Origin of the sequence: Pseudomonas sp. Irchel s3f7, from assembly GCF_900187615.1 — a bacterium.
In the GTDB taxonomy this organism is placed as follows: domain Bacteria; phylum Pseudomonadota; class Gammaproteobacteria; order Pseudomonadales; family Pseudomonadaceae; genus Aquipseudomonas.
In genome coordinates this window covers 1-57,671 of the sequence record NZ_FYDO01000036.1, presented here as the reverse complement: position 1 = coordinate 57,671, position 57,671 = coordinate 1, and the positions used below count along the sequence as shown (strand labels likewise).

Genomic DNA, 57,671 nt, shown 5'->3' with positions numbered 1-57,671 from the left:
TGTGTTGAGGTTGGCCAGTCGAGGGTCATTGTCGGGGCATTGCAACGCCGTTGCACCGAGCTTGCGCATCAGTCGGCCCGGGCTGCGTTCACCTTGATTCCAGGCTTCTTCGAACGCTGCCTTGAGCGTCACCGGTATCACGCACAACAACGGTTCCCAATGGTCGCCATGACGCAGCATCAGCGGTTTGTCCGGATGCAGGTTGGCGGTTTCGCGCATGCTGGTGAGCAGCGCCGCATCTACACGTGGCACGTCGCAGGGCATAACCAGCAGATGAGTATGGCGAGCCGCGTTCAGACCCGCACGGATACCCGCCAGAGGGCCGGGGAAATCCCTTTCATCGTCATGGACCAACTGATCGGCGTAGGGCGCGTACTTCTCCAGATTGCGGTTGCAGGAGATGATCAGGTCATCGGTCATCCCGCGGGTCTTGGCATGCAAGTGGGTAATCAGCGGCTCGCCGTGCCAGTCCAGTAACCCTTTGTCCTGGCCACCCATACGTTGGCCGCGGCCACCTGCCAGAAGCAGAATGGAGCAGGGCGGCAAATGTGTATTGGTGGTCATGGCAGGTCTCCACGGGAGCGGCGCAAAAAGGGGGCGCTGTGATATAACACCGGGCTGTTTCTCCTACAACTGGACGAGCCTATGAAAGCCAAGGCTGATGTGCCTTTCGCACCGCTGAACATCGCCGTACTGACTGTCAGTGATACCCGCACCCTGGAAACCGACACTTCCGGCCAGGTTTTTGTCGACCGATTGACCGCTGCCGGCCATCACCTTGCTGCCCGTGTATTGCTCAAAGATGACCTCTACAAAATTCGCGCGCAAGTGGCCAACTGGATTGCCGACGATGTCGTGCAAGTCGTGCTGATTACCGGCGGCACCGGATTTACCGGACGTGACAGTACGCCGGAAGCAGTGAGCTGCTTGCTGGACAAGCAGGTGGATGGTTTCGGTGAACTGTTCCGTCAGATATCGGTGGCCGACATTGGCACCTCGACCGTTCAGTCCCGAGCTTTGGCCGGTTTGGCCAATGGCACGCTGGTCTGCTGCTTGCCGGGCTCGACCAATGCCGTGCGCACGGGGTGGGATGGCATCCTTGGCGAACAGCTGGATTCACGGCATCGCCCGTGCAATTTCGTGACGCATTTGAAGCAGGCCGCCCCTTGTGAATCCCGTGGGTAAGCCGGGCAAGACCGGCAGCCTGATGCCCGTCGAAGCGGCATTGGCACGCTTGCTTGAAATGGCTGAAGCCTCAAGAATTTTCGAGCGTGAACGCTTGCCGTTGGCGCAGGCGCAGGGTCGAGTGTTGGCTGAAGATTTACTGTCGACGCTTGACCTGCCGCCCTGGCCCAACAGTGCCATGGACGGTTATGCGCTGAGGATGGCGGACTGGACGGGTGAACCGTTGACCGTCAGCCAGAAGATTTTTGCCGGCCAGGCTCCCGCTCCCCTGGAGCCTGGAACCTGTGCGCGAATCTTCACGGGCGCACCTGTTCCCGCCGGCGCCGATTGTGTCGAAATGCAGGAAAACGCCGACGTTCAGGCCGATGAGCGAGTGCGCTTCACCGAAGTCATGACTCCGGGCCAGAACATCCGTCCGCAAGGCCAGGAAACCACGGTCGGTGAGCTGATTCTGTCGGCAGGCACGCGTTTGGGCCCAATCGAACAAGGATTGGCGGCCTCCTTGGGCTGTGCCGAGCTTGATGTCATCCGAAAAGTGCGCGTAGCCGTGTTGTCCACTGGCGACGAGTTGATTGAGCCAGGACAAGCGTTGGGGCCGGGGCAGATCTATAACAGTAATCGGGTATTGCTTTGCAGCTGGTTGCAGCGTTTGGGCTGTGAAGTCATTGATGCGGGCATTCTCCCGGATAATCTGGAAACCACTCGCGCCCGATTGGGGGAATTGAAGGATGTCGACCTGATTCTCTCGACAGGCGGAGTATCGGTAGGTGAGGCCGACTTTTTGGGCATTGCCTTGCGTGAAGAAGGTGAATTAACGCTGTGGAAACTTGCGATCAAACCCGGTAAACCACTGACGTTCGGGCATTTTCGTGGCGTACCCGTGATTGGTCTGCCTGGCAATCCGGCATCGACGCTGGTGACCTTCGCGTTACTGGCCAGGCCTTACCTCCTGCGCCGACAGGGCGTGCAAGACGTTGAGCCGCTAAACGTGCAGGTGCCCGCAGGGTTTGACTGGCCACAGGCCGGTAACCGGCGTGAGTATCTACGGGGACGCCTAGAAAACGGTCGGGCAATTATCTATAGAAACCAGAGTTCCGGCGTACTGCGCAGTGCCGCGTGGGCCGATGGTTTGGTTGAGGTGCTGGAGGGGCGCACCTTGGTTCAGGGTGACAGCGTGAACTTCATTCCGTTAAGTGAAGTATTGGGCTGACGGCTGCTCCACCCTACATGCAAAGCCCGGTCGAATGAGCCGGGCTTTGCACTTATGGCGAGTCAATGAGCCAGCAGCAGGGCAATGACCTGCTCGAATCGACTATTGGCAATCCAGCCGAGGAGCCCGAGGACGACCGCTGTACCTCCGGCCGAGTAGGCAAGCCGATGCTTGATGGATTTGACGTCACCCCGGACTTCGTCCATGTCTCTGCGGATGTACTTGAGGTGTGTTTCCAGTTCGGTGACGCGAGGTTCCATATCAACTTCTCCAGTGGCTTTTGCGCTGTCTTTGGGCTCTGCCCGGTGGTCGGCACGTTTTTCTGCGAGCGCCATAACCTGAATGACCGATGAACCGATGTGTTGGTTTTGCAATGGCACGTCCTTGTGTTTGTCCTGATGACTGAAAACCGCCGACCCAAAGTGAACCAATCCTCTTTCTGGGTCAATTGAGCCGATTCCTCACGTTTTGTAAGAAAAATCCCGCAATGTGATACCGAACAAAATTACCCGCCGGAATTAATTCGCGACCTGGCGACTTTTATGGCGTGTGGCGAGGTCACATTTCCCAGATGGCATTCATTCCGGGGGAACACCGCATGAGCGAACGCAAGGCGCTATTGATTCTGCATGGCAAGCAGGCGCTCAACGAAGAGGTGCGTGCCGCTGTCGCAAACAAACGTGAACAGGGTTGGGAGTTGGCGGTTAGCTTGACCTGGGAGGCCGGCGACGCGCAGCGGATGGTGACGCAAGCACTGGCGGCGGGTTATCGGCAGATCATCGCGGGGGGCGGCGATGGCACCTTGCGTGATATCGCCGAAGCCATGGCAATGCAACCGACCCAGGCCAGCCTGGTGCTGATGCCGCTGGGCACTGCCAACGATTTTGCGCGCGCGGCGGGCGTCCCGCTTGAACCCGCTTTGGCGCTGGAGCTTCTGGAGTCTGCGCCGAGTGCAATCGATCTGGGAGAGGTCGATGGGCAGGTATTTCTGAACATGGCCACGGGAGGCTTTGGCAGTCAGGTGACGGCGAACACCTCGGAAGAACTGAAAAAGATCCTCGGTGGCGCGGCCTATCTGTTTACCGGTCTTTCACGCTTCAACGAGCTGCATGCCGCTTACGGTGAGTTGCAGGGACCGGACTTTCACTGGCAAGGCGATCTGTTGGCGTTGGGTATCGGTAATGGACGGCAGGCCGGTGGAGGGCGGGTGCTGTGTCCTGAAGCCCTGGTGGATGACGGATTACTGGATATCAGTATCTTGCCTGCACCGCAGGAAGTGGTGGGCACATTAAAGAACCTGTTGACCGAGGGGTTCGGCATCGACAGCCTGTTCGTTCGCGCCCGGTTGCCCTGGATCGAGATCAAGGTGTCTGAAGGGCTTTACATCAACCTGGACGGTGAGCCACTGGAAGGGAATAGCCTACGGTTTTCGGTGCGTCCAGCGGCGCTGCTTGTGCATTTGCCTGAGACCTCGCTGCTGTTAAGCGCCAATGCAGAGGTTAATCGTCCAGGCTGATGATTTGTTCACGCACTGCAAACAGCACCAGACCTGCCACGTCGTAGATCTGCAAGCGTTTCATGATCTGCGAGCGATGGGTCTCGACGGTCTTGACGCTCAAGCCCAGGCCGTTGGCGATCTCCCGGGTGGATTTCCCGCGAACGATCAGTCGCAGGATTTCCAGCTGGCGCGCGGTCAGGTTGTGCGAGTCGGAAGGCTCCGGCTGGTTTTTCTGGTGTCGGGTGAGCGCCTGATTGATGACCGTGTGAGCGATGGCCGGGCTCAGGTAGCGTTCGTTGTTACGCAAAGCCTCCAGAGCATGCTCGAGTTCGGTGGCGGTTGTGTCCTTGAGCAGGTAACCGTGGGCGCCGGATTCCAGTGCCTGCATGATGACAGCCGGGTCGGTGTGCATGGACAGGATCAGCACCTTGCTTTGCGGGCGGACGCGTTTGAGCTGCTGCAAGGATTCCAGGCCTCCGGTCTGCCGCATGGAAATATCCAGCAAGACAATATCCGGAAGCAATTGCTCGACCAGCTCAAGCAACTGCGACCCGTCATTGGCTTCACCAATGACGGCATAGCCGGGAAGATCCATTACCAGAGCGCGCACGCCAGCCCTGATCAGCGAGTGGTCATCCACCAGAAGTAAGTTACAAGTCAATGCATAACCTTATTCGAACTGGCCCGTTCAAGCGCACGAGGCGCCCAGGGGAAGAGAGCTTCGATTTGAGTACCTTTGCCCGGTTCGCTGGCAACGGTCAATGTGCCGCCCAATTGATCGATCCGTTCCGACATTCCGGCCATACCCCGTTGACCTTCACGGCCGGGATCTGAGGCAGGTGAAAACCCCAGACCGTCGTCGCGGATTTGTAGCATCAGGCCTTGGGGCTGACGTTGCAGGCAGACCTGCAAATTTTTCGCTTGGGCATGCCGCAAGATGTTGGTGACCGCTTCCTGGGTGATACGGAATGCCGCCACGGCGATTTCTTCCGGTATGCCGGTCAGGCGCTGATGACATTCCAGGCTCCAGTGCACCGGCGTATTGGCCAGGGTCTTGAGCAGGTGCGCACGCAGACTGGCTTCCAGCCCAAGGCTGGCCAGTTGCCGGGGATTGAGGATGGCCGAAACATCACGGACTTTGGCCAGCGTCTCTTCGAGCGTGTCGCACAGGATGGAGCATTGCCCGTGGAGTTCTTCGGGCATCCGCCGTTTGAGCCAGTCACTTTGCAGTTTGGCGGCGGTCAGCAGTTGGCCAATGTCGTCATGCAATTCCCGGCTCAATCGGTGACGCTCGTTTTCCTGAACCTGCAGCAGGCGGTCGGCCAGTTCCTGGGGCTGGAATTTTATCGATTTGCGAGAGAGGCGGTATTGCACCCAGACGCTGGTCAGCGCGGCAACGTTGAGAAGCAACAGACCCAGTGGCAAGCGAATGGACAGGCTATAAGCCCACAAACTACCGACTGTGGAGCAGGCGCATAGCAACAACGTGAACCTGCGGGCATTTTCTCCGGAGGGTGGCCACGTGGCGATTGACTTGAGGCTGGCGTGCATAACGGATGGAGCCAATGGATGTTCGCTGCGGGCAGACCAGCCAATTGGACAAGTCTCTGTTTTGTCTGGTGACGCGTCGACTTCAACGGGTGTGTTTTTTATTTTTGCATCAGCCTGAGCTGATTCGCCGGTGTAGTCGGCACGCACACTACCATTATTTGGCGTCAACTAATGGACGGCATAATAGCACTTAAGAAATCGTTGGTCGCGCGTGGGGTCGATGCAGAAGTCAGGAAAGGGGGCTTTTGGCTTATGGATCCATAATGGACAAAGTGTGGTCGATGCCTGTGTTAATGCCAGGCAAAACCTTAGATGGAATACAGAATGTAACTGGCTAAAAGAATGACTGTTAGTTACAAACAGTCGCTTATGCAGGAAGGTTTTAAAAGCGACATCCGCACAGGCCAATATCGGCGCCCACTAAAACATTGCGCCCCAGCATCGGTTGATGATTTCAGGCTTGCCGTTCCAGGTAGGACACGCGCGTGAATGGCCTGGTGTTGACGGGTAGTTGAAACTGGCTGTGTCCGACCTGAAAGGCAAAGGCTTCGATCAACGTCGTCTGTTCAGATTCGTCGAGACTGAGCTGGCCTGTGGTCTGGTCGATGAGTTCAAGTTGCCAGGCAATCAGGGTCAGGCAGTCTTTCAGTGCGCTCAGGGCCTCGTCATGCAGGCTCATGTGATTCTGTGCGTGGTTCAGCAGGCCATGGATGTGCAGTGAGAACTCCGACACGGCAGCCAACGCCAGCGCATCAGCCCTGTTGGCCAGCTTGAGCAAGTTGCTGAGCATGCAGTCGATGGCATCCTTGTCATTGCTGATCAGTTGCAAATGACTCAGGCATTCCTCGGTTTTACCCAGGAGCGTTTCAGCCTCGACAAGAAACTCCGGGATTCGTTGAGCCCACTCTTTACGGTCGTTCGGCATGATTATCTCCACAACGTCATTAAAATGAGGGGGGTGTCGTGTGTGCCGACGAGAAAGGAGTCCGGTTTTGAACCGGCCTGGAGGCAGCCTGAGAAGGACGAGAGGGTGGTTGGCCACTTACCTGCGATCGCACACAAAAGCCTGACTCCGTTCATGCAATGAGAATGGCGTCACATTAATGGCAATTGGATATTGCGAATATCAGGTTGCACCTGATTGTTGCTAGGGGAATCCCTTATGCAGCGGAACCTAATGCACAAATGATGGTCGTGGGGCGCGGAGGTGACAGAGGTCAATCACGGCGCCAGTAAAGCATGATGTTAATGTGACATCAATGCTTGGGCGTGGCATTTTAGAGGGGTCAAGCTACGGCAAACATTGCCGATAACCTTCCTTAAGTGAATTCATCCGAACAAGACCTGGAGTCATCGATGGCCGGCATTCTCGACACGGTAGACCAACGCACGCAACTGGTGGGTGAGAATCGCCTGGAAATTCTCATGTTCCGTCTCGCCGGACGCCAGTTGTTCGCGATCAACGTCTTTAAAGTGCAAGAAGTCCTGCAGTTGCCGAAGTTGACCCTGATGCCCCAGCGCCATCCTTTCGTGTGCGGCGTGGTCAATCTGCGTGGTCAGACACTGCCGGTCATCGACTTGTCCCAGGCCATCGGCATGCGTCCGTTGGTGCCGGGACCCGGCAGCACGATCATCGTGACCGAGTACAACCGCTCGGTGCAGGCATTCCTGGTCGGTGGTGTGGACCGTATCGTCAACATGAACTGGGAAGCCATCCTGCCGCCGCCGACCAGCGCCGGCCGCCAGCATTACCTGACGGCCATCAGCAAGGTCGATGATCAGCTGGTGGAAATCATCGATGTGGAAAAGGTCCTGGCCGAGATCGTGCCGTACAACGCCAAGGTGTCCCGTGAAAAACTGGCCGATCCGGTGCTGGAGCGCGCCCGGGGCCGTGAAGTGTTGCTGGTGGATGACTCGAACGTGGCGCTGGCGCAATTGCGCGACACCCTGGGGCAGTTGGGGGTGAAAATGCACATCGCCAGCGACGGCATGAAAGCGTTGAACATGCTCAAGGCCTGGGCGGACACCGGCGTGGACATGACCGACAAACTGCTGATGGTCTTCACCGATGCGGAAATGCCGGAAATGGACGGCTATCGCCTGACCACCGAAATCCGCAACGATCCGCGTCTGCGTGGGCTGTATGTGGTGCTGCACACCTCGTTGTCCGGCAGTTTCAACGACTCGATGGTGAAGAAAGTCGGCTGCGATAACTTCCTGTCCAAATTCCAGCCGGACAAACTCGTCGACGTGGTGCGTCAGCGTCTGATGCTTGACGAAGTTCCGGCCTGATCAAGTCCTCGACCACTGTTGGAGCGAGCTTGCTCGCGATCGCGTCGGCACATCCGGCAGGGATGTAACTGATACACCATCGCGAGCAAGCTCGCTCCTACAGGTTTTTGCTCTTTGATTCGTCGAGCAAGCTCGTATAGGGTGGCTTTTTTGCCATCCAGGGAGCCGGCTATGCTGCGTTTGAGCGCGCTTTATCGTTATCCGTTGAAATCCGCCAGGGGTGAAGCCTTGCAACAGATCGGTCTCGACAAATTGGGGCTGGACGGAGATCGACGCTGGATGCTGGTGGATGAGTCCAGCGGGCGCTTCCTGACCCAGCGGGCGGTGGCGCAGATGAGTCAGCTGTCGGCCTTGTGGAATGCCGAAGGCGGCTTGACCCTCAGTGCTCCCGGCCATTCACCGATGAACGTGGTGCTGCCCGGCAGTGACGCGGAACTGCGTGGCGTGACGATCTGGCGCGACACCTTGCGTGTTCCCGATGCCGGTGATGCGGCGGCGGCCTGGGTCAGCAAGTTCATCGGTCAACCGACACGTCTGGTGCAAGTGCCGCTGGACCGCGCACGGACCACTCAGGCGGGCTTCGGCAAAGATGATGATCAGGTGGCGTTTGCCGATGGCTTCCCGCTGTTGTTGATCGGTCAGGCGTCTTTGGAGGACTTGTCACAGGAGGTCGGTCGCCCGATGGAAATGCTGCGTTTTCGACCGAATCTGGTGATCGAGGGCAGCGAAGCCTTCGCCGAGGATGGCTGGAAACGCATTCGTATCGGCGAGGTCGAGTTCCGCGTGGTCAAGCCGTGCTCACGCTGCATCCTGACCACCATCGACCCGGAAACCGGCGAACGCAGTGTAGATCGCGAACCCTTTGCGACCTTGCAGAAGTACCGTTCCACAGCAGATGGCGCGATGTTTGGCCAGAACCTGGTCAACGATGGCAATGGCCGACTCGAAGTCGGCATGCCGGTAGAGATCCTCGAATAGCCGTGCCAGGAATGAAAAATGCCCGTGTCCAAGGACACGGGCATTTTTTGTTGCGCTAAAAAAACCGTGGTTTCAGCCGCGGTATTCGCACAGGTAAGCGGTGTCGACAGCCACTTTCAGCTGGAACTTGCTGTTGGCAGGCACGTTGAACTGGCTACCGGCGGCAAAGGTTTCCCAGTCGCTGCTGTCCGGCAGTTTGACCGTCAGTGCGCCGCTCACGACGTGCATGATTTCACGCTGGCTGGTGCCGAATTCGTATTCGCCCGGAGCCATGACGCCGATGGTCGCCGGACCTTCTGCGGTGCCAAAGGCGATCGACTTGACGGTGCCGTCGAAGTACTCGTTGACTTTAAACATGGGCGATTCCTCGAAAAGGGCTAAAAAGGGCTAAAAAGGGCTAAAAAGGGCCGGCCAGTATGCACAAGGCCCTTGGCGTCGTCACCTGTCTAAAGCGGAAGAACCAGCGGCAATAGCCGTGCGGTATTGCGCGCATCTTCCAGTGCCCGGTGTTGCTGGCCGGTGAACTGCAAGCCGGCCAGTTGCAGGGCGCCATTGAGGCCCAGCGGACGTTCGAGCCGCCGCACCTTGGCAAACCGCTGCTTGAGGTTCATGTGGGGCACGTTGGCCAATACGCTGGCGAGTTGCAGCTGCTGCCACTCCAGCAGCAATTGTTTGCGATCGTAGTCGCCCCAGCTGACCCAGCCTTCAAGGTGTGTGTGATGTTGGCCAAGCCAGCGCTCAAAATCCGCCCAGACCTCGCTCAGCGGTTGTGCGGTATCGATGTTGGCCTGGGTGATGTGCGTGAGTTCCCGGCAAAACGGCGTCAGCAAGGGCCGCCGCAACGGCCGGACGAAGCGCTGGAAGTGATCCAGCTCCCGACCTTTGCGGTCCACCAGGGTCGCGCCGATTTCGATGATTTCCATTTCCGTTATCGGCCAACCACCCTCATCGGTGGTGGCTTCCAGATCAATGACCAGCCAGTGAGGCATTGCAGGGTTCCTGGTATCCGCGTCTTGATAGCGCTGAGCGTAGCCAAACCCGGCGGTTCCGCCTAGAGGCTTATTCGACCTCCAGCAGTATCTGGCGGTTTTTGACTTGATCGCCGACCTGCACCTGCAAACGCTTGAGCACACCGTCGATACCCGATTTGAGCGGGTGTTCCATTTTCATGGCTTCCAGCACCACCAGCAGTTGCCCCTTGCTCACAGCGCTGCCTTCGCTGACCAGCACATCGACAATCGCGCCATCCATGGGCGCCTTGAGGGTGCCGGTGCTGATGCTGGTCCGGCTGCTGACCGGCGCCTGGGTGCGATCCTCCAAGCGCAAACTGCCCGGACGGGTGGATAACCAGAGTTGCCCGGCCTCCAGGCGATAAGCGTGGCGTTGACGGATGCCGTCGATTTCCAGGGTGGCCCAGCGCCCGTCGCACTGAATGATCTTCAGGTTGATATGGCGGCTGGCGGCTTGAATTTGCAATGGCTCGCCAGGTACGGCGTGCAATTGCACCGGCCAGTCCTGATCCTCGGCACCGACACGATAGTGCAGTGGCACGCTGGCGTTGTTGCGCCAACCGGCCAGCGGGGCAGGGTGCGTCATCGCCGAGGCGTGATAAAGCAGCGCCGCAGCAATGGCCAGTTGTTCGGCGCTCGGCACCAGCGGTTGCAGGCAGGCATCGTTGGCGAAATGTTGCTGAATGAACCCGGTGCTGAAATCACTGCTGGCAAATTGTGGATGCTCCAGCAGGCTGGCGAGCAAGCGCTGATTGCCGTGCACGCCCAGCAGCACGGTGTCTTGCACTGCGCGCAGCAACTTGCGCCGCGCCTCTTCGCGGGTGGCGCCATGGGCGATGATCTTGCCGAGCATCGGGTCGTAGAACGGGCTGATGGTCTGGCCTTCGATCAAGCCATGGTCGATCCGCACACCGTCCTGCAGACCCGGCTCCCACCCCGTGATGCATCCGGTTTGCGGGAGGAATCCCTGAGCGGGATCTTCGGCGTACAAGCGCACTTCCATGGCGTGCCCGTTGAGCTGCACTTGTTCCTGACGCAATGGCAGCGCTTGCCCTTCGGCCACGTTCAACTGCCAGGCCACCAGGTCCAATCCCGTGATCAATTCGGTCACCGGGTGCTCCACTTGCAGCCGGGTGTTCATTTCCAGAAAGTAGAACTGGCCACGGGCATCCAGCAGAAACTCCACCGTGCCGGCGCCGACGTAATTCACCGCTCGCCCGGCTTTGAGCGCGGCTTCACCCATGGCCTGGCGCAGTTCGATGGTCATGACCGGGCAGGGCGCTTCTTCGATGACTTTCTGGTGGCGGCGCTGGATCGAACAATCGCGCTCACCGAGGTAAATCAGGTTGCCGTGCTGATCGCCAAACAGTTGAATCTCGACGTGACGAGTCTCGATCAAGGCCTGCTCGAGAATCAGTTCATCGCTGCCAAAGCCGTTCAAGGCTTCCGAGCGCGCGGTGCGAATCTGCGCAAGCAAATCCCCTGCGTCATGCACCAGGCGCATGCCACGACCACCGCCGCCAGCGCTGGCCTTGATCATCAGCGGATAACCGATTCGTTCGGCTTCACGGCTCAGGGTGGCGTCGTCCTGTTGCGCACCTTGATAGCCGTTGATGCACGGCACACCGGCTTCGAGCATGGCGATTTTCGACAGGCGCTTGCTGCCCATCAATTCGATGGCTTCGGGGCTTGGGCCGATGAAGGTGAGGCCGGCTGCCTGGCAGGCGCGGGCGAATCCGGCGTTCTCCGAAAGAAAACCGTAACCCGGATGGATCGCGTCCGCCCCGGTGCGGCGTGCCGCGTCGAGGATTGCCGGGATGTTCAGATAAGACTGTTGCACCGGAGCCGGGCCGATGTTGACTGCTTCGTCGGCCATCTGCACATGCAAGGCGTCGGCGTCGGCATCGCTGAACACGGCAACGGTGCGATAGCCCAGCGCCTGCGCGGTGCGCTGGATGCGACAGGCGATTTCACCGCGGTTGGCGATGAGGATTTTTTTGAGTCCGGGCATGGGTTGGCTCTCTGAAAGTTGCGGTGTCTGGTCGGGCCTCATCGCTGGCAAGCCAGCTCCTACAGTGGGTTTATGTCGCACACAGAACCTGTAGGAGCGGGCTTGCCAGCGATGCTTTCAAGAAGCCCACCCCGGTTTACGTTTTTGCAAGAAGGCCATCGTTCCTTCGACCCCTTCAGGCCCGGTCACCGCCTCGCTGAACCATTCGGCAGCCTCGTCCAGCAAGGCATCCGTCGGTTGTCCGGCGCTCGCCAGCAAGAGCTTCTTGGTCGCGGCGTTGGCCCCTGGCGCGCAACACAACACATGGGCCAACACCTCGTCGAGACGCTCGGCCAACGCCTGTGGATCGTGTTCGACAAAATGCACCAACCCCATCTTCCGAGCCTGGATCCCATCGAAACGGGCCGCGGTCAGGGCCAGTCGTCGGGCCTGGGTCAGGCCGATGCGTTGCACCACGAACGGCACAATTTGCGCGGGCAACAGACCGAGGCTGGTTTCCGGCAGGCCGAATTGCGCCGAATGATCGGCCATGGCGATATCGCTGACACAGGCCAGGCCGAAACCGCCACCCAACACGGCGCCTTGCAGGATCGTGATCACCACCTGTGGCGCGTGTTGCATCTCTTGCAGCAGCGCACCGAACACCCGGTTCAGATCGCGATGGGCATTCGGACCCTGAGTGCGGGCATTGGCCATGTCCTTGATATCGCCGCCGGCACAGAAGTGCCCACCGACGCCGCCGATCACCAAGGCGCGAACCCCCGGTTTATCGCGGACCGAGGCCAGCACCGAACGCAATTCGGTGACCATTTGCACACTCATGGCGTTGCGACTTTCCGGGCGGTTGAGGGTGACGTGCAACACGCCGTTGTGCAGTTCCAACAACAAGGTCTGGCAAACCGGCAGGTTGTTCATTTCTTTCTCCCAGGCAGGATGCCCATGAGTTTGCAGATGATCCCCAACATGATTTCGTCGGCACCGCCGCCAATCGAGACCAGTCGCACATCGCGATAGGCGCGGGCGACCGGGTTGTCCCACATGAAACCCATGCCGCCCCAGTATTGCAGGCAACTGTCGCTGACTTCGCGGCCCAGCCGTCCGGCCTTGAGCTTGGCCATGGAGGCCAGGCGCGTAACGTCCTGGCCTTTGACGTATTGCTCGGTGGCTTGATAGACCAGCGCCCGCAGGCATTCGATTTCGGTCTGCAGTTCGGCCAGGCGGAAGTGGATGACCTGGTTGTCGATTAGCGCATTGCCGAAGGTTTTGCGCTCCTTGCAGTACTCGATGGTGCTGTCGACGCAGTATTCCAGGCCCTTGATCATGTTGGCGGCGCCAAACAGGCGTTCCTCCTGGAATTGCAGCATTTGCATCATGAAACCCGCGCCTTCATGGCCGATGCGGTTGCGCTGCGGTACGCGCACGTTGTCGAAAAACACCTGGGCGGTTTCCGAACTGCGCATGCCGAGTTTGTCCAGGTTCGAGCTGAGGCTGATGCCCGGCGCGTTCATCGGCACCATGATCAACGACTTGTTGATGTGCGGTTTGTCGTCCGATGTGTTCGCCAGCAGGCAGATGAAATCAGCGCTGGGTGAGTTGGTGATCCACATCTTGCTGCCGTTGATCACGTAGTCGTCGCCGTCCTTGCGCGCACTGGTTTTCAGCCCGGCCACGTCGGAACCCGCACCGACTTCGGAAACGCCGATGCAGCCGACCTGTTCGCCGCTGATGGCCGGGCGCAGGAACTCATCACGCAACTCATCGGAGCCGAAACGGGCCAGGGCCGGGGTGCACATGTCGGTCTGCACGCCGATGGACATCGGGATGCCGCCGCAATGGATGGTGCCGAACTCTTCGGCAGCGACGATCGAATAGCTGTAGTCGAGTCCCATACCACCGAATTTTTCCGGTTTGGAAATGCCCAGCAAACCAAGGTCGCCGGCCTTGCGGAAAATCTCGTGGATCGGAAAGCGTCCGGCTTTTTCCCATTCGTCGACGTGCGGATTGATCTCGTGCTCGACGAATTGGCGAACCGTGCGGCGCAGTGCTTCGTGTTCCTGGGTGAAGATCATTTTTATTGTTCTCCTGACGATCAATTCAAAAACGCGAAACGCCAAAACTGTTGGTTTGGAGTGACCGCACTTCGGCCTCGTGACAGATATCCAGCAAGTAGCCGAGCAGCGTTCGGGTATCCCGTGGGTCGATCAAACCGTCGTCCCACAGATTGGCGCTGCCGTAAAGCGCCGTGGACTGGCTGTCGAGTTTCTGCGCGGCGGCCTGTTCGAGCATGTCGAGCACTTTCGGGTCGGGCACCAGGCCATCCTTGGCTTGTTTGGCCTCGGTGACGATGCGCAGCACCTTGCCTGCCTGGGCACCGCCCATCACCGCAGTGCGGCTGTTGGGCCAGGCGAAGATGAAGCGCGGGTCGAGGCCGCGCCCGCACATCGCATAGTTACCGGCACCATAGGAGCCACCGACGACGACGGTCAGTTTGGGCACACGGGCGTTGGCCACCGCTTGTATCATCTTGGCGCCATGCTTGATCACGCCTTGCTGTTCCGATTCGGTGCCGACCATGAACCCGGTGGTGTTGTGGAAAAACAGCAGCGGTGTCTGGCTCTGGTCGCACAGCTGAATGAATTGCGCTGCCTTGCTCGCCCCTTTGGGCGTGATCGGGCCGTTGTTGCCGATGAAACCACAGGTCCGTCCCTGGATTTTCAGGTGACCGCAGACGGTCTGCTGATCGAACTCGACCTTGAAGTCGAGGAAGTTCGAGCCATCGGCAATGCGGGCAATGATTTCGCGCACGTCGTAAGGTTTTTTCGGGTCGTCCGGGATCAGCCCCAGCAGTTCGTCGATGGGGTAGAGCGGCTCTGCCCATTGTGGTTCAGGTAACCAGGGCAGTTGATCGTTCCATGACAGCAGGCTGACGATCTCGCGCACCTGACGCACACCGTCGGCGTCGTTTTCCGCCAGGTACTCGGCGGTGCCGGCGGTTTGCGCGTGCATCTCGGCGCCGCCCAGTTCCTCATCCGTCGCGACTTCGCCGGTGGCGGCCTTCAACAGCGGCGGGCCGGCCAAAAACAACTTGGCCTTGCCGCGCACCACCACCACGTAGTCCGACAAACCGGGTTGATAAGCGCCGCCAGCGGTGGCTGAACCGTGCACCACGGTGATCTGTGGCAGGCCCATCGCCGACATCCGCGCCTGGTTGGCAAAGCTGCGCGCGCCTTCGACGAAAATCTCCGCTGCGTAATTGAGGTTGGCGCCGCCGCTTTCGGCAAGGGTGATCACTGGCAGTTTGTTTTCCATGGCGATCTGTTGCAGGCGCAGGGATTTTTTCAGACCGCTGGGGGAGATGGTTCCACCCTTGATCGCGCTGTTGTTCGCCACCACCAGTACCCGCACACCCGAGACGTAGCCGATACCGGCGATCAGGCCGCCACCGGCGGAGTTGCCGTCCTTGTCATCGTGCAGCTTGAAACCGGCCAGACTCGCCAACTCGAGGAACGGCGCGCCAGGGTCCAGCAAAAGATTGAGGCGTTCCCGGGGCAACAGCTGACCGCGTTTCTCGAATTTCGGCTTGGCCTCGGCAGCCTTGCTCAGCAGGTTCTGTTCAAGTGTGCGCACCTGCTCTATCGCGCTCAGCATCGCCGCACGGTTCTGGGCGAACTGTTCACTATGGGGATCGAGTTGCGACTGAATCACCGGCATGGGTTATTCCTTGTCCTTGAGGACATCGGGAAGGTAGGCGCGGTGGAAACCGTTGTAAGACTCACTGTTAGTCGCCTTGTGGATCGGCCAGGCACGCCCGCCAAGGCTGGCGGCACCGTCGATGCGCAACGTGCTGCCGCTGACGAACGCTGCGGCCGGGCTGAGGAGGAAAACAATCGCGGCGCTGACTTCCGATTCTGTCCCGATGCGTTTGAGCGGCACGTGTTCACGCAAGGTCGGGATCACGGCTTTGAACGCGCCTTCATAGGTGTCCATGCCGCTGGAGGCAATCCAGCCCGGTGCCACGGCATTGACCCGCACCCCGGCATAACCCCATTCGAACGCGGCGGTCTTGGTCAGGTTGTCCATGCCCGAACGTGCTGCGCCGGAGTGCCCCATGCCGGGCATGCCGCCCCACATGTCGGCCAGCATGTTGACGATGGCGCCGCCGTGCTTGCTCATGGACTGGTTGAACACTTCCCGGGCCATCAGGAAACCGCCCACCAGGTTGGTGCGCATCACGGTTTCGAAACCCTTTTGATTGATCGAGGCCAGGGGCGATGGGTACTGCCCACCAGCGTTATTGACCAGTCCATGAATGGGGCCATGCTGGCGGATCAGTTCACTGACCAGATGCGTAACCGCTTCTTCGTCGCGAATGTCGCAAGTCGCCCAATCCGCCTTGCCACCGTCTTCGACGATTTCCGTTGCGACACTTTTGAGTTTGTCGGCCTTGCGTCCGATCAGCAGAACATGGGCGCCGAGAGCGGCCAGTTCGTGGGCGGTGCAACGACCGATGCCACTGCCGCCACCGGTGACAATGATGTTTTGGCCAGCAAACAGATCGGCTTTGAAAATCGAATCGTAGGCCATGGCGGCAGTCCTCTAGTTGACCTGGTCGGCGATGCGCTGCGGCACCGGAATCTGGATTTCCAGCAATTGCTGGGCGAAGGCCTTGCCTTGCGGGTCGATCCGCAGGCTGGCGATGCCACCGCCACCGAGGGCGTTCTCCAGCAGAAAATTCAGGCTGTGGCTGGCGGGCAAATACCAGCGTTCGACTCGCCCGAAAATCGGGTCGAGGACATGGCTCATCCAGTCGACGATCACTTCCGGGGTCAAGGCTTCGGCGATCCACGGCAGGTATTCTGGATCACGGGCCATGACGCCGATGTTGCTGTGATTGCCCTTGTCGCCGGAGCGCGCGACCGCGAGTTTGATCAAGGCCACGCTGGCGTCGGCGCGACCATCGGGTTTGGGTGGCTCGACCGGTATGGGCAGGTCGTGGGTGTCGAGCGCGTCCAGGGCGGGCAAGGCACACGGGTGACGACGGCCCATGAAATCAATGTCCAGCGTGCAGGCGGTTTTGTCGATCAGGAACGAGAACAGCCGGATCAGCGGATACACCGTCGGCCGGCCACCGACAATCCCGGTCAGCCCCGGCGCCATGCCGGTAGCGGCCTGAGCAATTTCCCGAGAGAACATGATCAACGCCTGCTTGTTCGGATGACGCACCGCGAGCTTGATCACCACTTCGCGAGTGTCCCGGCGCTGGCCGTGGGGGCCATAAGTGGCCTCGCTGCCGAGCAGTTCGATATTCACTTCGCTGTACGGTGCCCAACCGCGTTGACTGAACATGTCCGAGGTCTTGTTGATGATTGCGTCGCTGACCCGCCGGGCCTTGTCGTGCGCATCGATACCGGCGATCAGACAACTGGCGGTGCAGCGAAAGCCGTCCGGATACGTCGCGCTGACCTTGTACTGAGCGGTCGGCGGCAAGCCTTTTGCGCCGTGGACCCGGACCGCGTTCTTGCCCTGTTGCTGTAGTTTTACTTGAGTGAAATCGCAGACCACATCGGGCAGCAGATAGGCCCGTGGGTCACCGATCTCATAGAGCATTTGTTCGCCAACGGTCAGCGGCGTGATCAACCCGCCGGAGCCTTCCGGTTTGCTGACGACAAATTGGCTGTCGGCGCTGACCTCGACGATCGGGAAGCCGATGTGCTCGTAATCGGGCACGTCGCGCCAATCGGTAAAGTTGCCGCCGGTGCACTGGGCGCCACATTCGATGATATGCCCGGCCAGCGCGGCCTGGGCCAGTTTGTCGTAGTCGTGCCACGACCAGCCGAACTCATGCACCAGCGCGGCGCTGACCACGGCGCTGTCGACCACGCGGCCGGTGATGACGATGTCCGCCCCCAGGCGCAAGGCCTCGACGATGCCCGGCGCACCGAGGTAGGCGTTGGTTGACACGCACATCGGCGGCAATGGCGCGCCGTTGAACATTTCATGAATGCCCAGGCTGCCCAGTTGCTTGAACTGCGGTTGCAGGTCATCCCCCAGCAGCACGGCAATTTTCAGCGTCACGCCGGCCTTGTCGCAGGCGGCTTGCAGGGCGGCGGCACACGCCTGTGGATTGACCCCGCCGGCATTGCTGATGACGCGGATGTTTTGTTCGGCAAGCCGTTGGAGCAGAGGGCTGAGGACCTCGATGAAGTCGCCTGCATAACCCGCCTGAGGGTCTTTCATGCGGGCACCGGCCATGATCGACATCGTGATTTCTGCCAGGTAATCAAAGACCAGATAGTCCAGGTGCCCGTGCTCCACCAGTTGCGCGGCCGCGGTCGAGGTGTCGCCCCAGAAGGCGCTGGCGCAACCAATGCGAATCGTTTCAGGCGTAGTCCGTTGCATAGCCACCTCCAACCGAAGTGCAGCGACATTACCAAGCAAGCGCTTGGTTTGTAAATCCTCGAATGTTTCTTCTTCCCAAGCGCTTGCTTGGTTGCGGCCGTCAGCTTAAATTGCCCGCGCAACCCCAATGTTTCAGGGGGATCGGCGTATCGGATTGATCGACTGTAGGAGAGAATGCGTGGACGAGCAAAAAGCCCTGAGCGTCATGCGCGAATTGGTCGACAGCGGCCAGTTGACCGATCCGGACAGCGCCCGTGGCAAGCTGCTGCAAGTGGCGGCTCATCTGTTCCGCAATAAAGGCTATGAACGCACGACGGTACGCGACCTGGCCGGCGCTGTGGGCATTCAGTCCGGAAGCATTTTTCATCACTTCAAGAGCAAGGACGAAATCCTGCGGGCAGTGATGGAGGAAACCATTCGCTACAACACCGCGTTGATGCGCGCGGCCATCGCCGAGGCCGGCAGTGTGCGCGAGCAGGTGTTGGCGCTGATTCGCTGTGAATTGCAGTCGATCATGGGCGGCAGCGGCGAGGCCATGGCGGTGCTGGTCTACGAATGGCGGTCGCTGTCCGAGGACGGCCAGGCCAAGGTACTGGCGCTGCGGGATATTTACGAAGACATCTGGTTGCAAGTGCTGGGTGAGGCCAAGAGCGCCGGGTTTATCCGGGGTGATGTGTTCATCACGCGACGGTTTCTGACCGGGGCCTTGTCCTGGACCACGACCTGGTTTCGCGCCGATGGCAGCATGAGCCTCGATCAATTGGCCGAAGAGGCGTTGATTCTTGTACTTGAGGGGAAGCAATAAGCTTGTAATGGCTGGCCAAATGCTGGCTAATTGGACGGAACGCCTGGTTTTAATGCATTGATGCTGTTTTATCGGGGAGTGGGTTGTTTTGATGGGGTTGCCAATCCGGACAGTCTCGCGGCTTTTGCTGGTGACGCTTGCGGCATTAACGATGATGCCATCCCAGGCCGCACAACTGGTGCGCGTGGGTGCCGCTCACTTTCCGCCTTACACCGTACGCCCGGAGTCCGGGGCCGACACGGGATTGCTGCCGCAACTGATCCAGGCGCTCAACGCTTCACAAACCGACTACCAGTTCGTGGTGGTGCCCACCTCCATCCCCCGGCGTTTCGGTGATTTCCTGCAGGGCCGGATCGACATGGCAATCTTCGAAAATCCCGCCTGGGGTTGGGACAGTGTTCCCCACGTCGCCGTCGACATGGGGCTGGAAGATGCCGAGGTCTTTGTCGCGCAACGCCAGCTCGATCGACAGCAAAACTACTTTGCCGACCTGACCGGCAAACGTCTGGCGTTGTTCAGCGGCTATCATTATGAATTCGCCAATTTCAATGCCGACCCCCAGTACCTTGCGAAAAACTACAAGGCCACGCTGACCTATTCCCACGACAGCAATCTGTTGATGGTATTGCGCGGGCGCGCCGACATTGCACTGCTGACGCGCTCATACCTGAGCGATTATTTTTTGCGCAACGATCATGTCGCCGAACAGTTGCTGGTGTCCGAGCGCGTCGACCAGATCTATCACCACTACGCCATTCTGCGTCCGGCAGCGCCCATCAGCGGCGAGACCTTCGGCAACTTGCTGCAAGCCCTGCGCGAGAATGGCCAGATGCTGAAGATCTTCGGCCCGTACAAGATTGTGGTGGTACCGATCCCTCCCGCTGAAAAGGCCCCCACAGTCGCGAACTGACGGACTTCCCCTAAATTTTCCCCTGCGGCTCACGTCACATCGTTGAACTGTCGACGATTATCGCGAGCCCGACCCATGCCCAATTTGAATGACCTCAACGCCCTGCACTTGCCGACCGGCAGCTGTCCGCAGCAAATGATCGTGAGCGCTGGCAAGCGACATCCTCTACGGCCGGTCAAACCCGATGGTGAAGTCTATCGCCGCTTCGATGCGCGTTTGGGCATGTGGGTGTCCCTGCGCACATTGGACATCGAACAGGATCTGGTGCGTTTCAATTGTTGGCAGAACAACCCGCGTGTCGCGAGTTTCTGGCAGGAGGAGGGCAGCCTCGAACAGCATCGCGATTACCTGAGCAAACTCGAAGCCGATCCCCATACCCTGACGTTGATTGGCTGCTTTGACGACCAGCCGTTTGCCTATTTCGAAGCCTACTGGGCCAAGGAAGATCGCATTGCGCCGTTCTATGACGCAGCCGATTACGACCGTGGCATTCACATGCTGGTGGGCGAGGAAAATCACCGTGGACCGCACAAGGTGGTGAGCTGGTTATCGGCGCTGGTTCATTACCTTTTTCTCGATGATCCGCGCACGCAGCGGGTCGTCGCCGAACCTCGCGCCGATAACGCGAAGATGATCGGTTACATGCAGGATCAAGGTTTCCGCTGCGAAAAAGAATTCGACTTCCCGCACAAGCGCGCGGCCTTGATGGTGTTGGGGCGTGAGGTTTTTTTTGATCGGTGCGAATTAGCGTAGAAGTAAAAGATCGCAGCCTTCGGCAGCGCCTGCAGACGTGGACCGAAGGCTGCGATCTTTTATTCAGTGGCGGGCAGAAGACTCACCACGACTGACCGACACCTTGCGGCAATGCACCAAGGCATCACGAATCATGAAGTTCACCAGGGTCGGCGAAACACCCAATTCCTTGGCGATATCTTTTTGCGGCACGCCGTGCAAGCGGTACATCTCGAAGGCATAGCGGGTGCGGCTCGGCAGCTCCGTCAGCGCATCGGCGATGTGTTCCAGGGTCGAGAAGTTGATGTGCGACGTTTCCGGTGATGCGCCTTGAATCACCACGTTCAGGCCTTCCTCTTCAGGCCCGGAATACTTCTGCTCCAGCGCCTGCTTGCGGTAGTGATCGATCGCCAGGTTACGCACGATCTGGAACAGATAGCTGAGCTGCGCCTTGATCGAACTGGTGATTTGCGGCGCTGATTGCAAGCGGAAGAAGGCGTCCTGCACGACATCTTCGGCACGGGAGCGGCAGCCGGTAATTCGCGCTGCGATCTTCACCAGAATTAATCGATTATCGACAAAAGCCTGAAGTAGCGGTGTATCGCACCTGCTTGTGGACACTGGTTCCATCATGGAAATCACCCTGCTGCCAAAAGGTTTGTGGGACGGGGTAAACCGGGGGCCGTCCTACACATCGAGCGACAAATTAGGCTTAATGATAATGATTGTCAAATGAGAAGAAGAACTAATGCGCTACAAAGGTGCAGAGTGAGAACTGCGACACGCTGACGCAGGCCGGCCCGTCTGGCGTCCAGGCTTGGCGACTAATTATTTCAGAACGTCATCCGTTCTCATTGGTGAATGGACCCGGGCAACTGTCCCGGTGACAACCGCATTCCCAATGCCTTGCGCGGTCGGCGAAGACCGCGTCCTGCGTGCCTCCCGATGGGGCGCGACGCCAGAAAACCGATTCCAATTGCAAGCCGAAATCAGGCAGGAAACCTCATGACCGACGCGTTCGAACTCCCCAGCACAATGGTCCAAGCCCTCCAGCGCCGTGCGGCCCTGACGCCGGATCGGGTGGCCTTGCGTTTTCTCGCCGAAACCCCGGACCAGGCTGCGGTGCTCAGTTATCGCGAACTGGATCTACGCGCGCGGACCATTGCCAGCGCGTTGCAGGCCGAGGCTGATTTTGGCGACCGTGCGGTACTGCTGTTTCCCAGTGGGCCTGATTACGTGGCTGCATTTTTCGGCTGCCTGTACGCCGGTGTCATCGCCGTGCCGGCCTATCCGCCGGAGTCGACCCGTCGTCATCATCAGGAGCGTTTGCTGTCGATCATTGGCGATGCCGAGCCGCGTCTGCTGCTGACCAGCGCTGACCTGCGCGATGTGTTGGCGAAAATCGAGGGCGCGCCGCCGCTGCTGTGCGTCGATACGCTCGATACCGACATGGCCGAGCGCTGGGTCGAGCCGCCGTTGCAAGACGATCACATCGCGTTCTTGCAATACACCTCCGGCTCCACCGCGCTGCCTAAAGGCGTGCAAGTCAGCCACGGCAATCTGGTCGCCAATGAGCTGTTGATTCGTCACGGTTTCGGTATCGACCTCAACCCTGACGACGTGATCGTCAGCTGGTTGCCGCTGTACCACGACATGGGCCTGATCGGTGGTTTGCTGCAACCGATTTTCAGCGGCGTGCCGTGTGTGTTGATGTCGCCCGCGTACTTTCTGGGTCGACCCTTGCGCTGGCTCGAAGCGATCAGCGATTACGGCGGCACCATCAGCGGCGGGCCGGATTTTGCCTATCGCCTGTGCAACGAACGGGTCAGTGAGTCGGCCTTGCAACGCCTCGACCTGAGCGGCTGGCGCGTGGCGTACTCCGGGTCCGAACCGATTCGTCTCGATACCCTCGAAAGCTTCGCCGAAAAGTTCGCGACCTGCGGTTTTTCCGCGGACAGCTTCATGGCGTCCTACGGTTTGGCCGAGGCCACGCTGTTCGTCGCTGGCACCCCACGCGGGCAAGGTATTGGCAGCCTGCGCGTTGACGATCAGGCCCTGACGCAAAACCGCGCCGAACCGGGCGAGGGCAGTGCGATCATGAGCTGCGGCATCCATCAGCCGGATCATGCGGTGTTGATCATCGATCCGGCGTCGCTCGGTGAACGGGCGGACAACAGCGTCGGAGAAGTCTGGGCCAGCGGGCCGAGCATCGCCCAAGGTTACTGGTGCAACCCTGAGGCGTCGGCCAAAACCTTTGTCCAGCATGCCGGTCGCACCTGGCTGCGCACCGGTGACCTGGGCTTCATGCGCAACGGTGAACTGTTCATCACCGGTCGCCTGAAAGACATGCTGATCGTTCGCGGCCACAACCTCTATCCGCAGGACATCGAGCAAACCATCGAGCGTGAAGTGGAGGTGGTGCGCAAAGGTCGCGTCGCCGCATTTGCGGTTTCCATCGACGGACTGGAAGGCATCGGCATTGCCGCCGAAATCAGTCGCAGCGTGCAAAAAATTCTACCGCCAGACGCCGTGATCAAAGCCATTCGTCAGGCCGTTGCCGAGGCCTGTCAGGAAGCGCCGAGCGTGGTGGTGCTGCTAAATCCGGGCGCATTGCCCAAGACGTCCAGCGGCAAGCTGCAACGCTCGGCGTGCCGCAATCGCCTGGCGGACGGCAGCCTCGACAGCTATGCAGTGTTTCCGTCAATGGCGCCTGAAAGCACCGGCAACCTCGAATCCGGATCCGACCTGCAAACCCTGATCGCCCGGATCTGGTGCGAGCAGTTGCAGGTCCGGCAGATCGGCGCCGATGATCATTTCTTCCTGCTCGGCGGCAACTCCATTGCGGCCACCCAAGTGGTTGCGCGGTTGCGCGAGGAACTCGCTCTGGAGCTGAACCTGCGCCTGTTGTTCGAAGCACCGACCCTCGGCGCATTCACTGAGGTGGTGGCCTGCCAGCAACAGGACGGCGGACTGGCCCAAGGCGCGATCACACCGTTGTCACGCGTCGAAGCGATGCTGCAATCCCTGGCCCAGAACCGTTTGTGGATCACCTGGCAACTCGACCCGCACAGCAGCGCCTACAACATTCCCGGTGCCTTGCGCCTGCGCGGCGAACTGGATGAAGACGCCTTGCGCGCCAGTTTCCAGCAGTTGATCGAGCGTCACGAATCCTTGCGCACGCGGTTCTTCGAGCGCGACGGCGTGGCGTTGCAGCAGGTGATTGCGGCGGGTGAGTTCAACCTGCAAATGATCGACATCAGCGATCTGCCGATGGCCGAGCGTGAAGCCCGCGCGCAACAAATCCGCGAGGATGAAGCGCACACCCAGTTCGATCTGGAGAAAGGCCCGTTGCTGTGGGTGACCCTGTTGCGCCTCGACGACGAGGATCATCAACTGCTGGTGACGATGCACCACATCATCGCGGACGGCTGGTCGCTGAACGTGTTGATCGACGAGTTTTCCCGTTTATACGCGGCCGCCAGCCAAGGACAGCCCGCGACACTGGCACCGTTGCCCACGCAATACGCCGATTACGGCAGCTGGCAACGCCAATGGCTGGCGCAGGGCGAAGGCGAACGGCAACTGGCGTATTGGAAAGCACAACTGGGCGATGAGCATCCGACCTTGAGCCTGGCCACCGATCATCCACGTTCGGCACAACCACAGCACAGCGCTGCGCGTCACACCGCGCGGTTGGATACGGCCCAGAGCGCGGCGATTCGTCGGACTGCGCAGGCCCATGAGTCAACGTCGTTCATGCTGCTGCTCGCCGCATTCCAGACGTTGTTGCACCGCTACAGCGGCCAGCGTGATATCCGCATCGGCGTGCCGAACGCCAACCGTCCACGCCTGGAAACCCAGGGCCTGATCGGCTTCTTCATCAACACTCAGGTGCTGCGCGCCGAGGTGGATCCGCGGTTGCCGTTCGTTGAACTGCTGGCGCAAACACGGCTGGCGGCGTTGGGCGCACAGGCCCATCAGGATCTGCCGTTCGAACAACTGCTCGAAGCGTTCCCGCAGGCGCGTGAACAAGGCCTGTTCCAGGTGATGTTCAATCACCAGCAGCGCGACCTCAGCGCATTGAAGCGCTTGCCGGGCCTGCTGGCCGAAGAGCTGCCGTGGCACAGCCGCGAAGCCAAGTTCGATTTGCAGTTGCACAGTGAAGAAGACCGCAACGGTCGCCTTAGCCTGTCGTTCGACTACGCCAGCGAGTTGTTCGATGGCGCGACCATTGAGCGTTTGGCGGCGCACTTCAACAACCTGTTGCGTGACGTCTGCGAGCGTCCGCAAACCGCCCTCGGCGATTTGCGATTGCTGACTGAGTCCGAGATTGATCAGCAAGCGGATTGGGCTGCTGCACCGTGCACGCCGGCCAGTCTGTGGTTGCCGGAATTGCTTAACGAGCAAGCACGCCAGACGCCCGAGCGTACTGCGCTGCTGTGGGACGGCGGCCAGATGGACTTCGCCGAACTGCACGCTCGGGCCAATCGCCTGGCCCATTACCTGCGCGACAAAGGGGTTGGCCCGGATGTCTGCGTGGCGATTGCCTGCGAGCGTTCGCCGCAATTGCTGATCGGCCTGTTGGCGATCATCAAGGCCGGTGGCGCCTACGTACCGCTGGACCCGGATTACCCGGCCGAGCGCCTGGCCTACATGCTCGGCGACAGCGGCGTGCAATTGCTGTTGACCCAAACCCCATTGCTCAACCGCTTGCCGGCCAGCGAAGGCGTCAGCGTGATCGCCATGGACGCCCTGCATCTGGACGGCTGGCCGAGTCATGCTCCGGGCTTGCACCTGCACGGCGACAACCTTGCGTATGTGATTTACACCTCAGGTTCCACCGGGCAACCCAAAGGCGTCGGCAACACCCATGCGGCACTCGCCGAACGACTGCAATGGATGCAGGACACCTATCGCCTGAACCACACCGACGTGCTGATGCAAAAGGCGCCGATCAGTTTCGACGTGTCGGTGTGGGAATGCTTCTGGCCACTGATCACGGGCGCACGCCTGGTGATCGCCGGCCCGGGAGAACACCGCGATCCCCATCGCATCGCGCAGTTGGTCCAGCAGTTCGGCGTGACCACGCTGCACTTCGTGCCGCCGCTGCTTTCGCTGTTTATCGACGAAGCGCTGACCGCTGAATGCAGCAGCCTGCGTCGCGTGTTCTCGGGTGGCGAAGCGTTGCCCGCCGAACTGCGCAACCGCGTGTTGGCACAACTACCCGCCGCGCAATTGCACAACCGCTACGGCCCGACCGAGACGGCGATCAACGTCACCCACTGGCATTGCACCCGCGCCGATGGCGAGCGCTCGCCGATTGGCCGGCCGCTGGGGAATGTGATCTGCCGAATCCTCGACAGCGATCTCAACCCTGTCCCGGCCGGGGTGCCGGGTGAGTTGTGCATCGGCGGCGTTGGGTTGGCGCGAGGTTACCTGGGCCGTGCGGGGTTGACCGCCGAACGTTTCGTGGTCGATCCATTGGGCGAGCAGGGCGAACGTCTCTACCGTACAGGTGACCGTGCGCGCTGGACCGCCGAGGGCGTGATCGAGTACCTCGGTCGCCTCGATCAGCAGGTGAAGCTGCGTGGTTTTCGCGTCGAACCGGAGGAAGTCGAAGCGCGTTTGTTGGCCCAAGCTGGCGTCACCCAAGCCGTGGTGCTGGTGCGCAAAACCGCGGCGGGTGGTCAACTGATCGGCTACTACACAGCGATGGATGGCGACGAAAGCGAAGACGCTCAAACGGCTCGCCTGAAAATTGCCCTTGCCGCCGAACTGCCGGAATACATGGTGCCTGCGCAGCTGATGCGTCTGGACGAAATGCCCCTCAGCCCAAGCGGCAAACTCGACCGCCGCGCCTTGCCGGAACCGCAGTGGCAGGTTCGTGAGCACGTCGAGCCAGTGACGGAACTGGAGCAACAGATCGCCGGTATCTGGCGCGAAGTGTTGGGGCTGGCGCAAGTCGGTTTGCGCGATGACTTCTTCGCCCTCGGCGGTCATTCCCTATTGGCCACGCAAATCATCTCCCGCACCCGCCAGGCCTGCGACGTCGAGTTGCCCCTGCGTACATTGTTCGAGAACAGCGAGTTGGGCGAATTTGCCGAACAGGTGCGCCGGATCCACGCCAGCGGCAGCACCAACCAGCAGCCGCCCATCGAGAAAGTCGACCGCAGCCAACCTGTGCCGTTGTCCTATTCCCAGCAACGCATGTGGTTCCTCTGGCAGATGGAGCCGGATAGCCCGGCCTACAACGTCGGCGGCATGGCGCGGTTGCGCGGGGTGCTGGATGTCGCGCGTTTCGAAGCGGCGCTGCAAGCGCTGATCCTGCGTCACGAAACCCTGCGCACCACGTTCCCGAGTATCGACGGCGTCGCTCGCCAACAGGTGCACGCGGAAACCGGCGTGCGCATGGCGTGGAAGGACTTCACCGCACTGGATGCCGAAGGCCGCGAATGGCAGGTCCAGCAACTGGCCGACGACGAAGCGCACCAGCCGTTTGATCTGGAAACCGGACCGCTTCTGCGCGCGAGCCTGGTCAAGACTGCCGAGCAGGAACACTACTTCGTACTGACCTTGCACCACATCGTCACCGAAGGCTGGGCGATGGACATTTTCGCCCGGGAATTGAGTGCGTTGTACGAAGCGTTCGTGGATGATCGCGAGTCGCCGCTGCAACCGCTGCCGGTGCAATACCTGGATTACAGCGTGTGGCAACGTCAGTGGCTGGAATCCGGTGAGCGCCAGCGCCAACTCGACTACTGGACCACACAACTGGGCCGCGAGCATCCGCTGCTGGAGTTGCCCGCCGACCGCCCGCGTCCACCGGTGCAAAGCCATCAGGGCGAACTGTACCGTTTCGATCTCAGCGATGAACTCGCGGCAAAGGTCCGCGCCTTCAACGCGCAAAACGGCCTGACGCTGTTCATGACCATGACCGCTGCATTGGCCACTTTGCTGTACCGCTACAGCGGCCAGACCGATTTGCGCATCGGTGCGCCAGTGGCCAACCGCATTCGCCCGGAAAGCGAAGGGCTGATCGGTGCGTTCCTCAATACCCAGGTGCTGCGCTGCCAACTTGACGGGCAGATGTCCGTGGGCGAGTTGTTCGAGCAGGTACGTCACACCGTGATCGAAGGCCAGTCCCATCAGGACCTGCCGTTCGATCATCTGGTGGAAGCTTTGCAGCCGCCGCGCAGTACGGCGTACAACCCTTTGTTCCAGGTGATGTGCAACGTGCAGCGCTGGGAATTCCAGCAGAGCCGCACCCTGGCCGGCATGACGGTCGAGTACTTGGCCAACGATGCGCGGGCGACCAAGTTTGATCTCAACCTGGAAGTCACCGATCTCGACCATCGCCTGGGTTGCTGCCTGACTTACAGCACCGATCTGTTCGACGAGCCGCGCATCGCACAAATGGCCGCGCACTGGCGAAATCTGCTGGAAGCGCTGATTGCCGGTCCGCAACAGCGTCTCAGTGAATTGCCGCTGTTGGACGCCAGCGAACAACAATATCTGCTCGACAGTCTTGGCGTCGAGCCGGGCGAGCATCGACTCGACCAGTGCATTCATCAGCTGTTCAGCGAACAGGCACTGGCGCGCCCCGATTCACCGGCGTTGACCTTCGCCGGACAAACACTGAGCTACGCCGAACTCGACAGCCGAGCCAATCGTCTCGCGTGGATGCTGCGTGAGCGTGGCGTCGGTCCGCAGGTGCGCGTGGGGCTGGCGCTTGAGCGTTCACTGGAAATGGTCGTCAGTCTGCTGGCGATCCTCAAGGCCGGCGGCGCCTATGTGCCACTGGACCCTGAATACCCGCTCGACCGTTTGCATTACATGATCGAAGACAGTGGCATCGGTTTGCTGCTCAGTGATGCGGCGATGTTCAAAGCCCTGGGGGAATTGCCACCTTCGGTTGCCCATTGGTGCCTGGAGGAAGACACGGCAAAACTGGCCGACTACCCGACAACCGAGCTGCCATTCATCAATCTGCCGCAGCATCAGGCGTACCTGATCTATACCTCGGGCTCCACTGGCAAGCCGAAAGGTGTGGTGGTGTCCCACGGCGAAATCGCCATGCACTGCCGCGCCGTGATCGAGCGCTTCGGCATGCGCCCGGACGACTGCGAACTGCATTTCTATTCGATCAACTTCGATGCCGCTACCGAACGCTTGCTGGTGCCATTGCTGTGCGGTGCTCAAGTGGTGCTGCGCGCCCAAGGCCAATGGGATGCCGAAGAAATCTGCGGACTGATCCGTACCCACCACATCAACGTGCTTGGCTTCACCCCAAGCTATGGCAGCCAGTTGGCGCAATGGCTGGCGACTCAGGGCGATACCTTGCCGGTGCGCATGATCATCACCGGTGGCGAAGCGCTGACCGGCGAACACCTGGCGCGTATTCGTGCAGCGTTCAAACCGAATCTGTTTTTCAACGCTTACGGTCCAACCGAAACCGTGGTCATGCCGCTGGCCAGCCTTGCGCCCGAGGTGTTGGAAGAAGGCTTGGGCAGTGTGCCGATCGGCAGCGTGATCGGCGACCGCGTGGCGTACATCCTTGATGCCGACATGGCATTGGTTCCGCAGGGCGCGACGGGCGAACTGTTCGTCGGTGGCGCTGGCCTGGCGCAGGGTTATCACCAACGAGCGGGGATTACGGCAGAACGCTTTGTCGCCGATCCGTTTGCCGGCAATGGCGGGCGCATGTACCGCACGGGCGACCTGGTGCGCCAGCGCGCCGATGGCCTGGTGGAATACCTCGGTCGTATCGACCATCAAGTGAAGATTCGTGGTTTCCGTATCGAGCTGGGCGAAATCGAAACCCGGCTGCTGGAGCATGAATCGGTTCGCGAAGCCGTTGTGTTGGCGCTCGACGCGCCGAGCGGCAAACAGTTGGTTGGCTATCTGGTGACGGACGTCGCCGAACAGGACGAAGCGCAGCAATCGGTTTTGCGCGAAGCCCTCAAGGCGCATCTGAAGGCACAATTGCCGGATTACATGGTGCCGACGCACCAGATCCTGCTGGCCAGCATGCCGCTGACCGCCAACGGCAAACTCGACCGACGCGCCTTGCCGGCACCGGACCCGGAGCTGAACCGTCAACGCTACGTGGCGCCGAGCAACGAGCTCGAGGTCACGCTGGCGCAGATCTGGTGCGAAGTGCTGAACGTCGAACAGGTTGGCATCAACGATAACTTCTTCGAACTGGGCGGCGACTCCATCCTGTCGATCCAGGTGGTCAGCCGGGGGCGGCAACAGGGTATTCACTGCAGCCCACGCGATTTGTTCCAGCACCAGACCGTGCAGACCCTCGCCGCCGTGTCGACTCGCACTGAACAAATCACTGCCGAGCAAGGGTTGCTCAGTGGTGAATCACACCTGACGCCGATCCAGCACTGGTTCTTCGACACCGACATCCCGCAGCGTCAACACTGGAACCAGGCGTTGTTGCTGCAACCGACTGCGCCTCTGGAGCCCCATCGCCTGGAGCAAGCACTGCTGGCGGTGATTGAACAGCATGATGCGTTGCGCCTGCGCTTCGACAAAGTGGGTGGCCAATGGCATGCGGCCCATCAGGCGATTTTCGATACCCCGGTGTTGTGGCAGATGCGGGTTTCGTCCATGGACAAATGTGCCGCGCTGTTCGCCGATGCCCAACGCAGCCTCGACCTTAACGACGGACCGTTGATGCGCGTGCTGCTGGTCGATGGCCCCGAGGGTCAGCAACGCCTGTTCATTGCGATTCATCACTTGGTGGTCGATGGCGTTTCCTGGCGCATTCTGCTGGACGATCTGCAAACCGTGTACCGCCAACTCGACGCGCAACAGTCAGTGAAACTGCCGGCCAAAACCAGCGCCTTCAAGGACTGGGCCGCACGTTTGCACGCCTATGCCGGCAGCGAATCCCTGCGTGAAGAATTGGGTGGGTGGCAAACTCAACTGGCCGGGCCGAACGCCGAGTTGCCGTGTGATCGTCCCGAGGGCGGTCGGCAGAACCGGCATGCGCAAACCGTCAGCGTACGCCTCGACAGCGAGCGCACCCGGCAATTGCTGCAACAGGCGCCAAGCGCTTATCGCACCCAGGTCAACGACTTGCTGCTGACGGCGTTGGCCCGCGTGGTGTGTCGCTGGAGCGGTCATGAATCGGCGCTGATTCAACTGGAAGGCCACGGCCGCGAAGCGCTGTTCGACGAGATCGACCTGACCCGCACCGTCGGTTGGTTCACCAGCGCTTACCCGCTGCGCCTGACCCCGTCGAACATTAAGGAGGGCGCAGGGCAGGGCGCGTCGATCAAGGCCATCAAGGAACAGTTGCGCGCCGTGCCGCACAAAGGCCTGGGGTATGGCGTGCTGCGTTACCTCGCCGATGACCTGAGTCGCCAGCGCATGGCCGAGTTGCCGGTGGCGCCGATCACCTTCAACTACCTCGGTCAGTTCGACCAGAGTTTTGGCGCGGAGGCGCTGTTCCTTCCGCTCGATGAACCTGTCGGCGCGGCCCACGATCCGAAAGCACCGTTGCCCAATGAGTTGAGTGTCGACAGTCAGGTTTACGGTGGTGAACTGCTGTTGCGCTGGACCTTCAGCGCCGAACGCTACGATCCGCAAACTATCAACGAACTGGCAGTCGCTTATGTTGGCGAACTGCAAAGCCTGATCGAGCATTGCCTGCGCGAAGATGCCGGAGGCCTGACGCCGTCGGACTTCCCGCTGGCGAAACTCAGCCAGACGCAACTGGATGCACTGCCGATTCCGGCCGCTGTCATCGAAGACGTCTACCCGCTGACCCCGATGCAGGAAGGCATGCTGCTGCACACCTTGCTGGAGCCGGGCACCGGCCTGTATTACATGCAGGATCGCTACCGCATCAACAGCGATCTCGATCCGCAGCGTTTCGCCCAGGCCTGGCAAGCGGTGATCGCCCGGCATGAAGCACTGCGCGCGTCGTTCTGCTGGAACGTCGGCGAAGACATGCTGCAAGTGATCCACAAACCGGGCAGCACGCCGATCGAATATCTCGACTGGAGCGCTATTGCCGAAGCCGAGCAAGAGCCGAAGCTGCAAACCTTGCTCAAGACCGAACGCGAGGCCGGGTTCGATCTGCTCAACCAGGCACCGTTCCACTTGCGCCTGATCCGGGTTGGCGCAGCGCGTTACTGGTTCATGATGAGCAATCACCACATCCTCATCGATGCCTGGTGCCGCTCGTTGTTGATGAACGATTTCTTCGAAATCTACACCGCCCTCGGTGAAGGCCGGGAAGCGCAATTGGCCGTGCCGCCGCGCTATCGCGACTACATCGGCTGGCTGCAACGCCAGAGCCTGTCCGAAGCGCGGCAGTGGTGGAAAACCAACCTGCAAGGTTTCGAGCGGACCACGCCAATCCCGAGCGACCGGCCGTTCCTGCGTGAACATGCCGGCGACAGCGGCGGCATGATCGTCGGCGACCGCTACACCCGGCTCGACGCCCGTGACGGCGCGCAATTGCGCGAACTCGCCCAGGCGCATCAGTTGACCATCAACACCTTCGCCCAAGCGGCGTGGGCGCTGGTGCTGCGCCGCTTGAGCGATGATCGCGATGTGCTGTTCGGCGTCACGGTGGCGGGTCGCCCGGTGGAGATGCCGCAGATGCAGCGCACCGTCGGCCTGTTCATCAACAGCATCGCCCTGCGGGTGAAAATGCCTGAGGACGATCAGCGTTGCAGCGTGCGCCAGTGGCTGACCGGGCTGCTCGACAGCAACATGCAACTGCGCGAGTACGAATACCTGCCGCTGGTGAGCATTCAGGAAAACAGCGAATTGCCCAAGGGCCAGCCACTGTTCGACAGCCTGTTCGTGTTCGAAAACGCCCCGGTGGAAGTCTCGGTGCTGGACCGTGCACAAAGCCTTAACGCGACTTCCGATTCGGGCCGCACCCACACCAATTTCCCGCTGACGGCGGTCTGCTATCCGGGGGATGACCTGGGCTTGCACCTGTCCTACGACCGGCGTTACTTCGATGAGTCGACGGTCGAGCGCATGCTCGGCGAGTTCAAGCGGTTGCTGTTGGCGTTGGTCGAAGGCTTCCACGGCGACATGGCTGACCTGCCGTTACTCGGCGTCGAGGAGCAGGAATTCCTGATTCACGGTTGTAACCAGAGCGAGCACGAGTATCCGCTAGAGACCAGTTATGTCGAGTTGTTCGAAGCACAGGTTGCCGAGCATCCGCAGCGGATTGCCGCCAGTTGCCTCACGCAACAGCACAGTTATTTCGAGCTGAACCAGCGCAGCAACCGTCTCGGACATGCGCTGATTGCCGGCGGTGTCGGGCTGGATCAACCGGTGGCGTTGCTGGCGGAACGTAATCTCGACCTGCTCGGGATGATCATCGGTAGCTTCAAGGCGGGCGCAGGTTATCTGCCGCTGGATCCGGGGCTGCCGAGTCAGCGCTTGAGTCGCATCATCGATCTGAGCCGCACGCCGTTGCTGGTCTGCACCGAAGCGTGTCGCGAGCAGGCTGTCGCGCTGCTGGAAGAATTCGGCTGCGCCAATCGCCCTCGCTTGTTGGTTTGGGAAACTGTGCAGGCAGCTGACTTTTCGGTGAGCAACCCGGGCATTTACAGCGGCCCGGACAACCTCGCTTACGTGATCTACACCTCCGGTTCTACCGGGTTGCCGAAGGGCGTGATGGTCGAACAGCGCGGCATGCTCAACAACCAGTTGAGCAAGGTGCCGTATCTGAATCTGAGTGAAGCCGACGTGATCGCGCAAACTGCGTCGCAAAGCTTCGACATTTCCGTCTGGCAGTTCCTTGCTGCGCCGTTGTTCGGCGCGCGGGTCGACATTGTGCCGAACACCATCGCCCATGATCCGCAGGGTTTGTTGGCGCACGTGCAGAGCCAGGGCATCACCGTGCTGGAAAGCGTGCCGTCGCTGATCCAGGGCATGCTCGCCCAGGAACGCATGAGCCTCGACGGCTTGCGCTGGATGCTGCCGACCGGTGAGGCCATGCCGCCAGAACTCGCACATCAATGGCTGTTGCGTTACCCGCAGATCGGTTTGGTGAACGCCTACGGTCCGGCGGAATGCTCGGATGACGTGGCGTTTTTCCGTGTTGATATCGCCTCGACACGCGGCAGCTACTTGCCGATCGGCATGCCGACCGACAACAACCGTTTGTACTTGCTGGACGGCGCGCAGGAGCTGGTGCCGCTGGGTGCGGTGGGTGAGTTGTGCGTTGCGGGCACGGGGGTAGGGCGCGGTTATGTCAGTGACCCGCTGCGCACTGCGCAGGTGTTTGTACCGGACCCGTTCGGCGCGCCGGGTGATCGTTTGTACCGCACCGGCGACCTGGCTCGTCGGCGCAGTGACGGCGTACTGGAATACGTCGGGCGCATCGACCATCAGGTGAAGATTCGCGGCTACCGCATTGAGTTGGGCGAAATCGAAGCGCGCCTGCATGAGCAAGCCGAAGTCCGTGATGCTGCCGTTGGCGTGCAGGAAGGCACGAATGGCAAGCATCTGGTGGGTTATCTGGTGGCGGCTGATTCAACGCTCAATCCCGTCGAACGACTGGAGCGCATCAAGCAACGCCTGCGCGCCGAACTGCCCGAATACATGGTGCCGCTGCACTGGTTGTGGCTCGACAAAATGCCGCTTAACGCCAACGGCAAACTCGACCGCAAGGCCCTGCCGGCGCTGGACATCGGCCAGACGCAGAGCCAAGACTATCAAGCGCCGCGCAGTGATCTGGAGCAAACCCTGGCCGCTATCTGGGCCGAGGTGCTGAAGGTCGAGAAAGTCGGCATTCGCGACAACTTCTTCGAACTGGGCGGGCATTCGCTGCTGGCCACGCAGATCGCCTCCCGTGTGCAGAAAACCCTGCAACGGGATGTGCCACTGCGGGCGATGTTCGAGTGCAGTACGGTGGAAGAACTGGCCGGGTACATCGAAGGGTTGGCGGCCAGCGATATCACTGAAGAGAAGGTGGATCGGTTGAATGATTTGATGGCGGAGCTGGAGGGGTTTTGATTCTCTAGCGTCTGGATTGGCCTCTTCGCTGGCTTGCCAGCGAAGGCGTCGATGCGTGTTACTTCGGCCCGAGAATCTTCCCCAACGTTTCCGGCGACGGCGCACCTTGCTGTTGTTGCAACTCGCCCTTGGCGTCCATATAGAAAATCGCCGGAGTGGCCTGCAGCTCCAACTCTTCCATCAACTGCATGTTGGCCGCCAGTTTGGCCTGAACGGCTGGCGGCACTTCCTTCAGCGCCTTGAGCGAGCTGCTCTTGCCCGCCGCTTCATGTTCTTGCAGGGCTTTTTGCGGGTCTTTGGCAGCAAGCAGTGCGGCGGACTTGCCCGGGCTGTCTTCGCGGATGATGCCGACCATGATGTGGCGCAACTGCACTTTGCCGGACTTGACCCATGGCCGCGCCTGTTCCCAGAACACATTGCAGTACGGGCAGTTCGGATCGCTGAACAGGTACACCACGCGCGGGGCGTCCTTGTTGCCGTCGCCAATCCAGTTGCTCGCTTCGAACTTGCTCCAGACCTCCTTGGACATCGGCGCGTACACCAGCTTCTGCAACGGCGCGCTGGTCAAGTCGTTGCCCTCGGCGTCATACAGATTGCCCAGCAGCACATGCTTGCCATCCGGGGTCAGGTACAACGCCATGCCGCGGTTCTGGTATTGCGCGGCGTAACCGCGCAAGCCGTCGGGTGCGTCGAACCGGCCGACGATTTTCGCGCCTTTGGCTTCGATCTTCTTGATCGCCTCGGGCAGCTCTTCGGCCTGCACCGACGGCAGGTGCAGCAGGGCGGCACCGAGGCTCAGGGTCAGCAGGTGGCGGAGGCGGGGCATGGCAATTTCCTTGAAGAAGTGGCGGGGACAGTGTCGAAGTTTTCCAGGGCGCGAGCCAGGCTGGCTTCCGAGAGTTCGCCCAGATGGCTGCCCAGCAGGCGACCTTCGGGGCTGTAGAACAGCGTAGTCGGCAACGCCATGGAGCCAACGGCCTGACCCAAACGACCACCGCCGTCGAACAGCACGTTGGACAGGCTCAGGCCCTGGGTTTCCAGGAAGGTCGCGACGCTTTGCATGCTTTCGGCCTGATTGATGAACAGAAAGGTCAGGTCCGACCGGGCTTGCTGGGCATTTTCCAGCACCGGCATTTCCCGGCGACACGGTGGGCACCAGGTGGCCCAGAGATTGATCACCAACGGGCCGCCCTTGTAGTCGGCCAGTTTCACGGTTTCACCGGCGGCGTTGCGCAAAGTGATTTCCGGCAGGCGCGTGCCTTGTTCGTAAATCGACAGGGAAAACGTTGCGAGCACCCAGAACGCCAGGCCGCTGGCCACGCCAAACCCCAATGGGCGTCTCAAGCCTGGGCGTCGCCAGCCACGATACAAGGTCGCAAGCAGCACCACGATCACGCCGGGCCAGGCGAGGAAACCGCCGTCACGCAAGTCGATGATCTGCCACGGATCGTTGCGATAGTGCATCCAGTAAGCGACCACGAAACCGACCCGGGCCGCGAGCATGCCCAGTAAAAACAGGCTGAACAGCGCCGACTCGGGATTCTCGCCACCACGCTTGGCCACCCGCCAGCCGACAAAAGTCGCCAGCGCCAATGCACTGATCAGCAGCAGGTGATTAAGCGCGATGGCAAAGGTGCCGAGGGTGAGTGTCAGCATTAACGGGCGTCTCGGGTGGTGGTCCAGCGTTGCAGGAACGTATCGGCATCGACCTCGCCGGTGATGCGCTGGCTGCGACGCTCCTCGCCGTCAGCGCCGATCCACAGCAGGCTCGGTGGCCCCGGCACTTTGTAACGGCTAAGCAGTTCGCGGCTGGCGGCATTGTCGGCGGTGACGTCCAGCCGGAGCAAGCGTACGTCGCTCAGGGCTTCCATGACTTTGGCTTTGCCGAACACCTGTTTCTCCATGACCTTGCACGACACGCACCAGTCGGCGTAATAGTCCAGCAGCACCCATTGACCCTGAGCCTGTGCAGCGTCGAGTTCACGCTGCAACGCTTGTGGATCCTTGAGGGTGGTGAAGGCGTCGTGACCGACCGGAGCGGCGGCAACCGCTGTGCCTGAAGCGCGAAACACCTGCAACGGCTTGAACAGATCATCGCTGCCGCCCGCCGCGCCGATCATCAACAGGCTGCCCCACACACCGAGCAGCAACGAGCTGGCACCGAACAGGTGGGCGATCCGTCCAAAACCGTCCGATTGTTTCCAGGCGCTGTAGGCTGCGACCAACAGCAGGGCGCCACAGAGACCGATCCACAGCGACTCATCCAGTACCGGACGCAGCATCAGCAATGCCGTGGCGAGGAACAGGAAGCCGAAAATACCTTTGACCAGATTCATCCAGGCGCCCGGTTTGGGCATGAAGCGGTTGCCGACAGTGACCAGCAACAGCAGCGGCACACCGATGCCAATCCCCATGGCGAACAGAATCAGCCCGCCGTGCAGCGCGTTACCGCTCTGCGCAATGTAGAGCAGGGCACCGGCCAGCGGAGCGGTCATGCACGGGCCGACCAGCAGACCGGACAACGCCCCCAGCACTCCCGCGCCAACCAGGCTGCCACCGCGTTGATTGCGCGAGACGTTTTCCAGGCGATCACGCACGGCCACCGGCAACTGCAATTCGAAGAAACCGAACATCGGCAAGGCCAGCAGCACGAAAATCGCCGCGAAACTGCCGAGCAACCAAGGGTTCTGCAGCAACGCTTGCAGATTCGCCCCTAGCATGGCGGCCAAAACACCCATCGCCGCGTACACCAGCGCCATGCTGACCACATAGCTACTGGCCAGGGCCAAACCACGTTTGGGCGTGGCGCCACTGCCCACGATCAGACCGGCCAGAATCGGCAGCATCGGCAGTGAACATGGGGTGAATGCCAGCAACAGCCCGAGGCCGAAAAACACCAGAAGGCTCCAGCCCAGAGCACGCTGTTGCAGGCCGCTGGCCAAGGCTTGATCCGGAGCTTCGGCGCCTGCATTCGTGACGTTGGTGTTGCCCAGATCGACAACTTTGGTTTGCGGCGGATAACACAAGCCGGCATCCGCGCAGCCCTGATAGCTCACTTTGACCTGACCGCTGGCACCCACCGGAACCTTCAGCTCCAGGCCTTGGCGGTAGACTTGCTGCTGACCGAAAAACTCGTCGCTGTGATCTTCGCCCACGGGCAACGTCGGTTTGTGTTCGGTCGGCAGACCGTCGAACTTCAGGCGCTGCTGGTACAGGTAATAACCGTCGGCAATCTGCCAATAGAGCTGGGTTTCACCAGATTCCAGACGTTCAGACGTAAACGTGAAGGCTTTCTCGACAGGGAGAAAATCGGGTTTTGTGTCAAACGGATTGGTCCCTGCCTGGGCCAGGCCCGAGATCAAGAAAGCGAAAAGTAAAAACAGTCGACGCATGGGTAAGCCTTTGCCCTGTGCAAGTGAGGTGCACAATGGGTGGTGTCGATTAACCGATGATTAACCGTGGCGGCCTTGTGGCGGTGGCGCTTGCGGCATAATGTCCGCTTAATCGGTCAAAGGCTTAATCTGCTTTATTTACAAGAGGCTCCCCATGCACGTACTGGTTTGCGAAGACGATGAGCTGATCGCCAGCGGCATCGTTGCCGGCCTGACCGCCCAGGGCCTGACGGTGGAACACGTCGCCACGGCGTCGGCGGCCCGGGCCATGCTCAAGGTGGCCGAATTCGACGTGATGGTGCTCGACCTCGGATTGCCCGATGAAGATGGCCTGAAATTGTTGCAGCAGTTGCGCCACAACGGTCTGGAATTGCCGGTGCTGATTCTCACGGCGCGGGACTCGGTCACCGATCGTGTTGATGGCTTGCAGGCCGGCGCCGACGACTACCTGCTCAAACCTTTCGACTTGCGCGAACTCGCTGCACGGTTGCATACCCTGTTGCGCCGGGTGGCGGGGCGCAGCGTCAACCTGATCGAACATGGCGCGTTGACGTACGACCCCAGCAGCCGCGAAACCCTGCTCGCCGGTCAGCCCGTAGACCTTTCGCGCCGCGAACAGTCGCTGCTGCAAGCCTTGTTGCACAACCGTGGCCGCGTGCTGTCGACCGAGCAGCTCAAGGACAGTGTCTACGGTTTCAACGACGAACTGGAAAGCAACGCCCTCAACGTCCACATCCATCACCTGCGGCGCAAACTCGGCAACGGGATTGTCGAGACCGTGCGCGGCTTGGGTTATCGCCTGGGGCCGGCTGATGGGGGAGAAGAGTCGAAGTGATGAGCCTGCGTTTGCGCTTGAGCCTGACGCTCGGCGCCGCTTTTGCGTTGATCTGGGCACTGGCTGCGGCCTGGATGCTCAGCGACCTGCGCAATCAGATGATGTTTTCCCTCGACCAGCGGCTGGTGGCATCGGCACGCATGGTCGCCGGCCTGATGGAGCAACTGCCGCCCGTGTCGAGCAAGGGCGAGGGCACCCATTTCAGCGCCGAGCAGTTGAACATTCCCGGTGGCATGGCCTGTCAGGTCAGCTCGTTGCGCGGTGAAATCCTGGCCCGCAGCCACACCGATCCGCAGCAAACCCTGGAAGCCGAGAAAATGGGCTTCCACGATCAGATGATCGACGGCGCACCGTGGCGCAGTTTCACCCTGGCCCGGGGCGATTTGCGCATCACCACGGCCGACCGCCAAATCGAGCGCGAAGCGTTGAACATGTCGATCCTGCTGGCCGCTTCGGTGCCGGTGGGCGTGGCGTTGCTCGGTTGCCTGTGCCTGCTCTGGCTGGGTATCGGCCAGGGGCTCGCGCCGCTCAACCGCATGCGCGATGCCTTGATGCGCCGCAGCCCCGACTCCCTGGAACCCTTGCATGTCCACCCATTGCCCAGTGAGCTGCAACCCTTGCTGGAAACCCAGAATCAGTTGCTGCTGCGCATCGGCAAGACCATCGAACGCGAGCGCCGCCTGACCGGTGATGCCGCCCACGAGCTGCGCAGCCCGTTGACCGCGATCAAGACCCACCTGCAAGTGGCGCGCATGACCGAAGGCACTGCCCGGGATCAGTCCCTGGCCCGCGCCGAGGAGGGTGCCGACCGCTTGCACCGGACCCTCGAACAATTGCTGTTGCTGGCGCGGGTCGAAGGCAGTCTGTCGTTCGACGACGGTGTGCAATGCAGCGCTGAACAAGTCGCGAAACTGGCGATTCAGGACGCGGCCAGTGGTGATCGCCAGCGTATCCGCTTCCAACCGCCGACCAAGGCTTCCAATGCACCGGTGCAAATGCCCGCCGTGCTGTCGATTGCGGCGCTGCGCAACTTGCTCGATAACGCCCTGCGCCATACGCCGGGTGACAAGGCAGTGGAGTTGAGCCTGGAAACAACCGGTGATCGCGTGCAGTTTGTGGTTCGCGATCACGGGCCGGGCATTGCCGAAGAAGATTTGCAGAACCTGACCCAACGCTTCTGGCGCAACGGCCAGAGCACCGGCTGCGGTCTGGGGCTGGCGATTGTCCAGGCCATCGTCCAGCGTTGCGGCTGCACGTTGCATTTCGACAGCCGCCCGGACGGCTTGCGCGTTGAGCTGACCATGCCGCTACAACCAGCCTGATAAATACCCAACCCCTTGTAGGAGCGAGCCTGCTCGCGATGACGTCGTGTCAGTCGACATCAATGTTGCCTGATACACCGCTATCGCGAGCAGGCTCGCTCCTACAAGGGCTTGGGGTGCCTCCGAGAAAGCCGCTCAAAAGTCTAAATCCTCTCGACGCTGATGCGTTTCCAGAACAGGAAAACCTGACAAGTGCGCCCCGTGAGCGGAATGCGCACCTGCCTGGTGTGCAGTTTTGGTCACTATCACAGCGTATTGAGGGGTCGAGAGATGTCAGTCGCTACCAGCCTTATCGAAGATCAGCCGGCCCGGGTCGCCCCGACCGAAACGCTTTATCAATTCGAAGAAACGCCCTTGCTGGCCCGCCAGAGCCGGCAGGAATCCAACGCCCGCAGCTACCCGCGACGCATACCCCTGGCGCTCAAGCGTGCCAGGGGCCTGTATGTCGAGGATGTCGAAGGCCGCACTTTTATCGACTGCCTGGCCGGCGCCGGAACACTGGCCCTTGGACACAACCACCCGGTCGTGATCGAAGCCATCCAGCAAGTGCTGAGCGATGAACTACCGCTGCACACGCTCGACCTGACGACACCGGTGAAAGATCAGTTTGTTCAGGATTTGTTCGGCCTGCTGCCACCGGCATTGGCCGCCGAAGCGAAGATCCAGTTCTGTGGCCCGACCGGCACCGATGCCGTGGAAGCCGCACTGAAACTGGTGCGCACCGCCACGGGTCGTAGCACCGTGCTGTCGTTTCAGGGCGGTTATCACGGCATGAGCCAGGGCGCGTTGAGCCTGATGGGCAGCCTGGGTCCGAAAAAGCCACTGGGCGCGTTGCTCAGCAGCGGCGTGCAGTTCATGCCATACCCCTACGATTACCGTTGCCCGTTCGGATTGGGCGGTACGCAGGGCATCAAGGCCAACCTGAACTACCTGGAAAACCTGCTCAACGATCCCGAGGCTGGCGTTCAATTACCCGCGGCCGTGATCGTGGAAGTGGTGCAGGGCGAGGGCGGGGTCATTCCGGCCGATCTGGACTGGTTACGCGGTTTGCGCCGGATCACCGAAAAGGCAGGGGTGGCGTTGATCGTCGACGAGATCCAGAGCGGATTCGCCCGCACCGGCAAGATGTTTGCCTTCGAACACGCCGGGATCACCCCCGATGTGGTGGTGATGTCCAAAGCCATCGGCGGCAGCCTGCCGCTGGCGGTGGTGATCTACCGCGACTGGCTCGACACCTGGCTGCCGGGTGCCCACGCCGGGACTTTTCGCGGCAACCAGATGGCGATGGCCGCCGGTTCCGCCGTCATGCGCTATCTGGTTGAGCACAGGGTGTGCGAACACGCCGCTGCGATGGGCGAGCGTCTGACCGAGCACTTGCGCATCCTGCAGCGCGACTTCCCGCAAATGGGCGACATTCGCGGTCGCGGCTTGATGCTGGGAGTGGAACTGGTCGATCCGGCCGGTGCGCGTGACGCTCTGGGCCATCCACCGGCTTTCGCGCGCCTGGCGCCGCTGGTTCAGCGTGAATGCCTCAAACGGGGCTTGATCCTGGAACTCGGCGGTCGGCATGGCGCGGTGGTGCGTTTCCTGCCGCCACTGGTGATCACCTCTGCGGAAATAGATCGGGTTGCCGAGATTTTCGGTCGGGCTTTGGCCGCTGCCACCACCACGCTCTAAATTTTCCGGCGCGTACATCGTTCCTTCTACATACCGGCTGCGCACACAGCGCAGCCCGCCCTACAACGATGGAGACATAGCATGACGTCAGTATTCGACCGCGAGGACATCCTCTTTCAGGTCGTGGTCAACCACGAAGAGCAATACTCGATCTGGCCCGACTACAAAGCCGTGCCACAAGGCTGGCGCACCGTGGGTAAAAGCGGGTTGAAAAAGGAATGCCTGGCCTACATCGAAGAGACCTGGACCGACATGCGTCCGTTGAGCCTGCGTCAGAAAATGGAAGAGCAGGCGTCTGTGGCGCACTGAGTCGTCGCGGCAAAAAGAAGCCCGCTGGACTGGTGACAGTCAGCGGGCTTTTTCAGGTCTGGAGTCTGTATTTGGATTGCCTTCGTGAGCAGGCTCGCTCCCTGTAGGAGCGAGCTTGCTCGCGATGAACGATAACGCGGTCCTGACCTTAAACGCCGCTCAAACCCTTGATCAGCAAATCCACATTCCCCTCAAGCTCAGTCACCGGATCCTCGGCATCGGTACTCAACACCACCAACCGGCTACCCGCTTCGGTAATCACCGTTTTCAGGGCCTCCGACGGCTGCCGGTGATGCAGCACCACCGCCACATCGTTGTCTTTGAGCTGTACGCCCAATTCCTTGAGCGCCTCAGGTGTCCACTCGGCATCCGGTCGTGCATCGAGCCCGACCAGTTCCAGGTTCAGTCCGCCAATCAGGTAGCCAAAGTGATCGCTCAAACTCATCACACTGAGGTTGTCCGCGCTGGCCAACTGCGCTTCGCTGGTGGCGCTGAGTTTGAGCAAACGCTGCTTGAGTGCCGCCAGGTTCGCCTCGATCTTCGGCTTGGACTCGGGCGCCAGACGCACTAGGTCCGCCGCGATCACATCTGCCATGCGTCCCATGTTGTTGCTGGAAAACCACGGCTGGCTGTTCAGACCATCGACCTTGATGCCTGGCTGCACGGCAATGCCGGGCAGGGCGCCGTCGACCGGGCGGGCAGCATCGACTTCAACGATACGAATATTGCTGCGACGGGAAATCGGATACAGCGGATCGTCCGGCCACAGCGAGCGCAGGCCAATTACCGCATCGGCATCCGTCGCCAGTTTGGCCAGCGCCGGAGCACCACGGCCAGTGAAGTAGGCGGTCTGGCGGCTGCCGGGCAGATTGGCCGGCGCCGCGCGTTCGAGGCTGACATCGGTGCCCTTGAGCAGCACTTCGCCCAGTCCGTAGGTGATTGGCAGCGAGGCCAATACGCGCAGCGGTTTGCCGTTGTCGGCGGCGAAGGTTGCGGTGGCCACCCCGCACAGCGCGACGGCCAGGGTCAGTTGACGCAGAGAGAATGACATTTATCCAAGGTTCCCTTTCAGGCTGGGGACGACGCCGCGTGCGATGGCGGCGAGGGCGAAGGCAATGCCGGACACCAGAATGATCGCAGCGCCGGACGGGATCGGCAGGTCGAAGACAATCGGCGCGAGAATGCCGCACAGGGTGCTGACCGTGGCGATCAGCACCGAACACCAGAAGAAACCTTTCAACGATTGGCTGAGCAAGCGTGCCGCTGCGGCTGGAATGACCAACAGTGCGCCTACGAGAATGGCGCCAATGACTTTCACTGCGGCGACGGTGATCAGCGTCACCAGAATCACGAACAGGTAATCCAGGGTCTTCACCGCCACACCGCGTACCGCCGCCAGTTGCGGGTTGAAACTGGCGAGCATGATGCGGTTATACAGCGGCAACGCCAGCGCCATCACCAGCGAGCCGACAATCGCCAGTACGGCGAGGTCATTGCCATTGACCGTCAGTACCGAGCCGAACAGCACGTTCTCCAGAATGTGCACATTGATCTTGCCCGCCAGAATCAGCAGCAGGCTGGCTCCCAACGCCAAAGAGACCGAGAGGAACACGCCGATCAGCGTATCCGGCGCCAGGCCCGTGCGGTTGCGCAGGTAGTTGAGCAGGATGCCGAACAACAGGCAGTAGCCGAACAGGCTGCCATAAGGACCGGTGTAGGGTTCGCCGAGCAGAATGCCGATGGCCACGCCGGTCAATGCCGCGTGCCCCACAGCCTCGGAAAAAAACGCGAAGCGCTTGACCACGACCAATGTGCCCAGGCCGCCGAGCACCGGACCGATCAGCAGACCGGCGAGCAACGCGTTGACTACGAATCCGTAGGCGAGGGCTTCGGGCAGATACCCGGACGAAGCCCAACCCTGGACCATCAAACGGAAAGCTTCGTAACTCATCAGGCAACGCTCCGGGGATGGGTCGAAAACAGCGTCAGCAGACGCTCCGGGGTCAGTGCCTGTTTCGGCGTGGCGTCGAACAGCACCCGACGATTGAGCCCTGTAACGTGATCGGCCAGACGCCCGACGGCTTCCAGATCGTGCTCGATCCACAGCACGGTAATTCCGGCTGAACGCCAGTCGCCGAGCAAGCGTTCAAACACCTGAATGCCAGCCTCATCGAGCGCAGACATCGGTTCATCGAGTACTAGCAATTGCGGCGAAGGGATCAACCCTTGAGCCAGTAAAACCCGCTGACGTTCGCCGCCGGACAACGCGCCCATGCGTCGCTTGCGTTTGTCCTGCATGCCGACGCGCTCCAGCGCCTCGCCAATCGCCGCCGCGTAGTGCTTGCTCAAGCCGAGGAACGCCGGGCGCCGCTGGCACATGGCGGCCATGAAATCGTCGACGGTCATCGGCAGGCCGCGGTCGAACTCCAGCGCTTGCGGCACGTAGCCGATGGTGCGTGGTTCAGCGGGCCATTGCAGGCTCAAACGGCCCTGATGCGGCATCTGCCCGAGCAAAGTCTTGATCAGCGAACTCTTGCCGCCACCATTGGGGCCGACCAGCGCATGGACGCTGCCGGGCTGCACCTTGAAGGTCACGTTGTCGAGAATTGTCGTGCGCCCCAGCGTCAGGCTGACCCCGGCGAAATCCAGCGTCGGGCCCGCCCCCTGTAGGAGCGAGCTTGCTCGCGATTGCGCTGCATCATTCAAGGAAGATGCTGACTGACCGGACCCCTTCGCCAGCAGGCTGGCTCCCACAGGATTCTCGGCGTCTTGGGCGATGATCGTTTCTTTCGAAGTCATGCGCCCGACTCCTGGATCGCCCGCACCACGGTGTCGAGGTTGCCGGTCATTTCCTTTTCGTACTTGTCGGCGGTGTATTCGCCGTAGGAAATGTGCGACAGCGGATACAGCTTCACCCCGGATTCGCGCTGGATGGTGTCGACGTAAGAGGACGGGAAATCCATCTCCGAGAAGATCACTTTCACATCCAGTTCACGCAATTGGTCGATGGTCTTTTTCAGCTGGCTCGGGCTCGGTTCGATACCGTGGGCCGGTTCGACCACGGCGGTGACTTCCAGACCAAACTCGCGCAACAGGTAATCGTAGGCAGCGTGCACCGTGGCCACGCGCAGTTCGGCGTTCGGTGCCTGGGTCAGTTTGGCCAGGGCATCGGCGCGCATTTTGCGCAGGCGCTTGCCGTAGGCTCGGGCGTTTTCGGTGTAGGTCTTGGCATTGGCCGGGTCGATCTTGCCCAGTTCCCGGGCGATGTTGTTGACCTGGGCAATGGAAGCGCTGATCGACAGGAACGTGTGTGGGTTCACCACCTTGCCCGCGCCGCGTGCGGCAACACCCGTGGCGGCCAGCAGCGGTACGTTTTCGTTGGCTTCGATGACTTTGACGTTCGGGGTTTCGCTGGCGGCGATCATGCGGTCGGCGAAGTCGTCATGACCGACGCCGTTGAGCACGATCACGTCCAGCCCGCTGATGCGCTTGATGTCTTCGGCGCGGGGCTCGTAGGCGTGGGGGTTGAAGCCGGCAGGGATCAGCGGCACGACCTCGGCCTTGTCGCCGACGATATTGGCCACGTAGCTGTAATAAGGGTGCAGGGTGATGCCGATGCGCAGGCGCTTGGCCTCGTCGGCACTGGCCAGGGTGGGCAGCAGGCAGGCAAGCAGGCCGACCAGCAGCAGGCGCAAGAACGAACGTTGAGATGAAATGGGCATGGGAAAGCGGTCTTCTCTCGGGTGAAGGCGAGGGTTCAATGCTTATGCTGGCGGGTCACGCCGGCATCGAATTGCGCGACGATCTGCTGCCAGCCGGCACTTTCAAGCGCGGCGTCGCTGAGGTCGGCAGGGGCCTTGAGGTCGGTCGCGCGGTTGAGCCAGATGTCTGGCGCGTCATCCGCAGCGGTCAAGCGCATCAGAAAGGAACCGGCGACACCCTTCGCCTGGCTCTGACCGAAGTAGGCTTTGCTATCGAGCAACTGCCAGGCATGTCCGCCGCGACTGACGGAACTGGCGTCCTGAGCGAACGGCGCAAAACCCTCATCGGCGAGGGTTTCGGGCGTCGGCAGCGCTTGTTGTTCCTGACGCAGCAGGTGAATTTCGTCCAGCGTCACACGCAGGTCGGCATAGATGCCTTGCTCGGAAGCACTGAGGTCGCGGCGGGCGTCCAGTTGATGGCTGCTGATGCTGCTCACCTCATGGGACTCGCCGCGCCAGAGCACCACCGAGCCGGCAACGGCCAGAATCATCAGGCACAGCAGCAGGACGTAGAGGGTTTCGTGACCGGCCCCAGCCGGGCGGACGACCTGGGTGGTTGGCGTACTCATGGTGCCTCGATGTCCGCTTGGTCGATTTCGACGACGTGGCCGGGGCCCGCGTCGAACAGCACGTAGAATTCCGCGCCGGGTTTCTTGAAGGTCAGGGTCGAGTCGGCGCCGAGCTTGCCTGGCACCAGAATGGTTTCGTCGTAACCGACCACATCAAGGGTGACACCCGGAGCACCGCTGCCATCGGAAAAACCGCCGGTGCATTTGATCTGCTCGGCGTCGATGGCTTTGCATTCGCACATCGGGTTGTGGGCCAGGGCGCTGGCACTGAAGCCAGCACACAGCAGCAGCAAAACCGCGTGGAGAGGGCGGGAAATACGGGTCATGGTTTGCCTCCTTGTTTGCTCAGCCAGGCGACGGTGGCGGGGGATGCCTGGTTCAAAGGAATGGATGCCTGATGCATGCTGCCGTCCCAGCCTTCCATGGTGATCCACAGTTGAGCGTCGGGCTTGGTCTTGTCCGGCACCGGCAACTGGGCGCTCATGCGGTATGGCGTGCCGAAGAAAATCACCCCGGCGGCGCGCAGGCTGCGGGGCTTGCCGATGCGCAGGTAAGTAGCCTTGACCTGGTCGATACAGGCGTCGCAGAGCGCTGCATTGAAGTTTTTCATGTGGCCGGCCGGGCTGTTGAGCGGAGCTTCATTGCGCAGTTCCGCCAAACGCAGGCTCCAGGGGCCGACTTGCACTTCGCCAACCTCCCGCTCGCCCAGACCGTCGTCACCACGCTGCAATGCCTCGTCGGCGAAGTACTTGGGCATGAAACCCAACGGAATCAGGAGCAACAGGATGTTCAGGTGGAAGCGCCATTTGTGCCAGAACATGCGCAAACGGGAGGCTTGAGGGGCAGCAGTGACGTTGCTCACAGGTTAGCCTCCGACGGTTCGTTGCTCAGGGCTGTTTGGGTTTTCGTGGCGTGTTGCTTCTTGTTGCTGCGCTTCAAGGCATTGGCAGTGGCCAGTGCGGTGCGTTTGGTCCAGATCAACAAGCCGCTCAGGACCATCATGCTCAACAACAGGCCGAAGAAGGCCCAGATCAACTTGATCCACAGCCCTCCGAAATCCCCGGTGTGCAACGGACGCATCGACTCGGTGACGAACTCCAGCGCCGAGCGGTCCGAGATCAGTCGCGTGGCCGCAATTTCGCCGCTGTACGGGTTGAGGGTGGCCGTCTGGAACATCAGCGGATACCAACCGCGTCCACCGATATCCATATGGCTATAGGCATTGCCCGGCAGGCTGACAAAGCTGGCCTCAAGCCCGGAAATCTGTTGCGAGGCGATTTCAATCGCGCGATCGAGATCGATGCGCGGTGGCGGAGTACCGTTGGCCGACATCGGTACGGCTTCACGGGACATCGACGGGATGATTTTCTCGGTGGAAATCGACACCTGGTTATCGAATAGAAATGCCTGGATCAGGAACCAGGTGCCGGTGATGGAAATGACCGCAATGAACCAGATCGACCAGATGCCGCTCAAGCGGTGGAAGTCGCCCCAGAAAATCCGTGCGCCATGGCGGATGCGCAGAGTCGGACTGAAAAAGCCTTTCCAGAAGCGTTTGTAGACCACCAGCCCGGTCACCAGCGAAGCCAAGAGTGGCAAACCGAGAAACGACACCAGATACCAGCCCCAGCTAAAGCCGTTGGTAAACGGCACCAGCCACCAGCCATGCAACGCACGGGTGAATGCCTGGAAATTGAATTCCGGCGCTACCCCCTGAATGACGCCGCTGTACGGGTTGACGTACACCACCACGGAGCGTCCGTCGGGGTAGCTGACTTGTACGTCGAGGGCAAAATGCGACTCGTCGGGTCGGCTGATGCTTTCCACCACGGTCTGCGGTTCAGCCTTGTGGATAGCGTCGAGGACCTGTTGATAGCTGAGCAGCGGTGCATCATCGGAAGGCTGGCTGGCGCGCATCGACGGGTTGGCCAGCCAGACGATTTCCTGGCTGACGACGGCCAGAGTGCCGGTTACACAAACGATGAGTACGAAAAACCAGATCGGCAACGCCAGCCAGCTATGGACCAGAAACCAGATTTTTGAACGGGACTTCTTTGACATGATGTGAGGTCTTGCCTGGATGAGAGGGGCTCTGCTGCGGGTTTCACAGCGACGATGTCCCTGGAAAGTTCGGTCGTGGCTTTTGCCTACGCGACCGACTGCATCTAGATAAGACGAATGATGACCGAAAAACCCGAACGGCAATGCAAAAGTAAATGTTTCTTATTATTGCCACAATGATCAATTGACGCAAAGGGTTGCAGCCTGCGATTGCTGCCGCAGGTCATCGCTGCTGTCACAGGCTGCGACCTTTTCGTGCTTCAACCCTGACTGAACATCTCTTTGGCCCGTTGCTCAATCTGTTCCTGGGTCAGGTCTTCCTTACGCGTGGCCAGGAACCACAGATGCCCATAGGGGTCCCTCAACGTCCCGGAACGGTCGCCGTAAAACTGATCCTTGACCTCGGATACGACGGTTGCACCGGCCTCTATGGCCTGTTTGTAGGATTTATCGACATCCGTCACATACAGATGGAGGCCCACGGACGGCGAGTTGTCCGGATTGCTCAACGGCCCTTGATCGCACGGTGTGCCCAACATGATCGGACAATCGCCGATGCGTAGCTCGGCATGACCGATGCCGCCATCAGGCATGGCCAGCCGCATCACTTCGATGGCACCAAAGGCTTTCTTGTAGAAGTCGATAGCCTGAGCGGCTTTTTGAATGCCCAGATAGGGGGTGATGCTGTGATAACCCTCTGGAATCGGTTTGACGCTCATGATGAATCTCCCTGTTTTTGTTGTGAGAAAGAGGTTCTATGCCGTTACCCAGCTGGATAAATATAGGCCAGCTGCTTTTGCGCTACTGAACGCCCGACGAGCAGCAGTGGTCCGTGGTGTAACGAACGTTCCAGCGGATGCTGTAAACCTGATAGCCACTATCGAGCGTGTTGATTTCTGCCCGTTCGACGGCACGGGTAGCCTGTGTTCATTGCCCCGAACCCAGATGCCGGACGCCAGAAATGAAACCTCTAATCGCCACTTTCCTGCTGTTTGCCCTTTGCGTACTCGCCGGGTGTGCCAGTCATGTTTCTCCTGAACTGCGGCCCTACACCGCAGAGGAAAGCAAGGAACTGGCGCTGGAGGCGTTGAATCGTCGCGGTTTGTCCTTTGACGAGTACCACGCGAAAAAAGCCGAATTGCTCGGTGAACCGCAGAAGTCGTTCCGCTTCGACAGCCAGGGCGAAATGAACGCCGAGCGATCTGTACAGCTTCACGGTCGCTCAAGCTGAGTCAGAACTGTACTGCTTGAAGTTCACGCAACTGTCCGTGGGTTTCACCCAAGGTGTGCGATAGGGTCAACACCTGACTGACCCAGATGGACTGCCACTCATGACGCTCTCACTTGATCTGCTGCTGGGCTTCGCCCTGTTTGCCCTTGTCACCTCAATCACTCCCGGCCCGAACAACACCATGTTGCTGGCATCCGGCGTGAACTTCGGCTTCAACCGCACCATTCCGCACATGCTGGGTATCACCTGCGGCTTCTTTGTGCTCGTCGTCGCGGTGGGTTTCGGATTGGGAGCGGTATTCCAGACTTATCCTTTGCTTTACACCGTTCTGCGTTACGTCGGTGCGGCGTACCTGTTGTACCTGGCGTGGAAAATCGCTCATTCCGGGCCGGTGTCCGACAGTCAGCAGGGCGAAGCGAAACCGATCAGCTATCTGGGCGCCGCCGCGTTCCAGTGGGTCAATCCCAAGGCCTGGATCATGGCCATCGGTGCCATCAGCACCTACACGCCGATGCAGGGTTATTTCACCAATGTGATCGTGATTGCGGCCGTGTTCGCGATCATCAACCTGCCGAGTGTCGGTGTCTGGGCCGCGTGCGGCACGTTGTTGCGCAATGTTTTGAAAGACCGCCGCTGGTTGCGTCTGTTCAATTGGGGGATGGCCGCGTTGCTGGTGGTTTCGCTATATCCGTTGTTGCTCGAAAGCTTCAGCTGACGCGCTGCTTCGACCGGTCGCCCGATGCCTGTTAAGCTGGCTTTTCAGGAGCGTTCCTACGCACTTTTAAATGAAGTTGTACTTCTTTAACGGCATCCGATCAGGTATTGGTAACGTTCTGAAAACTGCGCGCAGCTCACGAGGCTGCGCCTTGCCGTTTCCAGCCACGAGCTTCCTGATCCCGGAACACGCTCTGCGAGTCTTTTATGAATAAACGTCCGTTGTATTTCGATTACGCCGCCACCACGCCGGTGGACGAGCGGGTCATCAAGGTCATGGTCGAGTGCCTGGGCTTTACCGGCAATTTCGGCAACCCGGCTTCAAGCTCCCACGCGTTCGGCCAGCAGGCCCGGCAATCGGTCGAACAGGCGCGATGTCAGGTCGCCGAGCTGGTCGGCGCGACACCTGAACAGATCGTCTGGACATCCGGCGCCACCGAATCCAACAATCTGGCGCTCAAGGGTGTGGCCCAGGCTCGCGGGATTTCCGGCGGCCACATCATTACCAGTCAGATCGAACACAAGGCGATTCTCGACACTGCCCGGCAATTGCAGGATGCCGGCGTTGCGGTGACCTATCTGGTGCCGGACGCCGAAGGTCTGATTACTCCGCAAGCCGTCAGCGAAGCCATGCGCGAGGACACGTTCCTGGTGTCGCTGATGCTGGTCAACAATGAACTGGGCACGCTCAATGACATCCCGGCGATCGGAGAAGTGGTGCGCGGGCGCGCTGCGTTGTTCCATGTCGACGCCGCACAGGGCACGGGTAAAGTGGCGATCGACCTGGCGCAGTGGCCGGTGGACCTGATGTCGTTCTCCGCTCACAAACTCTACGGTCCCAAAGGTATCGGCGCGTTGTACGTCGGCCCGCGCGCGCAGCAAAAATTGCAGGCGCAGATCCACGGCGGCGGCCACGAAGGCGGTTTGCGTTCCGGTACCTTGGCGACCCATCAGATCGTTGCCATGGGTGAAGCTTTCACATTGGCGGCGAAGCTGTTCGAAACAGAAAAAGCCCAGATCGTGCGCTTGCGTGAGCGTCTGCTCAACCAGTTGCTGAGCCTGCCCGGCGTGCACCTCAATGGCAGTCCGTCCCGGCGCATTCCCCATACCCTGAGCCTGACTTTCGGCGAAGGCGAGTTCAACTCGGCGGCGTTGAGCCATTCGATCGCGTTTTCCGCGACCTCGGCCTGCAATTCCGCGAGCAATACCCCATCCCACGTGCTGCTGGCCTTGGGGCTTGATGCCCACGCGGCCGGTCGCACGATTCGCTTGAGCCTGGGGCGTTTCACGACCGAACAGGATATCGACCAAGCGGTAGAACTGATCAGAACAGCCTGCGCCAGTGCTCCGGCATTCTGGCAATAGGGCGATAAAGTGCCGACGCTGATCGGCGCGCAACAATAATGATGAGTGGTTAGCAGGAGTCATGATGAATATGCAGTCTTCGATCAATGGATCGGTGCCCCAGCGCCTGGCACAAACCCGCGAACTGATGAGCCGGGAGGGCATTCATGCCTTGCTGGTGCCGTCGGCCGACCCGCACCTGTCGGAATACCTGCCGGGTTACTGGCAAGGACGCCAATGGTTGTCGGGTTTCCATGGTTCTGTCGGCACTTTGATCGTGACTCCGGACTTTGCCGGCGTCTGGGCCGATAGCCGTTACTGGGAGCAGGCGACCAAAGAGCTCAATGGCAGCGGTATCGAACTGGTCAAGCTGCAACCGGGTCAACCCGGCCCATTGGAATGGTTGGCCGAACAAACTCCTGAGGGTGGCGTTGTCGCGGTCGATGGCGCGGTGATGGCCGTGGCTTCGGCGCGGACATTGGGAAGCAAGCTTGAAGAGCGCGGCGCCCGATTGCGCACGGACATCGACCTGTTGAGCGATGTCTGGAGCGACCGTCCGCAGCTGCCCAATGAACCGATCTATCAACACTTGCCGCCGCAAGCGACCGTCAGCCGTGGCGAAAAGCTCGCCAAGCTGCGTGAAACCCTGAAGTCCCGTGGCGCCGACTGGCATTTTATCGCCACCCTCGATGACATCGCCTGGCTGTTCAATCTGCGTGGCGGCGATGTGTCGTTTAACCCGGTGTTCGTTTCCTTCGCCTTGATCAGCCAGCAGCAGGCCACGCTGTTCGTGGCGCTGAGTAAAGTGAGCGCCGAGTTGCGCGCAATCCTTGAACAGGATGGCGTGACCCTGCGCGATTACAGCGAAGTGGCTGCGGGGCTGAAGGCTGTTCCAGAAGGAGCAAGCCTGCAAGTCGACCCGGCACGGGTCACGGCCGGTCTGCTGGAAAACCTGGGCAGCGACGTCAAGCTGATCGAAGGCTTGAATCCGACCACACTGGCCAAATCGCAGAAAAGCCTGGCGGATGCCGAGCATATCCGTCAGGCCATGGAACAGGACGGCGCGGCGCTGTGCGAGTTCTTCGCCTGGCTGGACTCGGCATTGGGTCGCGAACGCATCACCGAACTGACCATCGACGAACACCTGACCGCTGCTCGTGAGCGCCGTCCCGATTACGTGTCGTTGAGCTTCAACACCATTGCTGCGTTCAACGCCAACGGTGCGATGCCGCATTACCACGCCACCGAGGAAGAGCACGCGGTGATTGAAGGTGACGGTCTGTTGTTGATCGACTCCGGCGGTCAATACTTGGGCGGTACTACCGACATCACGCGGATGGTGCCGGTCGGCACACCGACCGCGGAACAGAAGCGCGATTGCACTCGTGTGCTCAAAGGCGTGATTGCCTTGTCCCGTGCACAGTTCCCGAAAGGCATCCTGTCGCCGTTGCTCGATGCCATCGCTCGTGCACCGATCTGGGCGGAAAGCGTCGATTACGGTCACGGCACCGGTCATGGTGTGGGCTATTTCCTTAATGTGCACGAAGGTCCGCAAGTGATTGCCTATCAGGCTGCACCTGCACCACAGACAGCGATGCTGCCGGGGATGATCACGTCCATCGAGCCTGGCACCTACCGTCCGGGCCGCTGGGGCGTGCGGATCGAAAACCTGGCGATGAACCGTGAGGCGGGCAAAAGCGAATTCGGCGAGTTCCTCAAGTTCGAAACCCTGACCCTGTGCCCGATCGACACGCGTTGCCTGGAAACGTCTTTGCTGACTGAAGACGAGAAGCAATGGTTCAACGCCTATCACGCCGAAGTGCGCGAGCGCTTGAGTCCGTTGGTCGAGGGGGCAGCCCTTGCGTGGTTGAATGCTCGTACGGCGGCGGTTTAGCAGGTTGTTGTAATGCGATTCGGTTGATCAAGGGCATTGCCCGCCACCCTGAACCCTGGAGTGGCGGGTTACCGAGAAATCAGCTCAGGGCTTCAAGGACGAATTCCAAGCGGTCCTGACCGAAGTACAGCTGATTGCCGACAAACATGCTCGGTGCACCAAACACTCCCCGTTGTACCGCTTTCTCGGTGTTGTCCTTGAGTGTGGCTTTGACTTCTTCATCGGCGGTCAGAGCCAGTATCGCTTGAGGATCAAAACCGTTTTCGATCAACACCGCCGCAACGGTGGCAGGCTCATTCAGGCTGCGGCCGTCGACCCACAGCGCCTTGAACAGGCATTCGATGAATGCGCAAAAACGTTCAGGATCACGCATCTGGATGCCGGTCACCGCACGCATCAACATCAGCGTGTTGATCGGAAAGTGTGGATTGAACTTCAGCGGCACACCGTAGCGTTTCGCGTAGCGATCCAGGTCCTGGAAAATGTAACGACCCTTGGCCGGAACGGTCGCTGGCGAGGCGTTGCCGGTGGCTTTGAATACTCCGCCCAGCAGAATTGGAATGTAGATCAACTGCGCGTCAGTCTGCGCGCAGATCTTCGGTAGCTGGGTGTAGGCCAGATAAGTGGCGGGGCTGCCGAGGTCGAAGTAGAACTCCACGGTTTTGCTCATGGTCGAAGGTGCTCGTTTTATTGTTGTGGGGAAGGGCTTACCAGCGTTCGCTCCAGGGACGCAGATCGAGCTCGAAAGTCCAGGCGTCGCGGGGCTGGGCGTGCAGATACCAGTAGTTCTCGGCGATGTGCTCGGGGTTGAGAATGCCGTCCTGATCCTTGGTCGCATACTTCTCGGGGAAGCTCTCGCGGATGAAATCGGTATCGATGGCGCCATCGACGACCACATGGGCAACGTGAATGTTCATCGGTCCCAACTCACGGGCCATGCTTTGGGCCAGTGCCCGGATCCCATGCTTGGCGCCGGCAAACGCGGCGAATCCGGCGGCGCCACGCATACCCGCCGTGGCACCCGTGAACAGAATCGTGCCTCGTTGACGCTTGGCCATGCGTTTGGCCACTTCCCGGGCGTTGAGAAAACCCGAGAAGCAGGCCATCTCCCAAATCTTGAAATACTTGCGGGCCGTTTCTTCGAGAATGCTGCACGGCACGTTGGCGCCGATATTGAACACGAACGCTTCAATGGGGCCGATCTGGTTTTCAATCTGTTCGACCAGCGCGATCACGTCTTCTTCTTTTCGCGCATCGCAAGCGAACCCGTGTGCTTCACCGCCGTCGGCCTTGATGGCATCCACCAACGGTTGAAGCTTGTCCGCGCTGCGGCGAGTGACACAGGCGACAAAACCTTCCCGAGCAAAGCGTTTGGCAATTGCGCCACCTGTGGCATCACCAGCGCCGACAACCAGTACGACCTTCTTGTTATTCATGGGTAGATCCCTTTGGTAAACGATCGTTAACTAAACGGACGTTATGCTACGATTCGATAATCGTCAAGGTATTCAAATCGGGAAGAAGGCTATGCGTTATTCGACCAGCCACAAATTGGAAACCAAGGAGAAGCTGCTGGAAAGCAGCGCGGTTTCGGCCAAGAAGTCGGGTTTCTCAACGGTAGGCGTCGATGGCTTGATGAAAGCGATCGGCTTGAGTGGCGGCGCGTTCTATAGCCACTTCTCGTCAAAGGATGAGCTGTTCGCAACCATTGTCGAGCGTGAGCTACGCCAAAGCCTGGCACGATTGGGAGCGGATCAGGACCGAGACAAACTTGAACGCTGTCTCAAACTTTATCTGAGCATGTCCCATGTCGAGCATCCGGAAACCGGTTGTGCGCTGCCAGCCTTGGGGGCCGAGATCGCCCGGTCAGACGTGAGCGTTCGCCAACAGGCGGAACACTGGATCTGTCGGCTCCAGGAAAGCTGGGCGGAGATTTTGCACAGTGAAAGCTTGGCCTGGGCGATTCTGTCGCAATGCATTGGTGCACTGGTCGTCGCCCGGATGCTCGCAACTCCGGATGTTCAGCGCGAGGTGCTGAAGTCCAGTTACGATGAAATCGGTCGCCAAATCGCAAGTCCGAGAACCTGACGCGGCGACCTGTCTATTTGCAGATGACAATCATGCTTCGGCTGGTATAGCCCGCGGGATTGAGGCCAAACGGATAGTCGCCAGGTTCTTCCACGGTATCCCCCGACTTGGCGATGACCTTGTAACCCTTGGGAGCGCACAAGTTGCTAGCGGTGGCGTAGCATTTGTCCCAAGACGACGACAGTCCTGAACAGTTGATGTGCAGCCCTTTCTTGCCGTGTTTGATCTTGGTTTCTGATGTCGCTGCGCAGCCTGCAATTGCAAGAGCGGCGATCAGTATCAAAATTCGTTTCATTACTATCCTTATAGCGCCCCGGGTCTTGTGCCCGGGTCTGGCTCTAATCGCTTTTACTTGAAGCGTCCTGATATCCCTGTCTGAAATCGCCCTGCCTGACTCTGGGTTGCGGGCCTAAACATGGCCTAATTAAGCGGTAAATGCCAGAGCTTCGTTATTTCTGCTTCAATCTGCCGCTATCGCAGGTTTGGCAGCATTGCCCATGGTCAACGTCGCACCTACCGACGCCAAAATGATGCACATGATGGCCATCCATTGTGACAGTGAAAGGAACTCGTGAAGGAACAGTAGCCCCGAAAGCGCTCCGACGGCAGGTTCAATGCTCATCAGTGTGCCGAAAGTTCTGGCCGGCATGCGAGTCAATGCGACCATCTCCAGGGTGTAGGGCAGGGCGGTGGACAAGATGGCGACGCCGAGAGCTATCGGGATCAAGGCAGGCGTCAACAGAGCAGAACCCGCATGGACGATTCCGATCGGTGCTACAAACAACGCGGCAATCATTACTCCCAGCGCGGCAGTCTGAACTCCGTTGTCGGCGCCGGCCTTCTGGCCGAACAGAATGTATAGCGCCCAACATACCCCGGCGCCCAAAGCATAACCGACGCCTGTCAGATCCATCCCCGCTGCCGCTTCGCCTGACGGTATTAATAGCAGTAATCCTGCCGCTGCCAGCGCGATCCACAAAAAGTCGATTGCACGGCGTGAGGCATAGATCGCAACCGCCAGTGGGCCAGTGAACTCCAGCGCTACCGCGATACCCAGGGGAACGGTTTGCAAGGACATATAGAAGAGGAAGTTCATGCCGCCCAGTGCCATCCCGTAGACGACGACGGTACGCAGGGATTTTGCGGTGAGTTTCGCGCGCCATGGGCGCAGTATCAGCATCATGATCACGCTGGCGAAAATCAGGCGCAGTGTGGTGGTCCCTTGAGGGCCAATGACCGGGAACATGCTTTTGGCCAGGGACGCTCCGGTCTGGATCGAGGCCATGGCTATAAGTAACAGCCCAACCGAGAATAGGGTGGAGGCTAGGCTGCGTTGCTGGTCGTTCATTGCGTGACACCGTCCAAGGTAGGAAATCAGGGCGTTTCTACGTACTTGGGCAATATGTTGCGCATTAGTCATCGGCGCGTCTATATATAAGCAGTGATTTTGAGTGTCATGCTAGAAAGGCAAAATCAGTGCTTGACGGCAGATCTCAGGTGTCTATAATTCGCCCCACTTCCGGCGCAGTCGAAACGGAAAACTCCTTGGTAAACAATGAGTTACGAAGTTTTCGGCAGCAGGTTGCTTCAGTTCATCGAAGCCAAAAGGAAGTTGAAAAAGAGGTGTTGACAACAGCGGGTAACGCTGTAGAATTCGCCTCCCGCTGATGAGAGATCTGAAGCGCAAGTGGTTGAAGTTGTTAAGGAAATCCTTGAAAGCTTCTGAAAATAACCACTTGACAGCAAATGAGGCTGCTGTAGAATGCGCGCCTCGGTTGAGACGAAAGATCTTAACCAACCGCTCTTTAACAACTGAATCAAGCAATTCGTGTGGGTGCTTGTGGAGTCAGACTGCTAGTCAACAGATTATCAGCATCACAAGTTACTCC

47 protein-coding genes and 1 pseudogene (1 of these 48 running past the window's edge) are annotated in these 57,671 nt (G+C 60.1%); 18 read left to right on the top strand and 30 right to left on the bottom strand.

Annotated features, from left to right (window positions below; genetic code table 11):
• Nucleotides 1–564, bottom strand: partial view of a molybdenum cofactor guanylyltransferase MobA gene (gene mobA, locus CKW19_RS25145; protein WP_095060775.1) — the 5' portion only. It extends 39 nt beyond the left edge of the window; 564 of the gene's 603 nt are visible here — the first part of the coding sequence; the start codon lies at nt 562–564; its stop codon lies beyond the left edge, outside the window.
• 81 nt (nt 565–645) lie between these two features.
• Here mobA and moaB point away from each other — a divergent pair, with 81 nt between their 5' ends.
• Together moaB and glp are read left to right on the top strand one after the other, a co-directional pair.
• Nucleotides 646–1,185 carry a molybdenum cofactor biosynthesis protein B gene (gene moaB, locus CKW19_RS25140; RefSeq protein ID WP_095060773.1) on the top strand — a complete coding sequence of 180 codons (540 nt, stop codon included), beginning with the start codon at nt 646–648 and terminating at the stop codon, nt 1,183–1,185.
• Nucleotides 1,169–2,395 carry a gephyrin-like molybdotransferase Glp gene (gene glp, locus CKW19_RS25135; protein WP_095060771.1) on the top strand — a complete coding sequence of 409 codons (1,227 nt, stop codon included), beginning with the start codon at nt 1,169–1,171 and terminating at the stop codon, nt 2,393–2,395. Before moaB ends, glp begins: the two co-directional genes overlap by 17 nt.
• Before the next feature lie 62 nt (nt 2,396–2,457).
• Here the strand turns inward: glp and CKW19_RS25130 are convergent, their stop codons facing one another.
• Nucleotides 2,458–2,730 carry a hypothetical protein gene (locus CKW19_RS25130; RefSeq protein ID WP_095060783.1) on the bottom strand — a complete coding sequence of 91 codons (273 nt, stop codon included), beginning with the start codon at nt 2,728–2,730 and terminating at the stop codon, nt 2,458–2,460.
• A gap of 263 nt (nt 2,731–2,993) precedes the next feature.
• Here CKW19_RS25130 and yegS point away from each other — a divergent pair, with 263 nt between their 5' ends.
• Nucleotides 2,994–3,911, top strand: coding sequence for a lipid kinase YegS (yegS, locus tag CKW19_RS25125; RefSeq protein ID WP_095060769.1), 918 nt, complete (start codon nt 2,994–2,996; stop codon nt 3,909–3,911).
• Here the strand turns inward: yegS and CKW19_RS25120 are convergent.
• From CKW19_RS25120 to CKW19_RS25110, 3 genes are all read right to left on the bottom strand, one after another.
• Complete coding sequence (locus CKW19_RS25120) at nt 3,895–4,554, bottom strand: response regulator transcription factor (protein ID WP_095060767.1); 660 nt, start codon at nt 4,552–4,554, stop codon at nt 3,895–3,897. The genes yegS and CKW19_RS25120 overlap by 17 nt on opposite strands.
• Complete coding sequence (locus CKW19_RS25115) at nt 4,551–5,444, bottom strand: sensor histidine kinase (protein WP_095060764.1); 894 nt, start codon at nt 5,442–5,444, stop codon at nt 4,551–4,553. Before CKW19_RS25115 ends, CKW19_RS25120 begins: the two co-directional genes overlap by 4 nt.
• A 454-nt stretch (nt 5,445–5,898) precedes the next feature.
• Nucleotides 5,899–6,369, bottom strand: coding sequence for a hypothetical protein (locus CKW19_RS25110; protein WP_095060762.1), 471 nt, complete (start codon nt 6,367–6,369; stop codon nt 5,899–5,901).
• A 431-nt stretch (nt 6,370–6,800) separates the two neighbouring features.
• On the opposite strand from CKW19_RS25110, the gene CKW19_RS25105 reads away from it, so the two are divergent.
• Together CKW19_RS25105 and CKW19_RS25100 are read left to right on the top strand one after the other, a co-directional pair.
• The gene (locus CKW19_RS25105) at nt 6,801–7,736 is read left to right on the top strand and encodes a chemotaxis protein CheV (protein ID WP_095060760.1); all 936 of its coding nucleotides are present in this window, start codon (nt 6,801–6,803) and stop codon (nt 7,734–7,736) included.
• 171 nt (nt 7,737–7,907) lie between these two features.
• On the top strand, nt 7,908–8,714 hold the full coding sequence (locus CKW19_RS25100) for an MOSC domain-containing protein (protein WP_095060758.1): 807 nt from the start codon (nt 7,908–7,910) through the stop codon (nt 8,712–8,714).
• A gap of 72 nt (nt 8,715–8,786) precedes the next feature.
• On the opposite strand, the gene CKW19_RS25095 is transcribed toward CKW19_RS25100, so the two are convergent.
• The 8 genes from CKW19_RS25095 to CKW19_RS25060 all read right to left on the bottom strand — a co-directional run bounded on the left by CKW19_RS25095 (nt 8,787) and on the right by CKW19_RS25060 (nt 18,134).
• On the bottom strand, nt 8,787–9,071 hold the full coding sequence (locus CKW19_RS25095) for a pyrimidine/purine nucleoside phosphorylase (RefSeq protein ID WP_007940055.1): 285 nt from the start codon (nt 9,069–9,071) through the stop codon (nt 8,787–8,789).
• An 89-nt stretch (nt 9,072–9,160) separates the two neighbouring features.
• Nucleotides 9,161–9,703, bottom strand: coding sequence for an exonuclease domain-containing protein (locus CKW19_RS25090; RefSeq protein ID WP_095060756.1), 543 nt, complete (start codon nt 9,701–9,703; stop codon nt 9,161–9,163).
• 70 nt (nt 9,704–9,773) lie between these two features.
• Complete coding sequence (locus CKW19_RS25085) at nt 9,774–11,735, bottom strand: acetyl/propionyl/methylcrotonyl-CoA carboxylase subunit alpha (protein ID WP_095060754.1); 1,962 nt, start codon at nt 11,733–11,735, stop codon at nt 9,774–9,776.
• A gap of 117 nt (nt 11,736–11,852) precedes the next feature.
• A complete protein-coding gene (locus CKW19_RS25080) occupies nt 11,853–12,650 on the bottom strand; it encodes an enoyl-CoA hydratase/isomerase family protein (RefSeq protein WP_095060752.1) in 798 nt (265 codons plus the stop codon).
• Entirely contained in the window at nt 12,647–13,804 is a 1,158-nt protein-coding gene (gene atuD, locus CKW19_RS25075; RefSeq protein WP_095060750.1) for a citronellyl-CoA dehydrogenase, read from the bottom strand. Before atuD ends, CKW19_RS25080 begins: the two co-directional genes overlap by 4 nt.
• A gap of 25 nt (nt 13,805–13,829) precedes the next feature.
• A complete protein-coding gene (gene atuC / locus CKW19_RS25070) occupies nt 13,830–15,446 on the bottom strand; it encodes a geranyl-CoA carboxylase subunit beta (protein ID WP_095060748.1) in 1,617 nt (538 codons plus the stop codon).
• Between the two features lie 3 nt (nt 15,447–15,449).
• Nucleotides 15,450–16,319 (bottom strand): SDR family oxidoreductase, encoded by an 870-nt coding sequence (locus CKW19_RS25065; protein ID WP_095060746.1) that lies wholly within the window; start codon nt 16,317–16,319, stop codon nt 15,450–15,452.
• A 12-nt stretch (nt 16,320–16,331) separates the two neighbouring features.
• Complete coding sequence (locus CKW19_RS25060) at nt 16,332–18,134, bottom strand: acyclic terpene utilization AtuA family protein (protein WP_095060745.1); 1,803 nt, start codon at nt 18,132–18,134, stop codon at nt 16,332–16,334.
• A gap of 178 nt (nt 18,135–18,312) precedes the next feature.
• On the opposite strand from CKW19_RS25060, the gene CKW19_RS25055 reads away from it, so the two are divergent.
• The 3 genes and pseudogenes from CKW19_RS25055 to CKW19_RS25045 form a co-directional block, all read left to right on the top strand.
• Complete coding sequence (locus CKW19_RS25055; protein WP_095060744.1) at nt 18,313–18,939, top strand: TetR/AcrR family transcriptional regulator; 627 nt, start codon at nt 18,313–18,315, stop codon at nt 18,937–18,939.
• A 91-nt stretch (nt 18,940–19,030) separates the two neighbouring features.
• Nucleotides 19,031–19,849, top strand: coding sequence for an ABC transporter substrate-binding protein (locus tag CKW19_RS25050; protein ID WP_095060743.1), 819 nt, complete (start codon nt 19,031–19,033; stop codon nt 19,847–19,849).
• A 114-nt stretch (nt 19,850–19,963) separates the two neighbouring features.
• Nucleotides 19,964–20,602, top strand: a pseudogene (locus CKW19_RS25045) (GNAT family N-acetyltransferase); the annotation flags it as partial.
• A gap of 63 nt (nt 20,603–20,665) precedes the next feature.
• On the opposite strand, the gene CKW19_RS25040 reads toward CKW19_RS25045, so the two are convergent.
• Nucleotides 20,666–21,214: an RNA polymerase factor sigma-70 gene (locus CKW19_RS25040; protein WP_095060741.1), complete on the bottom strand. Its 549-nt coding sequence runs from the start codon at nt 21,212–21,214 to the stop codon at nt 20,666–20,668.
• 372 nt (nt 21,215–21,586) lie between these two features.
• Here CKW19_RS25040 and CKW19_RS25035 point away from each other — a divergent pair, with 372 nt between their 5' ends.
• Entirely contained in the window at nt 21,587–34,585 is a 12,999-nt protein-coding gene (locus CKW19_RS25035; RefSeq protein ID WP_095060739.1) for a non-ribosomal peptide synthetase, read from the top strand.
• 58 nt (nt 34,586–34,643) lie between these two features.
• On the opposite strand, the gene dsbG is transcribed toward CKW19_RS25035, so the two are convergent.
• Genes dsbG through dsbD form a run of 3 tightly spaced genes read right to left on the bottom strand, consistent with a single transcriptional unit; the run spans nt 34,644 to nt 37,977 of the window.
• On the bottom strand, nt 34,644–35,411 hold the full coding sequence (gene dsbG / locus CKW19_RS25030; protein ID WP_095060737.1) for a thiol:disulfide interchange protein DsbG: 768 nt from the start codon (nt 35,409–35,411) through the stop codon (nt 34,644–34,646).
• The gene (locus CKW19_RS25025) at nt 35,387–36,241 is read right to left on the bottom strand and encodes a TlpA disulfide reductase family protein (RefSeq protein WP_095060735.1); all 855 of its coding nucleotides are present in this window, start codon (nt 36,239–36,241) and stop codon (nt 35,387–35,389) included. The genes dsbG and CKW19_RS25025 overlap by 25 nt, the downstream gene beginning before the upstream one ends.
• Nucleotides 36,241–37,977 carry a protein-disulfide reductase DsbD gene (gene dsbD, locus CKW19_RS25020; RefSeq protein ID WP_095060733.1) on the bottom strand — a complete coding sequence of 579 codons (1,737 nt, stop codon included), beginning with the start codon at nt 37,975–37,977 and terminating at the stop codon, nt 36,241–36,243. The genes CKW19_RS25025 and dsbD overlap by 1 nt, the downstream gene beginning before the upstream one ends.
• 154 nt (nt 37,978–38,131) lie before the next feature.
• Here dsbD and CKW19_RS25015 point away from each other — a divergent pair, with 154 nt between their 5' ends.
• The 4 genes from CKW19_RS25015 to CKW19_RS25000 all read left to right on the top strand — a co-directional run bounded on the left by CKW19_RS25015 (nt 38,132) and on the right by CKW19_RS25000 (nt 42,120).
• A complete protein-coding gene (locus CKW19_RS25015) occupies nt 38,132–38,812 on the top strand; it encodes a response regulator (protein ID WP_095060731.1) in 681 nt (226 codons plus the stop codon).
• Nucleotides 38,809–40,134: an ATP-binding protein gene (locus CKW19_RS25010; protein WP_095060729.1), complete on the top strand. Its 1,326-nt coding sequence runs from the start codon at nt 38,809–38,811 to the stop codon at nt 40,132–40,134. Before CKW19_RS25015 ends, CKW19_RS25010 begins: the two co-directional genes overlap by 4 nt.
• A gap of 270 nt (nt 40,135–40,404) precedes the next feature.
• Entirely contained in the window at nt 40,405–41,811 is a 1,407-nt protein-coding gene (locus tag CKW19_RS25005) for an aspartate aminotransferase family protein (protein WP_095060727.1), read from the top strand.
• An 81-nt stretch (nt 41,812–41,892) separates the two neighbouring features.
• Complete coding sequence (locus tag CKW19_RS25000; RefSeq protein ID WP_095060725.1) at nt 41,893–42,120, top strand: MbtH family protein; 228 nt, start codon at nt 41,893–41,895, stop codon at nt 42,118–42,120.
• 148 nt (nt 42,121–42,268) lie between these two features.
• On the opposite strand, the gene CKW19_RS24995 is transcribed toward CKW19_RS25000, so the two are convergent.
• The 9 genes from CKW19_RS24995 to CKW19_RS24955 all read right to left on the bottom strand — a co-directional run bounded on the left by CKW19_RS24995 (nt 42,269) and on the right by CKW19_RS24955 (nt 49,230).
• A complete protein-coding gene (locus CKW19_RS24995) occupies nt 42,269–43,171 on the bottom strand; it encodes a metal ABC transporter solute-binding protein, Zn/Mn family (protein WP_095060723.1) in 903 nt (300 codons plus the stop codon).
• Entirely contained in the window at nt 43,172–44,071 is a 900-nt protein-coding gene (locus tag CKW19_RS24990; RefSeq protein ID WP_034155185.1) for a metal ABC transporter permease, read from the bottom strand.
• Nucleotides 44,071–44,919 (bottom strand): metal ABC transporter ATP-binding protein, encoded by an 849-nt coding sequence (locus CKW19_RS24985; protein WP_095060720.1) that lies wholly within the window; start codon nt 44,917–44,919, stop codon nt 44,071–44,073. Before CKW19_RS24985 ends, CKW19_RS24990 begins: the two co-directional genes overlap by 1 nt.
• A complete protein-coding gene (locus tag CKW19_RS24980) occupies nt 44,916–45,842 on the bottom strand; it encodes a metal ABC transporter substrate-binding protein (RefSeq protein WP_095060718.1) in 927 nt (308 codons plus the stop codon). Before CKW19_RS24980 ends, CKW19_RS24985 begins: the two co-directional genes overlap by 4 nt.
• Before the next feature lie 35 nt (nt 45,843–45,877).
• Entirely contained in the window at nt 45,878–46,450 is a 573-nt protein-coding gene (locus CKW19_RS24975) for a DUF6162 family protein (RefSeq protein WP_095060716.1), read from the bottom strand.
• A complete protein-coding gene (locus tag CKW19_RS24970; protein WP_095060714.1) occupies nt 46,447–46,776 on the bottom strand; it encodes a hypothetical protein in 330 nt (109 codons plus the stop codon). The genes CKW19_RS24975 and CKW19_RS24970 overlap by 4 nt, the downstream gene beginning before the upstream one ends.
• A complete protein-coding gene (locus CKW19_RS24965; RefSeq protein WP_095060781.1) occupies nt 46,773–47,270 on the bottom strand; it encodes a thiamine pyrophosphate-binding protein in 498 nt (165 codons plus the stop codon). Before CKW19_RS24965 ends, CKW19_RS24970 begins: the two co-directional genes overlap by 4 nt.
• A 38-nt stretch (nt 47,271–47,308) precedes the next feature.
• A complete protein-coding gene (locus CKW19_RS24960) occupies nt 47,309–48,511 on the bottom strand; it encodes a PepSY domain-containing protein (RefSeq protein WP_095060712.1) in 1,203 nt (400 codons plus the stop codon).
• A gap of 260 nt (nt 48,512–48,771) precedes the next feature.
• Nucleotides 48,772–49,230 (bottom strand): VOC family protein, encoded by a 459-nt coding sequence (locus CKW19_RS24955; RefSeq protein ID WP_095060710.1) that lies wholly within the window; start codon nt 49,228–49,230, stop codon nt 48,772–48,774.
• Between the two features lie 242 nt (nt 49,231–49,472).
• Here CKW19_RS24955 and CKW19_RS24950 point away from each other — a divergent pair, with 242 nt between their 5' ends.
• From CKW19_RS24950 to CKW19_RS24935, 4 genes are all read left to right on the top strand, one after another.
• Nucleotides 49,473–49,742: a hypothetical protein gene (locus CKW19_RS24950; protein ID WP_095060708.1), complete on the top strand. Its 270-nt coding sequence runs from the start codon at nt 49,473–49,475 to the stop codon at nt 49,740–49,742.
• A 100-nt stretch (nt 49,743–49,842) separates the two neighbouring features.
• Entirely contained in the window at nt 49,843–50,457 is a 615-nt protein-coding gene (locus CKW19_RS24945; protein ID WP_095060706.1) for a LysE family translocator, read from the top strand.
• Between the two features lie 206 nt (nt 50,458–50,663).
• A complete protein-coding gene (locus CKW19_RS24940; protein ID WP_095060704.1) occupies nt 50,664–51,821 on the top strand; it encodes an aminotransferase class V-fold PLP-dependent enzyme in 1,158 nt (385 codons plus the stop codon).
• A 64-nt stretch (nt 51,822–51,885) separates the two neighbouring features.
• Nucleotides 51,886–53,694, top strand: a complete 1,809-nt coding sequence (locus tag CKW19_RS24935; protein ID WP_095060702.1) for an aminopeptidase P family protein — start codon at nt 51,886–51,888, stop codon at nt 53,692–53,694.
• A gap of 79 nt (nt 53,695–53,773) precedes the next feature.
• On the opposite strand, the gene CKW19_RS24930 is transcribed toward CKW19_RS24935, so the two are convergent.
• Entirely contained in the window at nt 53,774–54,364 is a 591-nt protein-coding gene (locus CKW19_RS24930; RefSeq protein WP_095060700.1) for a 2-hydroxychromene-2-carboxylate isomerase, read from the bottom strand.
• 37 nt (nt 54,365–54,401) lie between these two features.
• Nucleotides 54,402–55,130, bottom strand: coding sequence for an SDR family oxidoreductase (locus CKW19_RS24925; protein WP_095060698.1), 729 nt, complete (start codon nt 55,128–55,130; stop codon nt 54,402–54,404).
• Nucleotides 55,131–55,221: 91 nt separating this feature from the next.
• Between CKW19_RS24925 and CKW19_RS24920 the strand changes: the two genes are divergently transcribed.
• On the top strand, nt 55,222–55,782 hold the full coding sequence (locus CKW19_RS24920) for a TetR/AcrR family transcriptional regulator (RefSeq protein ID WP_095060696.1): 561 nt from the start codon (nt 55,222–55,224) through the stop codon (nt 55,780–55,782).
• A 13-nt stretch (nt 55,783–55,795) separates the two neighbouring features.
• Here the strand turns inward: CKW19_RS24920 and CKW19_RS24915 are convergent, their stop codons facing one another.
• Nucleotides 55,796–56,077, bottom strand: coding sequence for a hypothetical protein (locus tag CKW19_RS24915; RefSeq protein ID WP_095060694.1), 282 nt, complete (start codon nt 56,075–56,077; stop codon nt 55,796–55,798).
• 165 nt (nt 56,078–56,242) lie between these two features.
• Nucleotides 56,243–57,130, bottom strand: coding sequence for a threonine/homoserine exporter RhtA (gene rhtA / locus CKW19_RS24910; RefSeq protein WP_095060692.1), 888 nt, complete (start codon nt 57,128–57,130; stop codon nt 56,243–56,245).
• Nucleotides 57,131–57,671: the final 541 nt, after the last annotated feature.

What these genes read in the sequence shown, in the direction of transcription:
- CKW19_RS24920 (WP_095060696.1), top strand. Translation starts at nt 55,222, where the DNA reads ATGCGTTATTCGACCAGCCACAAATTGGAAACCAAGGAGAAGCTGCTG.
- CKW19_RS25085 (WP_095060754.1), bottom strand. Translation starts at nt 11,735, where the DNA reads ATGCCCGGACTCAAAAAAATCCTCATCGCCAACCGCGGTGAAATCGCC.
- CKW19_RS24965 (WP_095060781.1), bottom strand. Translation starts at nt 47,270, where the DNA reads ATGTTCTGGCACAAATGGCGCTTCCACCTGAACATCCTGTTGCTCCTG.
- CKW19_RS24950 (WP_095060708.1), top strand. Translation starts at nt 49,473, where the DNA reads ATGAAACCTCTAATCGCCACTTTCCTGCTGTTTGCCCTTTGCGTACTC.
- CKW19_RS24940 (WP_095060704.1), top strand. Translation starts at nt 50,664, where the DNA reads ATGAATAAACGTCCGTTGTATTTCGATTACGCCGCCACCACGCCGGTG.
- CKW19_RS25105 (WP_095060760.1), top strand. Translation starts at nt 6,801, where the DNA reads ATGGCCGGCATTCTCGACACGGTAGACCAACGCACGCAACTGGTGGGT.
- CKW19_RS24975 (WP_095060716.1), bottom strand. Translation starts at nt 46,450, where the DNA reads ATGAGTACGCCAACCACCCAGGTCGTCCGCCCGGCTGGGGCCGGTCAC.
- CKW19_RS24925 (WP_095060698.1), bottom strand. Translation starts at nt 55,130, where the DNA reads ATGAATAACAAGAAGGTCGTACTGGTTGTCGGCGCTGGTGATGCCACA.
- rhtA (WP_095060692.1), bottom strand. Translation starts at nt 57,130, where the DNA reads ATGAACGACCAGCAACGCAGCCTAGCCTCCACCCTATTCTCGGTTGGG.
- moaB (WP_095060773.1), top strand. Translation starts at nt 646, where the DNA reads ATGAAAGCCAAGGCTGATGTGCCTTTCGCACCGCTGAACATCGCCGTA.
- CKW19_RS25110 (WP_095060762.1), bottom strand. Translation starts at nt 6,369, where the DNA reads ATGCCGAACGACCGTAAAGAGTGGGCTCAACGAATCCCGGAGTTTCTT.
- dsbD (WP_095060733.1), bottom strand. Translation starts at nt 37,977, where the DNA reads ATGCGTCGACTGTTTTTACTTTTCGCTTTCTTGATCTCGGGCCTGGCC.
- CKW19_RS24970 (WP_095060714.1), bottom strand. Translation starts at nt 46,776, where the DNA reads ATGACCCGTATTTCCCGCCCTCTCCACGCGGTTTTGCTGCTGCTGTGT.
- CKW19_RS24955 (WP_095060710.1), bottom strand. Translation starts at nt 49,230, where the DNA reads ATGAGCGTCAAACCGATTCCAGAGGGTTATCACAGCATCACCCCCTAT.
- CKW19_RS25000 (WP_095060725.1), top strand. Translation starts at nt 41,893, where the DNA reads ATGACGTCAGTATTCGACCGCGAGGACATCCTCTTTCAGGTCGTGGTC.
- CKW19_RS25050 (WP_095060743.1), top strand. Translation starts at nt 19,031, where the DNA reads ATGGGGTTGCCAATCCGGACAGTCTCGCGGCTTTTGCTGGTGACGCTT.
- atuD (WP_095060750.1), bottom strand. Translation starts at nt 13,804, where the DNA reads ATGATCTTCACCCAGGAACACGAAGCACTGCGCCGCACGGTTCGCCAA.
- CKW19_RS24935 (WP_095060702.1), top strand. Translation starts at nt 51,886, where the DNA reads ATGAATATGCAGTCTTCGATCAATGGATCGGTGCCCCAGCGCCTGGCA.
- CKW19_RS24960 (WP_095060712.1), bottom strand. Translation starts at nt 48,511, where the DNA reads ATGTCAAAGAAGTCCCGTTCAAAAATCTGGTTTCTGGTCCATAGCTGG.
- CKW19_RS24915 (WP_095060694.1), bottom strand. Translation starts at nt 56,077, where the DNA reads ATGAAACGAATTTTGATACTGATCGCCGCTCTTGCAATTGCAGGCTGC.
- CKW19_RS25095 (WP_007940055.1), bottom strand. Translation starts at nt 9,071, where the DNA reads ATGTTTAAAGTCAACGAGTACTTCGACGGCACCGTCAAGTCGATCGCC.
- CKW19_RS25035 (WP_095060739.1), top strand. Translation starts at nt 21,587, where the DNA reads ATGACCGACGCGTTCGAACTCCCCAGCACAATGGTCCAAGCCCTCCAG.
- CKW19_RS25080 (WP_095060752.1), bottom strand. Translation starts at nt 12,650, where the DNA reads ATGAACAACCTGCCGGTTTGCCAGACCTTGTTGTTGGAACTGCACAAC.
- CKW19_RS24930 (WP_095060700.1), bottom strand. Translation starts at nt 54,364, where the DNA reads ATGAGCAAAACCGTGGAGTTCTACTTCGACCTCGGCAGCCCCGCCACT.
- CKW19_RS25115 (WP_095060764.1), bottom strand. Translation starts at nt 5,444, where the DNA reads ATGCACGCCAGCCTCAAGTCAATCGCCACGTGGCCACCCTCCGGAGAA.
- CKW19_RS25100 (WP_095060758.1), top strand. Translation starts at nt 7,908, where the DNA reads ATGCTGCGTTTGAGCGCGCTTTATCGTTATCCGTTGAAATCCGCCAGG.
- CKW19_RS25130 (WP_095060783.1), bottom strand. Translation starts at nt 2,730, where the DNA reads ATGGCGCTCGCAGAAAAACGTGCCGACCACCGGGCAGAGCCCAAAGAC.
- CKW19_RS24985 (WP_095060720.1), bottom strand. Translation starts at nt 44,919, where the DNA reads ATGACTTCGAAAGAAACGATCATCGCCCAAGACGCCGAGAATCCTGTG.
- CKW19_RS25005 (WP_095060727.1), top strand. Translation starts at nt 40,405, where the DNA reads ATGTCAGTCGCTACCAGCCTTATCGAAGATCAGCCGGCCCGGGTCGCC.
- yegS (WP_095060769.1), top strand. Translation starts at nt 2,994, where the DNA reads ATGAGCGAACGCAAGGCGCTATTGATTCTGCATGGCAAGCAGGCGCTC.
- CKW19_RS24945 (WP_095060706.1), top strand. Translation starts at nt 49,843, where the DNA reads ATGACGCTCTCACTTGATCTGCTGCTGGGCTTCGCCCTGTTTGCCCTT.
- CKW19_RS25040 (WP_095060741.1), bottom strand. Translation starts at nt 21,214, where the DNA reads ATGATGGAACCAGTGTCCACAAGCAGGTGCGATACACCGCTACTTCAG.
- dsbG (WP_095060737.1), bottom strand. Translation starts at nt 35,411, where the DNA reads ATGCCCCGCCTCCGCCACCTGCTGACCCTGAGCCTCGGTGCCGCCCTG.
- atuC (WP_095060748.1), bottom strand. Translation starts at nt 15,446, where the DNA reads ATGCCGGTGATTCAGTCGCAACTCGATCCCCATAGTGAACAGTTCGCC.
- CKW19_RS25065 (WP_095060746.1), bottom strand. Translation starts at nt 16,319, where the DNA reads ATGGCCTACGATTCGATTTTCAAAGCCGATCTGTTTGCTGGCCAAAAC.
- CKW19_RS24995 (WP_095060723.1), bottom strand. Translation starts at nt 43,171, where the DNA reads ATGTCATTCTCTCTGCGTCAACTGACCCTGGCCGTCGCGCTGTGCGGG.
- CKW19_RS25025 (WP_095060735.1), bottom strand. Translation starts at nt 36,241, where the DNA reads ATGCTGACACTCACCCTCGGCACCTTTGCCATCGCGCTTAATCACCTG.
- CKW19_RS24980 (WP_095060718.1), bottom strand. Translation starts at nt 45,842, where the DNA reads ATGCCCATTTCATCTCAACGTTCGTTCTTGCGCCTGCTGCTGGTCGGC.
- CKW19_RS25090 (WP_095060756.1), bottom strand. Translation starts at nt 9,703, where the DNA reads ATGCCTCACTGGCTGGTCATTGATCTGGAAGCCACCACCGATGAGGGT.
- CKW19_RS24990 (WP_034155185.1), bottom strand. Translation starts at nt 44,071, where the DNA reads ATGAGTTACGAAGCTTTCCGTTTGATGGTCCAGGGTTGGGCTTCGTCC.
- CKW19_RS25060 (WP_095060745.1), bottom strand. Translation starts at nt 18,134, where the DNA reads ATGCAACGGACTACGCCTGAAACGATTCGCATTGGTTGCGCCAGCGCC.
- CKW19_RS25015 (WP_095060731.1), top strand. Translation starts at nt 38,132, where the DNA reads ATGCACGTACTGGTTTGCGAAGACGATGAGCTGATCGCCAGCGGCATC.